The 56,880-nt window shown below is 60.4% G+C and carries 49 protein-coding genes and 6 pseudogenes (2 of these 55 running past the window's edge); 24 read left to right on the top strand and 31 right to left on the bottom strand.

All coding sequences use genetic code 11. From position 1 onward, the window contains the following. From ARCT_RS28915 to ARCT_RS0103275, 10 genes and pseudogenes are all read left to right on the top strand, one after another. Positions 1–431 carry the 3' portion of a rubredoxin gene (locus ARCT_RS28915; protein WP_027238807.1) on the top strand. Its footprint begins 40 nt before the window's first position, so the window shows 431 of its 471 coding nt (coding positions 41–471); its start codon lies off the left edge, out of view; the stop codon is at positions 429–431. A gap of 10 nt (positions 432–441) precedes the next feature. After that, entirely contained in the window at positions 442–1,887 is a 1,446-nt protein-coding gene (locus ARCT_RS0103315; protein WP_027238806.1) for an aldehyde dehydrogenase family protein, read from the top strand. Positions 1,888–1,918: 31 nt separating this feature from the next. After that, on the top strand, positions 1,919–3,547 hold the full coding sequence (locus tag ARCT_RS0103310) for a GMC family oxidoreductase (protein WP_027238805.1): 1,629 nt from the start codon (positions 1,919–1,921) through the stop codon (positions 3,545–3,547). A gap of 150 nt (positions 3,548–3,697) precedes the next feature. Then, on the top strand, positions 3,698–5,320 hold the full coding sequence (locus ARCT_RS0103305) for a long-chain fatty acid--CoA ligase (RefSeq protein ID WP_027238804.1): 1,623 nt from the start codon (positions 3,698–3,700) through the stop codon (positions 5,318–5,320). A 93-nt stretch (positions 5,321–5,413) separates the two neighbouring features. Further along, positions 5,414–6,100 (top strand): OmpW/AlkL family protein, encoded by a 687-nt coding sequence (locus ARCT_RS0103300; protein ID WP_027238803.1) that lies wholly within the window; start codon positions 5,414–5,416, stop codon positions 6,098–6,100. Between the two features lie 143 nt (positions 6,101–6,243). After that, the gene (locus ARCT_RS0103295) at positions 6,244–7,431 is read left to right on the top strand and encodes an acetyl-CoA C-acyltransferase family protein (RefSeq protein ID WP_027238802.1); all 1,188 of its coding nucleotides are present in this window, start codon (positions 6,244–6,246) and stop codon (positions 7,429–7,431) included. Positions 7,432–7,433: 2 nt separating this feature from the next. Next, entirely contained in the window at positions 7,434–7,697 is a 264-nt protein-coding gene (locus ARCT_RS28910) for a hypothetical protein (protein ID WP_051360505.1), read from the top strand. A gap of 23 nt (positions 7,698–7,720) precedes the next feature. Then, a pseudogene (locus ARCT_RS0103285) lies at positions 7,721–8,017 on the top strand (electron transfer flavoprotein subunit beta/FixA family protein); the annotation flags it as partial. A 21-nt stretch (positions 8,018–8,038) separates the two neighbouring features. Beyond that, a complete protein-coding gene (locus ARCT_RS0103280) occupies positions 8,039–9,826 on the top strand; it encodes an acyl-CoA dehydrogenase (protein WP_027238799.1) in 1,788 nt (595 codons plus the stop codon). Between the two features lie 58 nt (positions 9,827–9,884). After that, complete coding sequence (locus ARCT_RS0103275) at positions 9,885–12,137, top strand: 3-hydroxyacyl-CoA dehydrogenase/enoyl-CoA hydratase family protein (RefSeq protein ID WP_027238798.1); 2,253 nt, start codon at positions 9,885–9,887, stop codon at positions 12,135–12,137. 33 nt (positions 12,138–12,170) lie between these two features. Here the strand turns inward: ARCT_RS0103275 and ARCT_RS25195 are convergent. Together ARCT_RS25195 and tnpC are read right to left on the bottom strand one after the other, a co-directional pair. After that, positions 12,171–12,892 (bottom strand): annotated as a pseudogene (locus tag ARCT_RS25195) (IS30 family transposase); the annotation flags it as partial. A 26-nt stretch (positions 12,893–12,918) separates the two neighbouring features. Continuing rightward, positions 12,919–13,635, bottom strand: a pseudogene (gene tnpC / locus ARCT_RS25190) (IS66 family transposase); the annotation flags it as partial. A 119-nt stretch (positions 13,636–13,754) separates the two neighbouring features. Here tnpC and ARCT_RS0103255 point away from each other — a divergent pair. Then, on the top strand, positions 13,755–15,116 hold the full coding sequence (locus tag ARCT_RS0103255; RefSeq protein ID WP_027238795.1) for an IS5 family transposase: 1,362 nt from the start codon (positions 13,755–13,757) through the stop codon (positions 15,114–15,116). 5 nt (positions 15,117–15,121) lie between these two features. Here ARCT_RS0103255 and ARCT_RS27415 read toward each other — a convergent pair. The 19 genes and pseudogenes from ARCT_RS27415 to ARCT_RS0103165 form a co-directional block, all read right to left on the bottom strand. Further along, positions 15,122–15,964 (bottom strand): annotated as a pseudogene (locus ARCT_RS27415) (IS66 family transposase zinc-finger binding domain-containing protein); the annotation flags it as partial. Positions 15,965–16,024: 60 nt separating this feature from the next. After that, positions 16,025–16,372 carry an IS66 family insertion sequence element accessory protein TnpB gene (tnpB, locus tag ARCT_RS0103240; protein ID WP_027238792.1) on the bottom strand — a complete coding sequence of 116 codons (348 nt, stop codon included), beginning with the start codon at positions 16,370–16,372 and terminating at the stop codon, positions 16,025–16,027. After that, positions 16,369–16,737, bottom strand: coding sequence for an IS66-like element accessory protein TnpA (gene tnpA, locus ARCT_RS0103235; RefSeq protein WP_027238791.1), 369 nt, complete (start codon positions 16,735–16,737; stop codon positions 16,369–16,371). The genes tnpB and tnpA overlap by 4 nt, the downstream gene beginning before the upstream one ends. 99 nt (positions 16,738–16,836) lie before the next feature. Continuing rightward, positions 16,837–17,112, bottom strand: a pseudogene (locus ARCT_RS27410) (helix-turn-helix domain-containing protein); the annotation flags it as partial. 208 nt (positions 17,113–17,320) lie between these two features. Then, the gene (locus tag ARCT_RS0103225; protein ID WP_027238790.1) at positions 17,321–17,593 is read right to left on the bottom strand and encodes a hypothetical protein; all 273 of its coding nucleotides are present in this window, start codon (positions 17,591–17,593) and stop codon (positions 17,321–17,323) included. A 16-nt stretch (positions 17,594–17,609) separates the two neighbouring features. Beyond that, positions 17,610–18,956 carry an ISNCY family transposase gene (locus tag ARCT_RS0103220; RefSeq protein WP_027238789.1) on the bottom strand — a complete coding sequence of 449 codons (1,347 nt, stop codon included), beginning with the start codon at positions 18,954–18,956 and terminating at the stop codon, positions 17,610–17,612. A 106-nt stretch (positions 18,957–19,062) separates the two neighbouring features. Beyond that, the gene (locus ARCT_RS28575; RefSeq protein WP_240476214.1) at positions 19,063–19,155 is read right to left on the bottom strand and encodes a hypothetical protein; all 93 of its coding nucleotides are present in this window, start codon (positions 19,153–19,155) and stop codon (positions 19,063–19,065) included. A gap of 215 nt (positions 19,156–19,370) precedes the next feature. Then, a pseudogene (locus ARCT_RS28570) lies at positions 19,371–19,790 on the bottom strand (MBL fold metallo-hydrolase); the annotation flags it as partial. 267 nt (positions 19,791–20,057) lie between these two features. Further along, positions 20,058–20,828 carry an IS110 family RNA-guided transposase gene (locus ARCT_RS25175; RefSeq protein ID WP_238367131.1) on the bottom strand — a complete coding sequence of 257 codons (771 nt, stop codon included), beginning with the start codon at positions 20,826–20,828 and terminating at the stop codon, positions 20,058–20,060. Next, the gene (locus tag ARCT_RS28565) at positions 20,800–21,078 is read right to left on the bottom strand and encodes a hypothetical protein (RefSeq protein ID WP_238367117.1); all 279 of its coding nucleotides are present in this window, start codon (positions 21,076–21,078) and stop codon (positions 20,800–20,802) included. The genes ARCT_RS25175 and ARCT_RS28565 overlap by 29 nt, the downstream gene beginning before the upstream one ends. Positions 21,079–21,207: 129 nt before the next feature. Beyond that, entirely contained in the window at positions 21,208–22,413 is a 1,206-nt protein-coding gene (locus ARCT_RS0103205; protein WP_027238788.1) for an IS256 family transposase, read from the bottom strand. Positions 22,414–22,770: 357 nt separating this feature from the next. Then, a complete protein-coding gene (locus tag ARCT_RS0103200) occupies positions 22,771–23,337 on the bottom strand; it encodes a biotin transporter BioY (protein WP_027238787.1) in 567 nt (188 codons plus the stop codon). Positions 23,338–23,385: 48 nt separating this feature from the next. After that, on the bottom strand, positions 23,386–24,552 hold the full coding sequence (locus ARCT_RS0103195; protein ID WP_027238786.1) for an acyl-CoA dehydrogenase family protein: 1,167 nt from the start codon (positions 24,550–24,552) through the stop codon (positions 23,386–23,388). Further along, on the bottom strand, positions 24,549–26,564 hold the full coding sequence (locus ARCT_RS0103190) for an acetyl/propionyl/methylcrotonyl-CoA carboxylase subunit alpha (protein ID WP_027238785.1): 2,016 nt from the start codon (positions 26,562–26,564) through the stop codon (positions 24,549–24,551). Before ARCT_RS0103190 ends, ARCT_RS0103195 begins: the two co-directional genes overlap by 4 nt. Further along, a complete protein-coding gene (locus ARCT_RS0103185; protein WP_027238784.1) occupies positions 26,549–27,343 on the bottom strand; it encodes a crotonase/enoyl-CoA hydratase family protein in 795 nt (264 codons plus the stop codon). Before ARCT_RS0103185 ends, ARCT_RS0103190 begins: the two co-directional genes overlap by 16 nt. Positions 27,344–27,352: 9 nt before the next feature. After that, a complete protein-coding gene (locus tag ARCT_RS0103180; RefSeq protein ID WP_027238783.1) occupies positions 27,353–28,951 on the bottom strand; it encodes an acyl-CoA carboxylase subunit beta in 1,599 nt (532 codons plus the stop codon). 4 nt (positions 28,952–28,955) lie between these two features. Beyond that, entirely contained in the window at positions 28,956–29,585 is a 630-nt protein-coding gene (locus tag ARCT_RS0103175; protein WP_027238782.1) for a TetR/AcrR family transcriptional regulator, read from the bottom strand. Positions 29,586–29,765: 180 nt separating this feature from the next. Further along, on the bottom strand, positions 29,766–30,596 hold the full coding sequence (locus ARCT_RS0103170) for an SDR family NAD(P)-dependent oxidoreductase (protein WP_027238781.1): 831 nt from the start codon (positions 30,594–30,596) through the stop codon (positions 29,766–29,768). Between the two features lie 24 nt (positions 30,597–30,620). Further along, positions 30,621–31,805 carry a lipid-transfer protein gene (locus ARCT_RS0103165; RefSeq protein WP_027238780.1) on the bottom strand — a complete coding sequence of 395 codons (1,185 nt, stop codon included), beginning with the start codon at positions 31,803–31,805 and terminating at the stop codon, positions 30,621–30,623. Positions 31,806–32,058: 253 nt separating this feature from the next. Between ARCT_RS0103165 and ARCT_RS0103160 the strand changes: the two genes are divergently transcribed. Continuing rightward, on the top strand, positions 32,059–32,670 hold the full coding sequence (locus tag ARCT_RS0103160) for an acyltransferase (RefSeq protein WP_027238779.1): 612 nt from the start codon (positions 32,059–32,061) through the stop codon (positions 32,668–32,670). A 111-nt stretch (positions 32,671–32,781) separates the two neighbouring features. Here ARCT_RS0103160 and ARCT_RS0103155 read toward each other — a convergent pair whose 3' ends face one another. The 5 genes from ARCT_RS0103155 to ARCT_RS0103135 are packed head-to-tail and all read right to left on the bottom strand — an operon-like array spanning position 32,782 to position 38,983. Beyond that, complete coding sequence (locus ARCT_RS0103155) at positions 32,782–34,389, bottom strand: acyl-CoA carboxylase subunit beta (protein WP_027238778.1); 1,608 nt, start codon at positions 34,387–34,389, stop codon at positions 32,782–32,784. A gap of 2 nt (positions 34,390–34,391) precedes the next feature. Next, positions 34,392–34,895 (bottom strand): acetyl-CoA carboxylase biotin carboxyl carrier protein subunit, encoded by a 504-nt coding sequence (locus tag ARCT_RS0103150; RefSeq protein WP_234994802.1) that lies wholly within the window; start codon positions 34,893–34,895, stop codon positions 34,392–34,394. Then, positions 34,895–36,364: an acetyl-CoA carboxylase biotin carboxylase subunit gene (locus tag ARCT_RS0103145; protein ID WP_027238776.1), complete on the bottom strand. Its 1,470-nt coding sequence runs from the start codon at positions 36,362–36,364 to the stop codon at positions 34,895–34,897. Before ARCT_RS0103145 ends, ARCT_RS0103150 begins: the two co-directional genes overlap by 1 nt. A gap of 12 nt (positions 36,365–36,376) precedes the next feature. Continuing rightward, the gene (locus ARCT_RS0103140; protein ID WP_027238775.1) at positions 36,377–38,176 is read right to left on the bottom strand and encodes an acyclic terpene utilization AtuA family protein; all 1,800 of its coding nucleotides are present in this window, start codon (positions 38,174–38,176) and stop codon (positions 36,377–36,379) included. Between the two features lie 21 nt (positions 38,177–38,197). Further along, a complete protein-coding gene (locus tag ARCT_RS0103135) occupies positions 38,198–38,983 on the bottom strand; it encodes an enoyl-CoA hydratase-related protein (protein ID WP_027238774.1) in 786 nt (261 codons plus the stop codon). 134 nt (positions 38,984–39,117) lie between these two features. On the opposite strand from ARCT_RS0103135, the gene ARCT_RS0103130 reads away from it, so the two are divergent. Genes ARCT_RS0103130 through ARCT_RS0103105 form a run of 6 tightly spaced genes read left to right on the top strand, consistent with a single transcriptional unit; the run spans position 39,118 to position 44,105 of the window. After that, positions 39,118–40,332, top strand: coding sequence for an acyl-CoA dehydrogenase family protein (locus ARCT_RS0103130; RefSeq protein WP_051360508.1), 1,215 nt, complete (start codon positions 39,118–39,120; stop codon positions 40,330–40,332). A 15-nt stretch (positions 40,333–40,347) separates the two neighbouring features. Then, a complete protein-coding gene (locus ARCT_RS0103125) occupies positions 40,348–41,547 on the top strand; it encodes an acyl-CoA dehydrogenase family protein (RefSeq protein ID WP_027238772.1) in 1,200 nt (399 codons plus the stop codon). A gap of 11 nt (positions 41,548–41,558) precedes the next feature. After that, positions 41,559–42,413, top strand: coding sequence for an SDR family NAD(P)-dependent oxidoreductase (locus ARCT_RS0103120; RefSeq protein WP_027238771.1), 855 nt, complete (start codon positions 41,559–41,561; stop codon positions 42,411–42,413). Further along, entirely contained in the window at positions 42,406–43,209 is an 804-nt protein-coding gene (locus tag ARCT_RS0103115; protein WP_027238770.1) for an enoyl-CoA hydratase-related protein, read from the top strand. Before ARCT_RS0103120 ends, ARCT_RS0103115 begins: the two co-directional genes overlap by 8 nt. Before the next feature lie 12 nt (positions 43,210–43,221). Then, on the top strand, positions 43,222–43,704 hold the full coding sequence (locus tag ARCT_RS0103110; protein ID WP_027238769.1) for a PaaI family thioesterase: 483 nt from the start codon (positions 43,222–43,224) through the stop codon (positions 43,702–43,704). Further along, a complete protein-coding gene (locus ARCT_RS0103105; RefSeq protein WP_027238768.1) occupies positions 43,704–44,105 on the top strand; it encodes a PaaI family thioesterase in 402 nt (133 codons plus the stop codon). Before ARCT_RS0103110 ends, ARCT_RS0103105 begins: the two co-directional genes overlap by 1 nt. A 15-nt stretch (positions 44,106–44,120) precedes the next feature. Here ARCT_RS0103105 and ARCT_RS0103100 read toward each other — a convergent pair whose 3' ends face one another. Next, positions 44,121–45,488 carry a TetR/AcrR family transcriptional regulator gene (locus ARCT_RS0103100; RefSeq protein ID WP_027238767.1) on the bottom strand — a complete coding sequence of 456 codons (1,368 nt, stop codon included), beginning with the start codon at positions 45,486–45,488 and terminating at the stop codon, positions 44,121–44,123. Between the two features lie 27 nt (positions 45,489–45,515). On the opposite strand from ARCT_RS0103100, the gene ARCT_RS0103095 reads away from it, so the two are divergent. The 3 genes from ARCT_RS0103095 to ARCT_RS0103085 all read left to right on the top strand — a co-directional run bounded on the left by ARCT_RS0103095 (position 45,516) and on the right by ARCT_RS0103085 (position 49,241). Continuing rightward, positions 45,516–46,340, top strand: coding sequence for a glucose 1-dehydrogenase (locus ARCT_RS0103095; protein ID WP_322786393.1), 825 nt, complete (start codon positions 45,516–45,518; stop codon positions 46,338–46,340). Between the two features lie 112 nt (positions 46,341–46,452). Beyond that, a complete protein-coding gene (locus ARCT_RS0103090) occupies positions 46,453–48,390 on the top strand; it encodes an AMP-binding protein (protein ID WP_027238765.1) in 1,938 nt (645 codons plus the stop codon). Further along, complete coding sequence (locus ARCT_RS0103085; RefSeq protein ID WP_027238764.1) at positions 48,387–49,241, top strand: SDR family oxidoreductase; 855 nt, start codon at positions 48,387–48,389, stop codon at positions 49,239–49,241. The genes ARCT_RS0103090 and ARCT_RS0103085 overlap by 4 nt, the downstream gene beginning before the upstream one ends. A 120-nt stretch (positions 49,242–49,361) precedes the next feature. On the opposite strand, the gene ARCT_RS25170 is transcribed toward ARCT_RS0103085, so the two are convergent. From ARCT_RS25170 to ARCT_RS0103070, 4 genes are all read right to left on the bottom strand, one after another. Beyond that, positions 49,362–49,781 (bottom strand): flavodoxin family protein, encoded by a 420-nt coding sequence (locus tag ARCT_RS25170; RefSeq protein ID WP_205855511.1) that lies wholly within the window; start codon positions 49,779–49,781, stop codon positions 49,362–49,364. Between the two features lie 24 nt (positions 49,782–49,805). Further along, complete coding sequence (locus ARCT_RS28765) at positions 49,806–49,937, bottom strand: NADPH-dependent FMN reductase family protein (protein ID WP_276202234.1); 132 nt, start codon at positions 49,935–49,937, stop codon at positions 49,806–49,808. A 229-nt stretch (positions 49,938–50,166) separates the two neighbouring features. Further along, a complete protein-coding gene (locus ARCT_RS0103075; RefSeq protein ID WP_027238763.1) occupies positions 50,167–51,705 on the bottom strand; it encodes a class I adenylate-forming enzyme family protein in 1,539 nt (512 codons plus the stop codon). A 27-nt stretch (positions 51,706–51,732) separates the two neighbouring features. After that, the gene (locus ARCT_RS0103070; protein ID WP_027238762.1) at positions 51,733–53,766 is read right to left on the bottom strand and encodes an FAD-dependent oxidoreductase; all 2,034 of its coding nucleotides are present in this window, start codon (positions 53,764–53,766) and stop codon (positions 51,733–51,735) included. Positions 53,767–53,859: 93 nt separating this feature from the next. Here ARCT_RS0103070 and ARCT_RS0103065 point away from each other — a divergent pair, with 93 nt between their 5' ends. The 3 genes in view from ARCT_RS0103065 to ARCT_RS0103055 are tightly spaced (at most 9 nt apart) and all read left to right on the top strand, a layout consistent with a single transcriptional unit that may run on beyond the window. Then, entirely contained in the window at positions 53,860–55,041 is a 1,182-nt protein-coding gene (locus ARCT_RS0103065; RefSeq protein WP_027238761.1) for an acyl-CoA dehydrogenase family protein, read from the top strand. Next, positions 55,038–55,817, top strand: a complete 780-nt coding sequence (locus ARCT_RS0103060; RefSeq protein WP_027238760.1) for an enoyl-CoA hydratase/isomerase family protein — start codon at positions 55,038–55,040, stop codon at positions 55,815–55,817. The genes ARCT_RS0103065 and ARCT_RS0103060 overlap by 4 nt, the downstream gene beginning before the upstream one ends. 9 nt (positions 55,818–55,826) lie before the next feature. Next, on the top strand, positions 55,827–56,880 hold the 5' portion of the coding sequence (locus ARCT_RS0103055; protein ID WP_027238759.1) for an acyl-CoA dehydrogenase family protein. Its footprint extends 107 nt past the window's final position; the window shows 1,054 of its 1,161 coding nt (coding positions 1–1,054); the start codon lies at positions 55,827–55,829; its stop codon lies off the right edge, out of view.

Here is a 56,880-nt window from a genome sequence, read left to right as displayed (position 1 = left end):
ATGAAATCCAGGGCCACCCGCATGAGGGGTTCCCGCCGGGAACGCCGTGGTCACAAGTGCCCGAAGACTTTTCGTGCCCCGATTGCGCGGTCCGCGACAAAGAGGACTTTGTGCTGATCGGCGAAGCCGCAGCGCTAGCACCAACCCCGGCACCGACACTCGCTCCGGCCCCGGCACCCGAACCCGTGGCGGTTGACGCTCCTGCCGCCGCACCGCAAGCGCCTGCTCCGGTGGCACAGGCGGCCCCCGCCGCCGGAACCACCTACCGGAAATGGCTTTGCATAACATGCGGTCATATCTACGACGAAGCCCTTGGCGACGAACACGAAGGTTTCCCGCCGGGAACTCTGTTCAGTCAGATCCCCGATGATTGGTGCTGTCCGGACTGTGGCGCCACGAAAGAGGACTATGTCCTCTACGAAGAGAAGTAGGAGCGTGAACATGAATCAGGTTGCATCATTTCACGCAAAAACAGCCAGTGCCGATGACATCCGAGCGGCGTTTGACACCCAGATTCGGGCACAACTTGCCCGGCGTGCCAGTTTTGACCGCAAGGCACGCATTGCACAGCTGGACCGCCTAGCAGAGGCCGTCAAACGGAACGAGGACAAAATCATCGCGGCTTGCGCCGCTGATTTTCGCAAACCCGCCGAAGAAGTGAAACTGACCGAGATCTTCCCTGTGCTTCAGGAAATCCGGCACACCAAACACCATTTGAAGTCGTGGATGCGCCCCAAACGGGCGCGCGCCACTTTGGGGGTGTTTGGCACCAAGGCACGGGTTCGCCCCGAGGCCAAGGGTGTGTGCCTGATCATCGCGCCCTGGAACTATCCAGTGAATCTTTCGCTCGGGCCGCTGGTTTCGGCAATCGCGGCCGGCAACAGTGCCATCATCAAGCCGTCAGAAATGACGCCAAATGCGTCCCGTGTCATCATCGACATCGTGGAAGAGGCGTTCACACCGGATCTGGTCAGGGTCATCGAAGGCGACGCCACGGTTTCCCAAGAGCTACTGTCGCTTCCGTTTGACCACATTTTCTTCACGGGCAGCCCGGCAATCGGCAAGGTCGTGATGGAGGCGGCGGCAAAAAACCTGACATCGGTCACTCTGGAACTTGGTGGTAAGTCGCCCACAATCGTCGGGCCCAACGCCAATATCAAGAAGGCCGCGCGCAACATCGTCTGGGGTAAGTTCGCAAACAACGGTCAGACCTGTATCGCACCGGATCATGTGTATGTACATCGCGATGTTTCGACTGCGTTCAAGGCTGCGCTTCAGGCCGAGATCGGCCGGGTCTATGGAAAGACGCCCGAGGCTCAAAAAGCAACGCCCGACTATTGCCGGATTGTGAACGAACGTCACTTTGACAGGGTTCGCAACCTGATCGAGGATGCCCGTGCCAAAGGCGCAAGCATCCTTCAGGGCGGGCAGACAGACGCGGCCCAGAATTTCGTTGCCCCGACGCTGATCTCCGAGGTTTCGGACGATATGGAAATCACTCACGAAGAACTGTTTGGGCCGATCTTGCCGATCATCGAATATGTCGATCTGGATAAAGTTATCGACAAGATCAACGCAAACCCCAAGCCGCTTGCCCTGTATATCTTCGACAAAAGCAAGGGCTTCGCTGATCAGATCATCACGCGCACCTCTTCGGGCGCGGTGGGCGTAAACCTTACAGTGGTGCATTTCCTGCACCCGAACCTTCCATTTGGCGGCGTCAACAACTCCGGCATTGGGTCGGCCCATGGCGAACACGGCTTCAAGGCCTTTTCCCATGAAAAAGCCGTTCTGGAGGAAAAGCATTCGATCACGCATATGCTTTTCCCGCCTTACACGGGCTTTGTACGCCGTCTTATCAACATCGTGGTCCGGGTGCTTGGATAACAGCCGCCCGTAACCAATAGGGAGAGAAGAAATGTACGACTATATCATCGTCGGCGCCGGATCCGCTGGTTGCGTTCTGGCCAACCGGCTGTCGGCAAACCCGGCAAAACGCGTCGCGCTTATCGAAGCAGGCCCAAAGGACAAGAGCCCCCTGATCCACATGCCATTGGGGATCGCCTTGCTGGCCAACAGCAAAAAGCTGAACTGGGCATTCGACACCGAACCGCAAGAGCACCTGAATGGCCGCAAACTGTTCTGGCCACGCGGCAAGACGCTGGGCGGGTCGTCGTCCATCAACGCCATGGTCTATATTCGTGGCCACAAGGCCGATTACGACTACTGGGCGTCCGAGGCAGGCACGGATGTCTGGGGCTGGGACCGCATGACCGACCTGTTCAAGCGCATCGAAGACAACCATCGGTTCGGTGCAACCGAAACCCACGGTAGGGGCGGCGAGCTCTCCGTGAGTGAGCTGAAAACCGTGAACCCTCTGAGCCGTGATTTCGTACAGGCTGGGCGCGAACTGCAGATCCCCCACAACGGCGATTTCAACAGCGCCGAACAAGAGGGCCTGGGCATGTATCAGGTCACGCAAAAGGATGGTCGGCGTTGGAGCTCGGCGCAAGCTTTCCTGCGCGGGGCTGAGGCCCGGTCCAACCTTGAGATTTTCACCGACGCCCGCGTGACCCGCGTTGTCATGGAGGAAAAGACGGCAACCGGTGTCACCTTACAGCAAAGTGGCGAATATCGCCAACTGCGTCTCAATGCCGGCGGCGAAGTGATCCTGTCCGGCGGGGCCGTGAATTCGCCTCAACTCCTCCTTCTGTCGGGTATCGGGGATGCCCAAGAAATTAAACGGCATGGTCTAGCCGTCGTTCACGACCTTCCCGAGGTTGGCAAGAACATGGCCGACCACCTCGATGTAACGATTATGCATGCTGCTAGCTCACGGCGCCCGATCGGTGTCGCGCCCAGCTTTCTGCCGCGTGGCATTGGTGGTTTGTTTTCCTACATCTTCAGACGTAAAGGGTTTCTCACGTCAAATGTTGCGGAAAGCGGTGGGTTCATTAAGTCGTCCCCTGAACGCGATAGGCCGAATGTTCAGTTTCACTTCCTGCCCACATATCTGAAAGATCATGGCCGCAAGATCGCTTTTGGTTATGGCTATACGCTTCACATCTGCGATCTTTTGCCCAAGAGCCGCGGCTATATCGGCCTCAAAAGCCCGGATCCGATGGACGATCCTCTGATTCAGCCGAATTATCTTAGCGATCCGGAAGATATGGGAACGATGATTGCAGCCTTCAAAGCTGGGCGCAGGATACTCGAAGCGCCGGCAATGTCTGCGCACAGCAAATACGAAGTGCACCCCGGTAAATCTGTACAGACCGACGATGAGATCGCGGCATTCATTCGGGAAAGCGCAGAAACAATCTATCATCCGGTTGGTACATGCCGAATGGGTGCGGACAAGGATTCTGTGGTCGACCCCGAGCTTAAGGTTCGCGGTGTATCTGGGCTGCGAGTGGTGGACGCATCCATCATGCCAAGCCTTGTCGCTGGAAACACCAACGCCCCGACCATGGTCATCGCTGAGAATGCGGCCGAGATCATTCTGGGGCAGGTGCGTATTTTTGACAGGAGCCGGTCTGTTGCCTAAAAAATCTTACGAAAATCATGAAAAAACAGCCAGTTGCCAAGGATGCGATGGGGTTTGTTGTAAGAAACTGCAAGCCGCGACTAGCGGCTTGCGAGCCTACCAGACCGACCAAATAGCCGCTCCTAAACACAAATCCGGAAAGGAAGCTAAATGCGCGGACAAATGATGGCGATGCCCCTCACAATACACTCACTCATTGATCACGGCGCTCGCTATCATGGCAACACCGAGATTGTGTCGGTGGAAACAGATGGCACAAAGACAAAGACGAACTGGAAAGGGATTTCGGATAGAGCCCGTCAGCTCGGCTCCGCGCTGACAAAGCTGGGGCTCTTCCAAGGGGATCGCGTGGCGACGATCGCGTGGAACAACGCGCGGCATCTGGAATGCTACTTCGGCATTTCCTGCGGTGGAATGGTGTGCCACACGATCAATCCACGCCTCTTCCCCGAACAGCTTGTCTATATCATCAACCACGCGGAAGACCGGGTCATCTTTTTTGACAAGACGTTCCTGCCGATCATCGAAGGGATCAGGGAAAACCTGACGACGGTCGACACCTTCGTTCTCATGTCCGCGCGTGACGAAAAGGCAGCCAGCAAGATCCCCGGACTTATATTCTACGAGGACTTCCTGGCCACGGGGGACGAAAACGCCGATTGGGTGGATGTCGACGAGAATGACGCCTCCAGCCTTTGCTATACCTCCGGCACCACGGGTAATCCCAAGGGCGTTCTTTATTCGCACCGCTCTACGGTGTTGCATTCCTTGGGCGCGGCCCTTCCCGATACGCTGAATATTTCAGCGCGCGAAGTGATGATGCCGGTGGTTCCGATGTTCCACGTTAATGCCTGGGGCATCCCCTATGCCGCCGCGATGGTCGGCGCAAAACTGGTCCTGCCCGGTCCGGGGCTTGACGGTGACAGCCTCGCACGGCTGATCGACGACGAAGGCGTGACGGTCGCGCTTGGTGTTCCTACAATCTGGCAGGGGCTTCTCGCATCGCTCGACAAACTCGGCTCCAAAGCCGAGACCCTCACACGGACGGTGGTCGGCGGATCGGCCTGCCCGCCTTCGATGATCGCCGAATTCCGCGACAAATATGGCACCGAAGTCGTGCACGCTTGGGGCATGACCGAAACCTCGCCTCTCGGGACCGCGAATGCCTTGCTGGAACGCCATGCGGGCATGACCAAGGAAGAACAGGCCAAAGTGCGCGAAAGCCAGGGCCGCCCGCCCTATGGCGTGGAACTCAAGATCGTCGACGATGAAGGCAGTACACTTCCCGAGGATGGGGCGGCGCAAGGCAATCTTCGCATTCGCGGCCATTGGGTCGTAGACAGCTATTTCGGTGCGGAACCGGGTACGACTTTGGAATCCGATGGATGGTTTGAAACCGGCGATGTGGCCTCGATTGATGCCGATGGGTTCATGACGATTCGAGACCGCTCCAAGGACATCATCAAATCGGGCGGGGAATGGATTTCCACCGTCGAACTTGAAGGAATCGCGGTCGCTCATCCCGGTATTGCAGATGCCGCCGCAATTGCGGCGAAGCATGTAAAATGGGACGAACGGCCGGTCCTTGTCGCTGTCAAGGCACCAGGGGCAAAAGTGTCAGAGAAGGATGTGATTTCCTTCTTCTCCGACAAAGTCGCCAAATGGCAGATCCCGGATGCGGTCGTTTTTGTGGATGAACTTCCACGAAACGCAACTGGCAAAGTGCTGAAGAACAAGCTGCGGGAAGCATATGGAGACGTGCTTCTGGCGTAGCCTGAAAACAGGCAGGCGGATTTGCAGATCGCATGTTCCGCCTCCTTGAGACCGAGCAAAATGCGCGGAAGAACGACTAAAAGGGAGGAATAAATGAAACAATCTAATGTAAAATCCAAGGGGCCTTTTGCCTCGAAGTTTGTGTTAATCACGATGCTTGGTTGCTTTTCGTCGTTCAGCGTCGCAAATGCGGAACCGCTTTACTCCAAAGGCGACTGGCTTTTTGGCCTGAATGCGGCGAAAGTATTCACGAACGAAACGTTGGATTCAATCAGCGCGGGCGGTGCGCCAATACCGGGGTCTGGTATCGATATCTCCGATGACACCACACTGAGTTTCGATGTTTCTTATTTCTTGAATTCATCTTTGGCATTGAATTTTTTTGGTGGTTTTCCTGCAACCGCCGATCTTACAGGAACCGGCAGCTTGGGGGGGATGACCGTCGGAGAGACAAAATACGGCCCTGCCATCTTGTCGCTTCAATATCACTTTCCGACTAATTCATCCGTTAGCCCTTATGTTGGTGCCGGTATCGCTCGAATCTTGTTTCTGGAAGAACAAGGGGATGCACTTGCGGACTTCGACTTGAAAGACGCTTGGGCGCCTGCTCTCCAAGTTGGAATGCGCTATCAAATGAGCGATAATTGGTTTGCTAATGCCGATATACGTTACACGCCATTCGAAACAGATATCTCTGGGACACTCGGCGGGGCACCGGTCAGAGGCAAGGTTTCGGTGGACCCAACAATCTTGAATATCGGTGTTGCCTACCGGTTCTAGGGTCTCGTTTCTGACGGAAGTAACCCGGAGCGCGCGTGTCGCGCCTCGGAACATTTACTTCCGAACTTCTTGAAAAATGATTTCTGTACTGGGCAACGGACCAACGCGGTCTTCTTGATGCAGAACGAAGCAACGGTGAAAAAATGAAAGATATCGTAGTATTGGACGGTGCGCGAACAGCCATCGGAACCTTTGGAGGGGCTCTTGCCAACACGTCGCCTATCGAGCTTGGGGAGATCGTGGCGAAGGAGGCGATTGCTCGCTCTGGCATTGATGGCAGGCAAATTGAAAATGTGGTGTTTGGTCATGTTATTAATACTGAGCCGCGTGATATGTATCTTAGCCGCGCGGTCGCAATTGGGTCCGGAGTGCCAGAAGAAGCGCCCGCAATGAACGTAAACCGGCTCTGCGGTTCTGGGCTTCAAGCCATCGTGTCTGCGGCGCAGTCGTTGATTCAGGGAGATGCGGCCATAGCACTTGCCGGTGGCAGCGAAAGCATGAGCCGCTCGCCGTATATCATGCCGGCCATCCGCTGGGGGCAAAAAATGGGCGACACTGGTGCAACCGACATGATGCTCGGCGCACTCAATTGTCCGTTTGGCACAGGGCATATGGGGGTCACGGCGGAAAATGTTGCCTTAGAATATGCAATTACCCGCGAGGCTCAAGACGAGTTTGCACTGCAAAGTCAGGAGCGCGCCCTGAACGCGATCAATAACGGGTATTTCAAATCCCAGATTGTTCCCGTCGAGGTGAAGGGCAAACGCAACATGGTGTCTTTTGATACTGATGAACATCCTAAGGCAAGTACACTGGAATCGCTTGGAAACCTGCGCCCAGCCTTCCAGAAGGATGGTACAGTCACGGCGGGAAATGCTTCGGGCCTAAATGACGGGGCCGCCGCAGTTGTATTAGCGACTGCAGATACTGCAGCCAGAGCGAGATTGAAACCGCGAGCAAGGCTGCTCGGCTATCATATAGCAGGCGTGCGTCCGGACATCATGGGGATTGGGCCAATTCCAGCGGTATCAGGTCTTCTAAAGAGAACAGGACTGACAATTTCAGATTTTGATGTGATCGAGTCGAATGAGGCTTTCGCGGCGCAAGCTCTAGCTGTGAGCAAGACTCTTGGTTTGGACAATAACAAGGTGAATCCCAATGGTGGCGCAATAGCACTTGGACACCCGATCGGGGCATCGGGGGTTATAATCTTTCTAAAGGCGCTCTACGAGCTAGAGCGTACAGGTTTGAAACGGGCTCTGGCAACCATGTGCATTGGTGGTGGGCAGGGCATCGCGGTTGCTCTGGAAGCTATCAGGCCTTCGACGTAAACGTGCCGCTTTTGAACACGCTTGTCGATGGCTACAGGGTTGTTCTGGCCGCGCCGATCACCCAGCTCAGTCAGCTGATGGGATCGAACTTGATCATCGGCCCCGGACTCTCCATGGGCGTGCTTAACGACGGGCTCGCCTACAGCAAATACCGACCCTGTCCGCTATTGGTGAAATACGTCGAAGTCGGCTGGCTCGGACAAAGGACCAAACTCGGATTTTACGATTTTCGCGGCGAGGACACGATTCCCGTTCCAACCCGCTGACCCTTGAAGAAAGGAATAGACCCATGAAGGTGCTCGTTCCCGTCAAACGGGTGATTGATTACAACGTTAAGGTCAAGGTTAAGGCGGACGGCACGGGTGTCGATCTTGCCAATGTGAAGATGTCGATGAACCCGTTCGACGAGATTTCTGTCGAAGAGGCGATCCGTATGAAAGAAGCCGGTGTGGCTTCCGAGGTGGTGATCGTGTCCATAGGTGAAAAGAAAACCACCGACACTATTCGCAACGCTTTGGCCATGGGCGCGGACTTCGGCCTCGTCGCAGATCTGTTTGATGTTGTCCCGGAATTGACTGAGAAACTGTGATAAAAAGGAATTGAGGCAATGACCTATGTTGCGCCAACAGAAGAAATGATGTTCGTCCTTGAAGAACTTTGCGGGCTGGACGAAATTTCGCAACTACCCGGGCTTGAGGAAGCCAGTCCCGACATAGTGGGAGCGATCCTCGAAGAGGCGGGGAAATTTGCAGGCGATGTGCTCGGACCGCTCAACGCTGCGGGCGATCAGGCTGGGCTCGGTTTTGCCATGGGGCAGGTGACGACACCGGAAGGCTGGCGTGTCGCCTATGACACGCTGGTCGAGATGGGTTGGAACGCGCCCACGGCGGCGCCGGATCACGGAGGAATGGGCCTGCCGGAGGTGGTGAACGCCGCCATTATCGAAATGTTCAATGGCGCGAACACGGCGTTTCAGCTCTGTCCGCTTTTGACCCAGGGCGCGATTGAGGCGATCAACGGCTATGCCTCCGATGATCTCAAAACGCTCTACCTGCCGAAACTCGTGACCGGGGAATGGACCGGGACGATGAACTTGACTGAACCGCAGGCCGGGTCTGATCTGGCCGCTATCCGCACGAAAGCGGTGCCGGAGGGGGATCACTACCGGATCAGCGGGCAGAAAATTTTCATTACCTATGGCGAACATGACCTGGCGGAAAACATCATCCATCTCGTGCTCGCGCGCCTGCCAGATGCGCCCGCAGGCGTCAAAGGAATTTCGCTTTTCATTGTGCCGAAATTTATTCCCGATGCCGAGGGCACTCCGGGGTTGCGCAATGACCTGCGTTGTGTGTCGATTGAACATAAACTGGGCATTCACGCCAGTCCGACCTGCACCATGTCTTATGGCGATGAGGGCGGTGCCATCGGCTATCTGGTGGGTGAGCCCAACAAAGGGCTTCAGTACATGTTCACCATGATGAATAACGCGCGTTTGGGCGTGGGCCTGCAAGGTGTCGGTATTTCCGAGGCGGCCACGCAACATGCGGTGCGCTACGCGATGGACCGTGTGCAGGGCGGCACGCCCGAGGGCGCGGAAGCGGCCATTATGGGACACCCGGATATTCGCCGGATGCTGGGCCTGATGAAAGCGCGGACTGAAGCGGCAAGGGCTTTGGCATTTCGCGCGGCGCGGTCTCTGGATTTTGCGCATCGCGCAGAGGAAGACAAGACTCGTGCGCACCATCAGCGGCGCGTAGATCTTTTGATTCCGGTGGTGAAAGCCTGGTCAACGGAACTATCGGTGCATGTGGCATCTTTGGGCGTCCAAATCCATGGTGGCATGGGCTATATTGAGGAAACGGGCGCTGCGCAGCACCTGCGGGATGCGCGGATCACCACGATATACGAGGGCACGACCGGCATTCAGGCGCTCGACCTAGTGGGCCGCAAGATCAAACGCGACAACGGCACCGCCGCGCGCGAGCTGATCGCCGAGATGAATGCGACCGCCGAGGGGCTGAAGACGCAGAGCGGCGGGGACGCCGATTGGTCCGGACTGAGCGCGATGGTCGAAGAGGCTGCCGGAATCGTCGGCGATCTGACCGACTGGCTAGTGGCGCAAAACGGTACGGAGCCCCTGTCGGCAGCTGTCAATATCCTTGAGGCTTTTGGGATTTGCCTCGGCGCCTGGGTGATGGGCGATGCCGCAATTTCGGCGTCCAAGCGTCTTGCAGAAGGGCGCAACACGACCCATGCAAAGGCCAAGCTGAGCATGGTGCGGTTCTATGCCTCAAATGTCTTCCCCATGGCGGCGGCACTTCATGCGATTTCCAAGACTGGCAATGGCGCGACGCTTGCGCTGACGGCGGCGGATTTCGACCTCGCGATCTGAGGTCCTTCGGCGCGGGTATCTTCGCCCACGCCAACACATAGTGAAGTCTGGAGATATCATGAGCACGATCAAGACGGCCTTCGGGGTCGAGGATTTGGGATGCCGGCGCGTAGCGGTGATCGGCGCGGGAAATATGGGCGGCGGGATCGCAGCGCAGTTTGCCAATGCGGGGATTGCCGTCGATCTGCTGGATCGGGCGGGGCCGGATGGGGTGCGAGATGCGCCCGCTGAACGAGGCCTTGCGCAACAGATCGCGCGACAGGCGTTCATGGGGGAGGCGCCCGTCAGCCTGGTGCGGGTCGGCAATACCGAGGACCATCTGGAACGTGTGGCGGAGGCGGATTGGATCGTCGAAGCCATCCTTGAAGACCTCGACCTAAAACGTGCACTTTACGAACGGATCGAGCCTTTGCGCAAACCCGATGCGATTGTCTCCTCCAACACCTCGACCATTCTGCGCGGACGGCTGATCGAAGGGCGCGGTGCGGCGTTTCAGGATCATTTCTTGATCAGCCATTTCTTCAACCCGCCCCGGCGCATGGCACTATTGGAACTGATCGGATCTGAGGACCGGGTGGCGTTCGACCGCGCTGCCGAGATTGGGCGAAAGGCGCTTGGCAAAACCGTGATCGAATGCCGCGACACGCCGGGTTTCATCGCCAACCGACTGGGCTGTACCTGGCTTTCGGTGGCGGTGGTCGAGGCGTTGCGGCTTGGGCTGACGGTCGAGGAGGCAGATGCGGTGCACATGGCCTTTGGCGTGCCGCGCACGGGCGTCTTCGGCCTGCTGGATTTGGTCGGGCTTGATGTCGTCAAACCCATCTGGGGCTCGTTGATGGCGGCGCTGCCCCGGACGGACGCGATCAATGCGTTCGATCTGCCGGGGCAGGGGGTAATTACGGATCTTGTTTCTGCCGGGCGGTTCGGGCGCAAAAGCCGTGCCGGGTTTTACCGTAAGTCCGAGAGCGGTGCGTTGGAGGCGCTTGACCTGAACTCCGGCGTGTATCGTGCGCATAGCGGGTTCGCGCAGAAAGACCTGCCGGGGGCGGGGCGCGATCTCGATCTTTTGTTGAATAATGACACGGCCTCTGGGGCCTATGCGCGGGCGGTTCTGGCGCAGGTGGTGGACTATGCTTTGATCCACGCGGGTGAGATTGCGCCCTCGCTCAAGGAGACGGATCTCGGGATGGAGTTGGGCTATGCTTGGCGCGCGGGACCGGTAGCGTTGTGGCGGGAGCTGAGCCCTGAAACGCAGGCGCGTCTGCGGGCGCAGATGCCCGAAGGCGTGCCGTTCGAGGCGCTGGCGACTCCGGTCGTGCGGAGTGGCGAGGCGGACCGGCTGAGCCGGGCACAGGCCGCAGGCCAAGCACTGGCCCAAAATTCCTCTGCAGCGCTTTGGGATCTGGGCGATGATGTGATCTGCTTGGATATTCGGAGCAAAATGCACGCCCTTGCCCCCGCGGTCTTCGACATTCTCGAAGAGGGGGTGAGCCGCTTGAACGGCGCTGCGCGCGGGATGGTTGTCGGCAATCACAATCCGCGGGTGTTCTCCGCAGGTGCCGATCTGTCAAAGGTGGTGGCGTGGATCGAGGGCGGAAAATGGGCGGCGATCGAGGCCTTCATCACGCGCGGGCAAATGGTTCTCGCCGCCCTGCGGACGGCCCACACGCCCAGCGTCGCCGCGATGCACGGGCTGGCGCTTGGCGGTGGGTGCGAGTTGGCGATGCATTGCACGGGCACAGTGGCCCATGCCGAGACGCGGATCGGTCTGCCCGAACATCTTGTCGGTCTGGTGCCGGGCTGGGGCGGATGTCGGCGACTGTTGGACCGAGCCCGCGCCACAGCATCGCACGAGGCGGATTTGTCGGACCGGATCACGAGGGCCTTTCACGCGGCCACACTTGAGGCCCCCGCTGGGTCGGCGCGTGAGGCGGGGGATTTGGCTTTGTTGGATCCGTCTCAACCGGTGGTCATGCGTGACGACGATGTCTTTGCCGCAGCCCTTGCGCATCTCGACACATTGGAGCCGAGGCAGGGCGCGCAAGAGGTGGTGACATTGCGTCTGGATCGGCAGGCGGTTCTGAGCGGGTTGTTGTCGGAGCGCGAAACTGCCCGAGACGATGGGCGGATTACGCCGAACGCTTTTGCGCTTCAGTCGCGCATTGCCGAGATTTTCGCCGCAGGAGGGGCAGGGACGTCGGAGGCCGATCTGGCTGCTCTTGAGAGCGAGGTGTTCATGGCGCTGGTCGCGACGCCTGAAACGCTTGCGCGGATTGGCCACATGCTTCGGACCGGCAAACCGCTCCATTAAATGATGGCTCAAGGGTCGTTGCGACGGTTTCCGCTATCTCAGTTTCATCAGTTCTTCCCTGAATGCTTCAGTTGGTGTGCGCCATCCCAGACACTTTCTGGGCGTGCCGTTCAAGCGGGCAAAAATCGACTTCATATCTCGATTTGAGAGCGCGGCGACAGGCGCATCTCTTGGTAAGTAGCGCCGAGCACGCTTGTTCAGGTTTTCGACGGAACCCTTTTGCCACGGGGCTTGAGGATCACAGAACCATGCCTCGGTTCCGATTCCAGGTTTCAGCTTGCGCCGTTTCCAAACTCAATACCTCTATCAAAGGTGATCGATTTACGGGCTGTTTGGAGCAGGGGTTCCATCACAGTCATTAGCTTGTCCATCAGATGCGTTGTGCTGCGGTCGTTGTTACGGAACAGGACGGCGAAGCGGGTCTTCCGCTCAACGAGCGAGGCGACGTTCATCTTACCCTGAGCACGCTCGAAAATCATCAAATCGCCTTCCCATTCGCCAAAAGTCTCACGAGTATCAACGTAGTCGGGTCGTTCATGGATGGACCGATCTGGCGGGAAAACAAGGCCACGGGACCTGCGTGAATGGTGCGGTCTCCGTTTCTTGCGCCGGTTTGGTAGGTATCGGGCCAGCTCTTTGGATTGGCCGTCTGGACTGTAGACATAAGCATAAATTGTCTCGTAGCTCACACGAACTGTCTGGCCTTCAAAGTGCAATCGACCCGCGATCTGTTCGGGAGACCAACCTTCTTTGAGCGTAACCGGCCGGTAAGGACCGCAGCTTAGGCGACGGCCTTTGCCTCTTTGGATTGTGGCACCCAGTTCCACGGCAGGAGCTCGTCGAGGCGATTGATCTTGTGATCTCCGATGCGGGCAAGGATGTCTGCCAGGTAGGCTTCGGGGTCGTGGCCGCTGAGCTTCGCGCTTTCGATGATCGTCATGGCTTTCGCGAGGGTTTCACCCCCGGCATCGGCCCCGGCGAAGAGCCAATTCTTCCGACCAATCACCACGGGCTTGATCGCACGCTCGGCCGGGTTGTTGTCGATGGCCACGCGGCCGTCCTCCAGGAAGAGCGTGAAGGAGGGCCAGCGGCGGAGCGCGTAGCGGAAGGCTTTGGCCAGTGCGCTCTTGCCGGAGACCCGGCCGAGCTGGGCCTCCGACCACGCCTTGAAGTCCTCCGCCAGCGGGCGCGTGCGGGTCTGCCTAACGCGTCGCCGCTCTTCGGCGGAGCAGCCGGTGATCTCGCGTTCGATGTCGTAAAGCGCGCCGATACGGTCCAGCGCCTCCCGGGCGATCTCCGACTTGGTGCCGGTCCAGACATCGTGGAAGTCCCGGCGCAGGTGTGCCCAGCAGGCGGCCTCCCGGATGCGCACCGCGCCGGTAGCATCGGGCTCATAGAGCGCCTTGAAGCCCGTATAGGCGTCCGCCTGAAGGATGCCGCTGAACTCGGCCAAATGGCGGTGCGGATGCGCACTCTTCCGGTCCGGTGAGAAGAAGTAGTTCACCCTGAACAAGTCCCAACGCATTGATTTTGTTTTATGAAGCGGCGTTTTCAGTATTCTGGAACTGCAGGATTTGGTAGGTTTCGGGCGAGAAGCCTGCAATTTCGGATCAACGTATGAAGCCCAAATCCCGCGCCCCTGAACAGGACGACCTGTTGCGCCCACGCCTGACGGACATGATCGACATGCGCCACGAGCTGGTGAAGCTGGCCGCCCTGATCGACTGGGAGTTCTTCGAGGATGAGTGGGCGGGGTTCTTCACGTCGCACACCGGCCGCCCGGCGACGTCGCCGCGACTGGTGGCGGGGTTGCTCTATTTGCAGCATGCCTACCGGCTCTCGGACGAGGCGGTGGTGGCGCGGTGGGTGGAGAACCCCTATTACCAGCACTTCTGTGGCGAGACGTTCTTCCAGCATTGCTTCCCGCTCGATCCTTCGTCGCTGACGCGGTGGCGCAAGCGGATCGGGGAAGAGGGCGTCGAATGGCTTCTGACCAAGACGATCGAGGCGGGCCGTGAAGCTGGAGTGATCTCCGAGCGGAGTGTCGAGGCGGTGATCGTGGACACGACGGTGATGGAGAAGGCGATCGCGCATCCCACGGACGCGCGGCTCTGCGAGAAGGCGCGCCGGCGCCTGGTGGCGCTCGCGCAGGAGGCAGGCCTGTCCCTGCGCCAGAGCTACGCGCGGCTTGCGCCGCGGCTGTCGGGCCAGGTCGGGCGCTACGCGCATGCGCGCCAGTTCAAGCGGATGCGCAAGGCCCTGCGGCGGCTGAAGGGCTATACCGGGCGCGTCCTGCGCGACATCCAGCGCCAGTTGGGCCGTGTGGCCGACGCCGGTTTGCGGGAGCGGATCGAGGCGGAGATTGCCTTGTCGGGCCGGCTCTTGCGGCAGAAGCCGAAGGACAAGGGCAAGCTCTACGCACTGCACGAGCCCGAGGTGGACTGCATCTCCAAGGGCAAGGCGCGGGTCCGTTACGAGTTCGGCACTAAGGTGTCGGTGGCAACCACGCACCGGGAGGGCTTCGTCGTCGGCATGCGGTCGATGCCCGGCAACCCCTATGACGGGCACACCCTTCGCGAGGCGCTGGAGCAGGTGGAGATCCTGACCGAGACCCGGCCCAGGAGGGCCTTCGTCGACCGCGGCTACCGCGGCCACGGTGTGCAGACGACCGAGGCGTTCATCTCGGGCCAGCGCCGCGGGATGACGCCGGCGCTCCGGCGCGACCTGCGCCGGCGCAGCGCAATCGAACCTGTGATCGGGCACATGAAGACCGACGGCCGCCTTGCCCGCTGCGCTCTCAAGGGCACGCTCGGAGACGCGCTCCACGCTGTGCTCTGCGGCTGCGGGCACAACATCCGCATGATCCTGGCCCATCTGAGGGCTCTCGTGGCCGAAATCCTCGCCGCTCTCATCGCCGCGATCGGTGCGATCATCGCTCTACCGCGGCCGAAATGCGGCATCAGAGCCGCAGCTGCGTGATGTTCAGGGGCGACGAAGTAGGCGATGCCGGGCGGCGCAGTCCCGCCCCAGGGCCGGTCATCCCGGAGGTAGGTCCAGATCCGGCCCTCCTTCACGCCCTTGCCCAGGCCTTCGAGCCGCCTGGCCCGATCGAGCACCCGCACGCCCTGGCCGCACCAGTCGACGAGCGTCGAGGCCGGGATCTCCGCCCCCATGCGAGCGAAGATCTCGTTCTGTCGATACAGGGGCAGATGGTCGTCGAACTTGGAGACGAGGATGTGCGCCAGTAGACCGGGTCCCGCCATGCTGCGCGGGATCGGCCGCGAAGGCGCCGGGGTCTGGGTGATCTTCTCGCATCGTCGGCAGGACTTCTTCGGGCGCGCCGTCTCGATCACCTTCAGCCGCGCGCTGATCAGCTCGAGGATCTCGCTCATGTCTTCACCGACGAGCCGCAGTTCGCCCCCGCAGTCGGGGCAGGCATCACCGGGGTCGAGCACGATGCGCTCGCGGGGCGTTGCCTCCGAGACCTTCGGTTTTCGCCGCATGGAAGAAGGTTCCGCGACTGCGGGCTCTGCCTTCGGCTCCTCCTCGGGCTCCCGGGCGGCGGAAGCCGCGACCTCCAGCGCCTCGAGGGCCAGCTCGAGTTGTTCGATCTCGCGTTCGATCTTCTCCGAGCTTGCACCGAACTTCTGGCGCTGGAGCTTGGCGATCCGGATCTGGAGCGCCTGGACGAGGGCTTCGTGCGCCTTCAGGACGGCCGTAAGCCGTGTCGTCTCCGCCCGCATGGCCGCGTTCTCGGCCTCGAGCGCGGCGATCATTGCGCGCAACTTGGCAGGATCGTCAGGCGGAAGGGAGGCGGCTTCGGACATGCGGGACCTTACCATCCCGTGCGGTCCATAACCAGTAAAACAAGGGGGTTGAGAGAAGTATCAGCTCACCCGGGCCGGAGGCGCACCCCAGTCCGGACGGCGCCAGTCGATGCCTTCCCAGAGCATCGCCAGCTGCGCCGAGGTCAGCCTCACGGCGCCGTCTCCGGCGGCGGGCCACGGGAAGCGGCCTCGCTCCAGGACCTTGTAGTAGAGGCAGAACCCCTGACCATCCCAGTAGAGAAGCTTCAGCCGGTCTCCCCGGCGCCCACGGAACGCGAAGACCGCGCCGCTCGCCGGGTTTTGGCGCAGAACGTCCTGGGCGAGCGCGGCCAAACCGGCGATCCCCTTGCGCATGTCGGTGGGCGCGCAGGCCAAGTAGACCCGAACCCCCGTTCCCGGTCCGATCATGCCGCTTCCACCGCCCGGATCAATCGGGTCAGCACCTCTCCATCCATGCCGCTGTCGAACCTCAGGCAGCGGCCGTTGCTCAGCCGCAGTTCGACAGGGCCAGACCGTGACGGCGCGGATGCGCTTCCCGGCGCCTGAGCCCCGCTGAAATCCACCGGCAAGAAAACGGCCCCGCGATCCCGCGACCATAGGCCCTTCTTCTTCATATCGCGCCGCCAGCCGTAGATCTGGGAGCGCGTGATCTCGTGGCGCTGCGCGATCTGCGTCACCGACGCACCGCCGACGCCGACCTCCGACAGGATCTCGAGCTTCTCGTCTTCGCTCCACCGCCGGCGCCGCTCAACGCCCAGAACCTCGCCCAGCATGGCTCCTCCGAATAAGACACGTCGTTAAGGACGTCGTTATGCACGTGTCTTAGCTCAGAACCCCGCCGTCAGGCAGACGGTGTCAATCAGGTGGTTACCTTTGAGCTGTTTGATCACAGCCTTTCGCAGGCCGACAAGGCGCACCAATTTGCGACGGCGCGCACGCCTTTGAACCGCAGCGCGTTGAGCAACAACACCATAGTATCCGTTCAATTCCGGCAGGTCTTCGTCGGCATAGCCGTTGCGCTTGATGTCACGATGAATCGTCGAAACATGCCTGCCGATCTGCGCTGCTATCTCTCGTACAGGTATCTTAGCATTCAACATATCTTCAATCGTGCGCCGTTCACGCAGGTTTAGCTCTGTATGGACCATCTTTCATTCTCCTTGCTTTCCAGCAAGATAGGGGAAATTTCGCAACCCAGTTTAGAATGTGCCCCGCTACACAGAGCTTGTTGCAACCATCCAGAAATGTCACCGGCTGCGCAAAACAGAAACGTCACCAAGAGGCGTGACGTAAGCAAGGCTTAGCAGCCCGTAGACCCCAAATATCGGAGGGCAGAAAAGCCTTGCGGGGCTCAGGTCATAAACCGAGCTTTCGCCGCTCTTTCTTATTGTAGAATGCTTTGATGCCGTCTTCGCGCAGGATCTCTTCAAAGGCGCGCCAGGCGAGGCCATCACCGAAAAAGGGCGGGTTATCGGAAACCGTCAACGTGCCGAACTGGTTCTCCACGGACAGGATCCAGCCGGGATCGATGCTGGTCCGGTAGATCTCAACATCGAAATGATGCCCGTCGATGACGACGGATTGCGTGTAATCGGAGAAGATGATTTCTGGATCGTCGTCGGCAGTCATGCCTGCATTCTTGGGCCTATTCAGCCACGTGCACAATCTTCTTCTTGGCCCGCGACCCTGACGGTCGACCTGGTCTCCGGCCATTCGGTTTATAACCCATCTTCTCTGAATTGGTCCGCACCTTGGGCTTGGGTGGGGCGGCCTCCTGCATCTCTTTGATGTGTTCGAGGACAGCGCTCAGGCGTTTGTTGCTGGTGATAGCCGCATGGGTCACGCGCTGATCCATGTCGAAGATTTTGTAGGGCAGGGAACGGCCTTTCCAGCGCACCTCAAACCGGCCATCCACGAAGGCGTAGGTGTCTACATACTTGCCGACCAGGCCGCGTGTGATCTCGCTTTCCTCGAGCATGATCCGCTTGCGGTCATAGGAAAATGTAAGCTGCTTTCCGACGTATCGGTTCTCACGCCAGCACAGCACTTCCGCCAAACGATCCGGTTCCACATTCAGCGCCCGGTGCAGGTTGTCCGGTTTGGCCGGGGCCTTGGCAAACTTGGCGTTGAAGCGGGCCTTGAAGCCTTCCCGAAAGGCGTTTCCGGCCTCCATATTCGAAACACCTGCCAGTCTCAGCTCTTTGACAAGCCGGTCCTGAAGCGTGCGGTTGGCGCGTTCCACGCGGCCCTTCGCCTGGCTTGAGTTGGCGCACAAAATCTCAATGTTCAGCTCACTCAAAGCGCGCCCGAACTGGGTGATCCGCGCGCCGCCCTTGGCGTCTTCCTTGGCCACGCGAAACACCGTGTGCTTGCCACTGTAAAATGCAACCGGCCTCCCATGGGTATGCAGGTAGCTCTCAAGCGCTTCGAAGTAACTGAAGGTGCTCTCGGATTTGACAAACCGCAGGTCCATCAACGTGCTGGTGGCATCGTCGATGAACACGAGCAGGGTGCAGGGACCGCCCCGATCCTCGAACCAGCGGTGATCGGAGCCGTCAATTTGTATGAGCTCGCCAAAGCATTCTCTGCGCAATCTCGGCTGATGAAATGTACGACGCTGTTTGCGCGAAAGCCAAAGACCGTCTTCCTGCATCCACTTGCGAACCGTCTCGCGCGACACCTTGAACCCATGATGCTCGGCCAGCATCTCCGCTGCCAGGGTCGGCCCAAAGTCGGGATAGTTCTCTTTGATCAGCGACAGCGCGTAATCCCGTTTGGCTTTGTGGATGCGATTGTTCGGGGGTTTGCCACGTGCCTTGTGACGGATCGCCGCCGCGCCATCCTGACGATACAGCTTCAACAGCCGGAAGATCTGCCGACGCGTCAGTGCCAGCATGTTCGCCGCATTGTCGACGCTCAACCGACAGTCATCGACCTGTGCCAAAACCTCAACGCGGTTCAACTCGCGCTCGCTCATCATCACCCATCCCATGCCCATTCTCCCTCAGTATATGAACGGAGAGTGACATTCCTGAATTGCTCATGGGTTACATTTTAGCTTTGCGGCTAAACACATTCATCCGGTAATAGTAGTTATGTTAAGTAACTTTCAAGATATTTCCATCCTGTGCCACTCGCGATTCTGAGAGAAGCTTTTCAAGATGTGCCGCAACATTTCGTTCGGCGGCCATCGCAATATGCGGATCGGATTTCTTGTAAACAAAGCGGCAGTGTTTTTGACTGTATCAGGGGTGTCCGCCAGGTGTTCAAGGATCTCCGCTTCCCGACGCATCCGGTTGGCGAGCAGCTTTTTTGCATAGGGTTGCGGATGCGGGAGAACCGGACCGTGTCCCGGCAGGCAAATCTTGTCATCACGTTCTATCAGACGCTTAAGGTGAGCACAGTAATCATGCATGTTGCCGTCGGGCGGGCTCACGATTGAGCTGTTCCAACTCATGATATGATCGCCTGTAAACAAAACCCTGTCCGGTCGCGCAAAGCAAAGGTGATCGCTGACATGGCCCGGTGTGTGCAGGACGGTAAGACCAGCGATTACCTCGCCGTCCTCTAGGAACGCGTCAGGTTGAAAGGCGTCGTCCGGAAATGCCTGCGACACATAAACGGGCAGACCGGTTCGCTCGCGCAATATCGGGGCTGCGCCGAAGTGATCAGAATGGTGATGAGTGACGAGAATACCGGCTGGATTGGGTCCCAAACTGTCGATAATCGCGTCGAGATGAAGGCTGTCTTCCACCCGACCGGAGTCGATAATGAACCGGCCCTCGGATGTATCGACGATATAGGTATTCGTACCATGATAGGTCATCTCTCCGGGATTGTTGGTCACGTCCGTCAAGTTTCTCTAATCGCCTTGGTCAAGTGCTGATCGGTCTGCGTTTAGTCCTGCGCGCCGGGCTCTGAGATTCTCTCCGCGGTCACCGCGTGGGGCCGCATATTTGCGTTCAGGGTTGGAAGGATCGAAATGGTGTGCGCGGTCGGCACCGCAGTTGATGGAGCGATCTCTTCCTCGCCGCGCGTCCCGGCTGGACGCATGTCTACACGCGATGGAACAGCGCCGGTTTCAGCGGCTCTGTCACGAGGGTATTGCCTCCTGGTAGGGCGTGTTGGTGGTCCACATGACATGCAGGATGACTGCGAGCTTCCTCGCGAGCGCCACCTTGGCTTTCCGCGGGCCAGTTCTCCCGGCAATCGCCTTGGCCCAGTCACGGAGACGGTGGCCTCCTATGGCACGGCAGAAGATCGCGTTTGCTGCCTCGTACAGGCATTTTCGCGTAAATGTGTCTCCCCACTTCGAAACGCAGCCGTTCCGGCTGATTTCACCGGATTCGTATCGCCTCGGTGTCAGTCCCAGATAGGCCCCTACGCTAGAGGATTTTCGGAAGCGTGAGGCATCATCGAAGGCCGCGACCACCGCCATTGCCGTGATGGCCCCGACACCCGGAGCCGTCATCAAGAGACGAACGGTCTCGTGGGTCTTGGCAACGGCCCGGATGCGGCTGTCCAAAGCCGCGATCTGGGCAATGATGTCTCGCCTTGCCTGCATGAGGGCCGCGAAGACAGGAACGAGTTCGGGCGCGACCGACAATTCCTTGTCGAGAATTTCCTCGGCGCGACGCTTGAACCCGCCCACCCGTTTGCCGAACATCACGCCGAACGTCCTCAGGAGCCCGCGAATCTCGTTCTCCAGCCGAACGCGCATGCCGACGAGCGCTTCGCGCGCCGTTAACATGGCCCGGTTGACATAGGCATCGTGGCTCTTGATCTGCACGGCCTTGAACCAGCCCGTTCGTACAATCTGGGCAAGCCCTCGGGCATCATGCCGGTCCGTCTTGTTCGGCATCATCTTCAGCACGCCGTGCATCCAGGCAAACGATCGGGAGGTCCCGTTCAGTCAAGGCGTTCCAGAGCCAGACAGCAAGCGGACCGGTTTCCATCCCGATCCGTTCAAGGTTGTCGAACCGGTCACGCAGCCAACGGACGATGGCGTCGGGGCACGTCGGCACCTTCGCTTCGCCCAGGATCATGCCGTCCCCGTCAACCACGCAAATCGCTGTCTCGTCCTGCGACACATCCAACGCTGCAAATACACCCATTCCAAATCCTCCGTTTCCTGGCTTCAGCAGCTGCCAAAGCGTCCGGTGTTTCTCTCGATACGATATGAGGTAGACCGGTCTGGCGATTACGCTAAATGGTGTAATTTCCCGGATGGCCTGAGGGCATGATCAGGCGGCTTTCGTGGTTATGCTGAGAATGGGGTCCATCTCCTCCTTGTCGATTTGGGCGAAAGCCTCGACCATCATGTAGCGGCTCGAGGTCTGCCAGTCGTCGTTGGCTTCGAACAGGACGGCTCCGATCAGGCGCATGATGGAGGCCTCGTTCGGAAAGATCCCGACGACATCGGCACGGCGCTTCACTTCCTTGTTCAGGCGCTCGATCGGGTTCGTGCTGTGAAGCTTCGTCCGATGCTGCCGGGGGAAGGACATGTAGGCGAGCACGTCATGCTCGCTGGCGTCCATGAGGTCGGCGAGCTTGGGCCAGCGGGTGCGCAGCTGTTCCGCGACCTTGTGCCAGATCTCGCCAGCATGGGTGCGGTCGGGTTGATCGAATGCCTGGCGGATCACGGCGGCGACGACGGTATGCTGACCCTTCGACACATGGGCGAGAGCATTGCGCATCCAGTGAACGCGGTACCTCTGCCAGGTGGCTTCGAACACCCGCGAGATCGCAGTCCTCAAGCCAGTGTGCGCATCGCTGATCACCAGCCTGACTCCGCCGAGGCCCCGGGCCTTCAGGGACCTCAGGAACTCGGTCCAGAAGGTCTCGGCCTCAGAGGGACCGATACCCAGGCCGATGATCTCGCGGCGGCCTTCAGTGTTCGCGGCGACGGAGATTATGGCCGCGACCGGCACGATGCGCCCGCCTTGGCGGACCTTCAGGTAAGTCGCGTCGAGCCAGACGTAGGGCCAGTCGCCGGCGAGCGGCCGGTTCAGTAACTCGCCAACGCGCTCGTCGATGTCCTTGCAGAGCTTCGACACCGTGCTCTTCGAGATGCCGGAGAGGCCCATGGCCTGCACCAGCTCGTCCACGCGGCGGGTCGAGACGCCCCCGATCCACGCCTCTTGGATGACGGCCACCAGCGCTTGCTCCGAGGTCTTGCGGGCCTCGAGGAAGCCCGGGAAATAGCTGCCCTGCCGCAGCTTCGGCACCCGCAAGTTCAGTGTGCCCAAACGGGTATCGAGCGCGCGCTCTCGATACCCGTTTCTCCATGTCGTGCGTTCACCGCTGCGTTCGTGTCGCCCTGCGCCGATCGGGCCGTCAACATCGGCCTCCATGATCAGTTGCAGCACCGCCTCGGCGATGGTGCGAAGGAAATCGCCCTGGTCATGCTTGGCCAGAAGCTCGGACATGTCCATGTTGGTCTTGGTCATCGGGGTCTCCGTGTGAACCGTGGTTGAAGTCGCCAAACTCCACCTCGATCATACACCTCGGTGACCACCCGGGATTACACCGTCGACGGCGCTGAAATTACACCACGTGCGCGGACACTACCGGATTGTTCGCGACAATCCTCTGGATGCCCTCTGCCACCTGTATACATTGCGCGCGAGGCGGTTCCGGCTCTGTGAAAAACATGCTTTTGTGTCATTGAATTCAAAAACCTTTTGACAGTGCAAAACCCGGAAGACGCGACGCCGTCTTTTGCTTTTGTATAGCGATAAAAGGCTGGGTCTGGCGTCCAGCGCCGTGTTTCACCGGCGCTGGAACAATGCAGAGAAGCCCGGCAGTCAATCACGGCCCCAATTTTGGAAGCCTGTATACAGAGCCACAGCGATCGCCGCTTTTGTCAGATCCCCAAGAAGGAACGGGTAAAGTCCTGCGCTCAGCAAATTTTCGCCATAGCCGATAAAGCTACCCAACCAGACTAGCCCGGCGCAATACATCAGTATCGACCCAAAAAGGACCGCGACAGATGCCCTGAAGGCAGGCCGAAGTCCTTCCAGTGCTTGAACAATCCATCCAGCAGCCGCCGCTGCAAGTGCGAAGCCTACCAGGTATCCGCCTGTGGGACCCGCAATATACGCCAGTCCGGCCGGCGCCGGAGGCGTGCCTGCGAAGACCGGCAGGCCAAGCAGACCTTCGAAAAGGTATGTCACAACAACAAGACTACTACGCACCGGCCCCAGGAAAAGACCCAGACCCAAGACAACCAGGGTCTGTGTAGACATAGGTACGGGGTAGAACGGCACCACGATTTTGGCGGATAGTGTCAGAAGAATTGTGCCGACGAGTATTATCGAGATCTCTTGGATAAGTTTTGCGAGTGTTTGGCTTTGACTGGTTTCCAGATTCATCTTTTTCGTCCTTGTTTCTGTAGATTGTTACTTTTTGGGATAGTAAGCTCACATGCGCTTGGCGACTTCTTCCAACATGACTTCGCTCGCCCCGCCGCCGATGGCCTGCACACGGGCATCGCGTGACATGCGTTCCACCGGTGTTTCGCGCATATAACCCATGCCGCCGTGAAACTGGACGCAGTCATAAAGCACGCTGTTCACCAGTTCGCCGCAATAGGCTTTGACCATCGAGACCTCTTTAACGCAGTCACCGCCCGCGGCATCCAGACCGGCGGCGTGATAGACCAGCTGACGTCCTGCAGCGATCCGCGTCTGACAGTCGGCCAGCCGTTGGCGCACGGCCTGCTTGTCCCACAGAACGCCGCCAAAGGCCCTGCGCTGCTTGACATAATCCACGGTCATGTCCAGCGCGGTTTGCGCTTCGGCACAGGCCATCGCACCCAGCACAATGCGTTCGTTCTGGAAGTTCTTCATTACCGAATAGAAACCGCGGTTGACCTCGCCCAAGACGTTTTCGGCCGGGATGCGGACATCTTCGAAGATCAGTTCGGCAGTGTCCGAGCACAGCCAGCCGGTCTTGTTCAACGCCCGTCCGACCGAAAAGCCCGGCGTGCCTTTTTCGACCGCAAATATGGTGATCCCGCGCGACCCCTTGGCATCGGGATCGGTCTTGGCACCGACAATGTAGAGATCGCCATGCACGCCGTTGGTGATGAACATCTTGGTGCCGTTCAGCACCCAATCCGACCCGTCCCGCACCGCGCGGGAGCGCATGCCCGCCACGTCCGAGCCCGCGCCCGGTTCGGTCACAGCAACGGCGGTGATCATTTCGCCCGAGACGATCGACGGCATCCAGCGCGCCTTCTGTTCGGGCGTGCCGGCGTTTTCCAGATGCGGCGAGGCCATGTCGGTGTGGACCAGAACCGTGGCCGAGAACCCGCCGAAAGTGGATCGCCCGACCTCTTCGGCCAAAACCACGCTGGACATCACGTCCAGCCCCGCGCCGCCATACTGTTCGTCATAGCGCATCCCCAGCACGCCGAGATCACCCATCCGGCGCAGCACGTCGCGGGGTACCTTGCCCTCCTCTTCCCAGGGCTCGGCCTTGGCGGTCACCTCGGTTTCGATGAACCGGCGCAGCTGGTTGCGGATCATCTGGAGGTCTTCGTTGAACAGGCCGGAGGCCGCGGTGATGTTGTCTTGTTTGGTCATGTGTTTTCCTCTGGATCGAGCTTGATAAGTGGGGCGTGCCCGGCAACCGTGTCGCCCGGTGCACAATAGATTTCCGTCACCACGCCCGCGACCGGCGCGGGCAGGCTTTGCAACAGCTTCATGGCCTCAAGCACCACCAGTGTGTCACCGGCTTTGACGCGGTCGCCGAGTGCGACGCGCACCTCGGCCACGGCGCCGGGCATGGGTGCGGACAACAGGTCAGCGACGCCAGACCCGCCGGTGGCACGTTGCAGATGCTGGTCTTCCAGCGTACGCAGGTCTGTCGCGGTCATTCCAGCAGGGGTTTGCAGGTGCACTCGCCAGTGACTCGGCGCGCGCACGACGTAAGCGATGCGCGAAAATGGAACCCCGTCGAAGCGTCCGCTCAGACGGCATTCGGCTAAAGCGGCGCTCTCGACCGTTATGGCCTGGCCGTCCGGCTGTACGGCTGTCAACACCGACCCGGAGCCGTTTACGCGGATCTGGTCGTCTTTGGTCGTCGCCCAATAGGATGCTGCACCGGGCCACCCCGCAGGGGCCGTGAGCCGCCATGACCCCAGGCTTTCCCAGGGCGACGCGCCCGCCGGGGCGAGATGCAGATGCAGCGCCATCGCGGCAAGGGCCATGTCCCGGGGATCAGCGGACGGTTCACTCCAGCCGCCTGAGAACATCTCGGGCAGGCCCGAGGTATGGTGCCGGAACGCCGCAAAATCCGGGTGTGTCAGCAACGCGCGCTGATAGGCCAGGTTCAGACCGACGCCACCGACTGCAAAGGCATCCATTGCGACAACCGCCTGACGGATCGCACCGGCCCGGTCCGGCGCGTGGACGATCAGCTTGGCAATCATCGAATCGTAATGGTGGCTGACGACCGAGCCTGCCTCGACCCCGGTATCGAGCCGCACGCCGGCGGGCGGAGCCCAAAGGCTGATCTCGCCCGTTTCGGGGCGGAAATTCTCGTCCGGGTTTTCGGCGGCGATGCGGATTTCAATGGCGTGCCCGTCAAACTGCACATCGCCTTGCGTCAGCGCCAGCGGCTCGCCCCGCGCGATGCGCAACTGCCATTCGACCAGATCGATGCCGGTGATCGCCTCGGTCACGGGGTGTTCCACCTGCAACCGGGTATTCATTTCCAGAAAGTAGTATTCACCGCGCCCGGGGTCATAGAGGTATTCCACCGTCCCGGCGGAGCGATAGCCGATCGCCTGCGCCAACCGCACCGCTGCCGCACGCATGCGGTCGCGCACAGCCTCGGGAAGATCGGCGGCGGGGGCTTCTTCGATCAGCTTTTGGTGGTTGCGTTGCAGCGAACAATCGCGGTCGCCCAGATGCAGCACGGTGCCGTGAGTGTCGCCCAGAACCTGCACTTCGACGTGGCGGGCACGGGGCGCATAGCGTTCGAGGAACACCGCCGGATCGCCGAAGGCGCTCTGCGCTTCGGCCCGGGCAGATGCAATCGCTTCGGGTGCGTCGCCCAGATCGGAGACAAGCCGCATCCCGCGTCCGCCGCCGCCGGCGCTGGCCTTGACCAGAAAGGGGGTGCCAAGCGCCTCGGCCTCTTGCAGCAGGCGCGCGTCGGACTGATCCTCGCCGCGATAGCCGGGCAGGACGGGCACGCCTGCGGCTTCGGCGGCAGCCTTGGCCTCGATCTTGGAGCCCATCCGCGCGATAGCGTCGGGTTCCGGCCCGATGAACACAAGGCCCGCCGCCTCGACCGCCGCCGCGAAACCGGCATTCTCAGACAGAAAACCATAGCCCGGGTGCACCGCACCCGCGCCCGTCGCCCGCGCAGCCTCAAGGATGGCCTCGACGTTCAAATAACTGTCCGACGGGGCGGCCCCACCGATGCAGACGGCATGATCGGCCTCGGCCACGAAGGGCGCGTCGCGGTCCGCGTCCGAAAACACCGCTACGCTTTCCAGCCCCAGTTTGCGGCACCCGCGCTGGATGCGCCGGGCAATCTCGCCCCGGTTGGCGATCAGAACGCGGGTGAAGCTCATTTCACCCGCCATGACGGAACGCCCTTGTTGATGAAGCTGTTGATGCCTTCGATACCTTCCTCCGTCTCCCACGCATCGGCCAGCCGGTCGGCGGTGTAGATCATGTTGGTCTCCAGATCGTGGGACGCGACATAGGCGATCAGCGCCTTGGTATCGGCCACGGCACCCGGCGCGGCCTGAAGGTGATCATGCACCACCCGGTTCACCGTGGCGTCCAAGTCGCCCGACGCGACAACTTCGGTCAACAGACCGATCCGCTCGGCGCGGGCGGTGTCGAACAACGCCCCCGACAGCATGGTCTCACGCGAATGCACCTTGCCGATGCGGGCCACCACATAAGGCGATATATTCGCGGGCAGAAGGCCCAGCTTGACCTCGGTCAGACCGAAGCGCGCGCCTTCGGCGCCGATGGTGTAGTCGCAGACGGAAATCATGCCGACACCGCCACCGTAGGCCGGGCCGTTGATCCGCCCGATCAAGGGTTTGGGCAGCGTGTCGAGACGGCGCAACAACCGCGCCAGCGTGGCGCTCTGGTCTACCCGTTCGGCACGGGACTTTTCGATGTTTGACGAGAACCAGTTGAAATCGCCGCCCGCGCAGAAGCTCTTGCCCGCGCCGGTCAGGACCACAATACGCACATCGTCATCTGCAGCCAGCTTTTCGGCGGCATCGTATAGCTCTGCGATCAATTCGCCATTCAGCGCATTGTGTTTGTCGGGGCGGTTGAGCGTCAGCGTGGCGACGCCGCGCGCATCAGTTTCGACAAGGATCGTGTTGTAGGTATTGTTCAACTTGAAGCCTCACATTCTGAATACAGGCGTATGGCGACCGGCTTCGGGCACCGATGTCACGATGGCCAGGCACAGGCCAAGGATATCGCGGGTTTGCGCGGGTTCGATCAGCCCGTCATCCCAAAGCCGCGAGGTGGCATAATAGGGATCGGACTGTTCACCATACTGGGCCCGAACCTGCTCCTCGATCAGCTTCATGTCGGCCTCCATCTTGCCCGGGTCGCCCCCTTTCTGGCGGCGCAGTTCCAGCATCACATTTGTAGCGATGTCGGCAGACATGGTGGCCAGTTCCGCCGTGGGCCAGGCAAAGAGAAAATTCGGGGCGAAACCACGTCCGCACATGCCGTAGTTGCCTGCCCCGTATGAGCCGCCCAAGAGGACCGACAGGCGCGGCACCTTGGCAACCGACATGGCATAGACCAGCTTGGCACTGTCTTTGGCAATGCCGCCGCGCTCGGCTTCGGTGCCGACCATGAAGCCCGAGATGTTGTGGAGGAACAAAAGCGGGATGTTGCGTTGATCGCACATCGACACGAATTGCGCGCCCTTGAGCGAACTGTCGGACACAAGCGCCCCATTATTTGCGAGAATGCCCACTCGATAGCCGTGAATCCGCGCGGTGCCGCAGACCAGCGTCTCACCCCATCCGGGCTTGAATTCGCGGAATTCGCCGGCGTCGATCATGCGCAGTAGAACCTCGCGCATGTCATAGGGCTGTTTGCGATCGGCGCTGATGACGCCAAGCAGTTCCTCTGGGTTGCGCGCCGGCGGCGCGCAGGTTGCATCGGGACCCATCGGGCGCGACAGGCCCAGTTCGGATACGATGTCGCGCATCAGAGCAAGCGCATGATACTCGTCCTCGGCCAGATGGTCAGACACACCGGAGACGCGCGAATGCATCTCGGCCCCCCCCAATGTTTCTCCATCAACCTCTTCGTTGATCGCCACCTTGACGATCGAGGGGCCGCCCAGATGGATGCGTGCGTTGCCGCGTACCATGATGACTTCGTCCGACAGGGCCGGGATATAGGCCCCACCGGCCGTGCAGCCTCCAAAGACCGCCGCGATCTGCGGCAGGCCGCTCGCGGACATGTTGGTTTGACGATAAAAGGAATTGCCGAAATGGCGGGCATCGGGGAAAACCCGGTCCTGCTCTGGCAGATAGGCACCGCCGCAATCCACCAGATAGAGGCAGGGCAGCCGGTTCTCGGCTGCGATTTCCTGGGCGCGGATGTGTTTCTGCACGGTTTCGTGATAGAAAGACCCACCCTTCACTGTCGCATCGTTGGCGATCACAACGCAGGGAAGCCCGTGGACGATCCCGATACCGGTCACGATTCCCGCACCGGGCACCTCGCCCCCGTATTGACCGTAGGCGGCAAGCGACGACAGCTCAAGAAACGCAGTGCCCGTATCTACCAGCAGGTCGATCCGTTCGCGAACCAACAGCTTGCTGCGCTTGCGATGCCGCGCGACCATGTCGGGGCGGCCGCCAGCCGTTGCTTCGGCGATCCGCGCGCGCAGCGTTTCGACGCGCTCGCTTTGTGCGGCGTGGTTGCGGGTGTAGGTCTCTGATGCGGTCAGCACCGCTGTTTCAAGACGTGCCATGAAGTCAGGTATCCTGTCTTTGGAGTATCCCGTTGAGGAACACATCGGCATAGGTGCGTGACAACGCATCGGCGCTACCGCGGTCCGGGTCGAACCAATCGAGCGTGGCGTTCAATGTACCGATCAGCATCAGGCGCAGGCGACGGATATCGACGTCTTGCTTCAGCGTGCCATCTTTCTTAAGCTGGGACAGAAGACTGTCCCACTCAGCCTCATAGGTCCTGCGCGTGGGCAAGTTGGCATCCCGGACGGATTGCGGCACCTGCCCGAAAATACGCACATTCGCCGATGTATAATCGCTCACATCAAGAAGCGCGCGCAAATGCGCCCGGATCGCAGAGCGCAGGATCGTTTCGCCATCGGTATCGGCTGGCAGGTCGGTGATGGCGTCTCTCATACTCGCGTGAACGACCCGAATCCCTGCATCAAGAACGGCCGCGACGATCTCGTCCTTGGAACCGAAATGATAGTATATGCTACCCGCCTTGATCCCGGCGGCCTCGGCAATTTTTCGGAGCGAAACGGACCCGTAGCCTTGTTCGCGGAAAAGCCGCGCGGCAATGTCCAGCACCCCGTCCCGTCCAACCGCGCTGCGCGATGTCTCGTTGACTTTGATTGCCGTGTTTTGTGCCATAGACTTTCGTATCGCCCCAACGCCTAACTAACGCCTGTTAGGTTAATAGCCCAAGTGAGTAAATCGTCGTGATCGTGCCAGACTAGAGTCTGCGGAAAATTCCGCATTGGCGACCGCCAAGAGGCCGCCCAGACATTAATGTGCTTGCCCGGGCCCGATGACGGGGTCCGGGCAAATGCCTTAGATCACGAAACCGCCACCGCAGATGATGTGTTGGCCTGAAATGAAGTTCGATTCCGGCGCACAGAACAGATAGACAGCACCGGCAGCTTCTTCCGGAGTGCCGACCCGGCCCAGCGGGATCATGTGCTCCATCTGGGACAGGAGATCGGGATTCACGCCGACCTTGATCTCTTTTTCCTCGACCTGGATCGTGCTGTCTCCGTCGGCGCTGCCCTCGGTCAGGCGGGTGCGGATCGGGCCGAAAGCCACGGCATTGACGTTGACCTTGTAGCGGCCCCATTCCTTGGCCATCGTCCGGGTGACACCCAGAATGCCGGCCTTGGCGGCGGAATAGTTGATCTGGCCAGCATTGCCGCCGGTCCCTGCGATGGACGAGATGTTGACCACCTTGCGGAACACTTCCTGTCCGGCGGCGGCCTCTTCCTTGGCCTTGGCGCTGATCACCGGCTGCGCGGCGCGCAGGATCCTGAAGGGGGCCGTCAGGTGAACGTCGATGATCGCCTGCCATTGTTCGTCGGTCATTTTCTGAACGACGCTGTCCCAAGTATAGCCCGCATTGTTCACGATGATGTCCAGCCCGCCAAAGCTGTCCATGCCGGTCTTGATGAACCGTTCGGCAAAACCGTCTTCGGTGACGCTGCCGGCACAGACCACGGCCTCGGCTCCCGTTGCGCGTACCGCCTCGGCGGTTTCATTGGCCGGATCCGCATCCAGATCGTTGATCACCAGCCGGGCCCCTTCCGAGGCCAGTTTGAGAGCGATTTCGCGGCCAATGCCCCGGCCCGAGCCCGAGACCAGCGCCACGCGCCCGTCGAGTTTTCCAGTCATATTGATTCCTCCCGAAAGTCGCTATCAGGCTTTTTCATAAAGCGTGGTGACGCAGGCCCCGCCGAGGCCCAGATTGTGCTGAAGCGCCAGACGTGCGCCATCAACCTGGCGCGCATCTGCCTGGCCGCGAAGCTGCTGAACGAGCTCGGTACATTGCGCTAGGCCGGTCGCCCCAAGCGGATGGCCTTTGGACAATAGACCGCCCGACGGGTTGGTCACGTATTTTCCGCCGTAGGTGTTGTCGCCATCATCAACGAATTTCGCCGCTTCGCCGCGACCGCAAAGGCCAAGCGCCTCATAGGTGATCAGCTCGTTGTGGGCGAAACAGTCGTGCAGTTCGACCACATCCACGTCCTCGGGCCCGATGCCCGCGTCCTCGTAAACCTGATCGGCGGCGCGCTTGGCCATCGAAAAGCCGACCACTTCGCGCATGTCATGGGCTTCGAAAGTTTCCGGGCCGTCCGTCGTCATGGCCTGCGCCGCGATCCGAACCGAACTGTCCAGTCCGTGCTTGTCGGCGAATTCCTTGGAACAAATGATCGCGGCGGCCGCGCCACAGGTTGGCGGACAGGCCATGAGCTTGGTCATGATGCCGGGCCAGACGACCTGGGTGGCCATGACGTCTTCCGCCGTCACCTCCTGCCGGAACAGGGCAACCGGATTCTTCGCAGCATGTCGGCTGGCCTTGGCGCGGATTTTTGCGAAGGTTTCCAGGGGGGTGCCGAACTCGTCCATATGCGCCTTGCCCGCACCGCCGAAGTACCGCAGCGCCAGCGGGATCTCGGCACTGCCAACCAGTTCGTCGGTTTCTCTGTCGAATGCCGCAAAGGGGCTGACCCGGTCATGGAACATCGCACCGATTGCGCCGGGCTGCATCTGTTCGAACCCTAGTGCCAGAGCACATTCGACCGCGCCGCTTTCAACTGCCTGCCTGGCCAGGAACAGGGCGGACGATCCGGTCGAGCAGTTGTTGTTCACATTCAGAACCGGGATGCCTGTCATTCCGACATGGTACAGGGCGCGCTGACCGCAGGTGCTGTCGCCATAGACATAGCCAACATAGGCCTGTTGGACTTTATCATAATCCAACCCCGCGTCAGCCAGAGCGGACCGGGTCGCAGCGGTCGCCATCACATCGTAGCTTTCGGATTTTCCCGGCTTCTGGAACGGGACCATCCCAACGCCTGCAACATAGGCTTTGTCTGTCATTTCTCTCTCTCCCAAGTTCGGTCAGGCCACCCTAATCGGTCCGCCAGTCTATTTTCTACCATTTGTTAGATTTTTAATTCTAACCTTGGGAAGTGTCAATATCGCCAAGCTGTGACGTAGGGAGCTTGCGCTATTTTCTAACTTGTGTTTGATTTCGGGCCACACGCCCTGATCGGCGGCACAATTGAGGGATTCTGGTCCCGGCGCAACCGCCGACAAGCGTTTAGCACTCAGCTTACGAAAGGTGGTCGGAATGGCATACTGTTATGAGTTCAAGGGTTTTATACCCGTCGTGCCCGAGGATACATATGTCCACCCTCAGGCCGTTCTGATCGGGAATGTCATCCTGGGTCATGGATGCTACATCGGCCCCGGGGCAAGCTTGCGGGGCGATTTCGGCAGGATCGTGATCGGGGATGGAGCCAATGTTCAGGACAATTGCATCATCCATTCCTTTCCCGGCCGCGACGCCGTGGTGGAAAGCGACGGCCACATCGGCCATGGCGCGATCCTGCACGGTTGCACGGTGGGCCGGAACGCTCTGGTCGGAATGAATTCCGTCATTATGGATGGTGTAGAGCTTGGGGCGGAATCGATTGTCGGCGCGCAGGCGTTTGTGCGTGGCGAAACCGTGATTCCGTCGCGTTCGATGGTGGTGGGATCGCCGGCAAAGGTGATCCGCGAGGTCAGCGAGAAAGAAATCGCGTGGAAAACGCGCGGCACCGCGGAATACCAGCAACTTGCGCGCGATTGTCTGGCCGGATTGACGCCGGTCGAGCCGCTGAAGGCGGTCGAGGCAGACCGGCCCGGCATGGCGGCCTCTGACGTCGTTTCGATTCAGGAGGCGCGGCAGACATCGTCCTGACCTGTCCGGGAACCGGACCGGTCAGGACTACTTCAGCTTTCGAAAGCGCCAGTTGGAAGCGCCTTGATGCGGAACGGCACTCCCCGACCCGGTGTGCCGTCCCTCAAGCCTTTACAGCCGGAAGATCCCGTAGTGTGGTTCCTCGATCGGTGCATTGAGCGAGGCGGAAATCGACATGCCAAGCGCGTTGCGTGTGTCCGCCGGATCGAGGATGCCGTCGTCCCACAATTCCGAGGTCGAGGTATAAGCCTCGACATCGCGCTTGTATTTTTCCAGCACCGGTTCGCGGATCGCGGCGATTTCTTCTTCGGTCAATTCCTTGCCTTCGCGCTGAAGCTGCCGGATCTTGACGTCAGCCATAGTATTGGCGGCCTGATCCGCACCCATCACGCCGATCTCGGCCTGGGGCCACATGAATAACGTGCGCGCATCCCAGGCCCGCCCGCACATGCCGTAATTGCCTGCCCCGTAAGAGGCATTGGCGATCACGGTGAACTTCGGCACGACCGAGCCACCCTGTGCCATCAGCATCTTGGCGCCGTCCTTGGCGATGCCGCGTTCTTCGTATTCGCGGCCCACCATATAGCCGGTGATGTTCTGGAAGAAGACCAGAGGCGTGCGGTTCTGATTGCACAGCTGCATGAAATGCGCTGCCTTCAGAGAACTGTCGTTGAACAGCACCCCGTTGTTGGCAAGAATGCCGACCTTGTAGCCCCAGATATGGGCAAAGCCGCACACCATCGTGGTGCCATAGTCCGGCTGATATTCGTGGAACCGCGATCCGTCCACGATCCGGGCCAGAACCTCGCGCATGTCGAACTGGGTTTTCCGGTCCTTCGGAATGATCCCGTAGAGTTCTTTAGGGTCGTAATACGGTTCCTCAAAAGATGCGGTTTCGATGATCGTTTTCGGTGTGCGCTTCCACTGGCTGACAATTTCGCGCGCCAGTGAAAAGGCATGCTGTTCGGTCGCGGCGCGATAATCGCCCGTGCCCGAGACCGAGGTGTGCATGACCGCGCCGCCAAGCTCCTGAACACCGACCTCTTCGCCGGTGGCCGCCTTGACCAGCGGCGGACCGCCAAGAAAAATCGCGCCTGTGCCTTCGATGATGATGTTGTAGTCGCTCAGCGTCGGCACATAGGCGCCGCCAGCCGTACAGTGTCCGCCAACCACGGCAATCTGCGGGATATTGGCCTGGCTCAGCTTGACCTGGTTGCGGAACACCCGCCCGCCCAGATACCGGTCGGGAAACACCCCGTGCTGCAGCGGCAGGAATCCGCCCGCGCTGTCGCAGATATGGATGACCGGCAGGCGGTTTTCCAAGGCGACATCCAGAAGGCGCACGATCTTTTTCACGGTATGCGGATACCAGGCACCGCCCTTGACGCTGGCATCGTTGGCGTGGATGGCGACCTCGCGGCCTTGCACGATGCCGATCCCCGTAACCACACCTGCGCCGGGCACCGCGCCGTCATATTCACGACAGGCCGCGAGGGTCGAAAACTCCAGGAACGGCGTGCCGGGGTCCAGCAACAATTCCAGCCGCTCGCGCACGCCCAGTTTGTTCTGGCGGGCAAGGCGGTCAAAGTCGCGCTGCGGGCGCTCATAGCGTGCAGCGTGCTGGCGGGCGTGAAATTCCTTCAGCCGTTCGGACATGGCGGCATAATTTGCCTTGTAGTCGGCGGCATTGGTGTCGATCTGACTTTCAATTCTGCGCATGGTCACTCCTCCTCCGGAGCCAATTGGGCCAAGATGTCTTTCAGACCGAAACTGTCGCCTTCGGCGAATGGCATTTCGGCAACGACCCCGTCGCGCGGCGCCGTCAGTGTGGTTTCCAACTTCATGCTTTCGATCACCAGAAGCGGCTGGCCTTCTTCAACCGCATCGCCGGGTTTAACCGCAACTGACACCACGACACCCGGCATGGGCGCCACCAATCGGTCGTCGCTCGCGCCACCGTCGCTTCCGGCCAGGCGTTCGGCGGGATCAACCCGCCCGACTTCGTAGGTTCGCCCGTCCATGTGCATAAAAGTTGCTTCCGGCCCCACGGCCAGTCGCAATTCGCGCACAACACCCTTGGCCCGCAGCTTGTAACCGCCCGGCAGACCCGTCGGGTCCAATTGGCAGGCAACAGCGCCAGTGGGGGTATTGAGCACGAACCGGCTGCCATCATGACCCAGCCAGCAATCAGTCTCTACTCCGTCGATCTGAAAAATCCGTTGCATCAGTTTCTCCACCCGCCCATCTTGCGGTGCATTTCCGGTATTTGCATTACGTCGCTCACCAGCCGTTCGTCTGACAGGGCCGCCGCCGCCATCAGCAGGTCAGAGATATCTTCCCCCGGTGCAGTCAGCGTTTCGGATTGTTCAGCTAGGAAGCCGGTTGAAACATCGCCCGAGGCAAAATCTGGATGTGCAAGGATTGCATCTAGGTATCCGGTGTTGGTCGTCACCCCGAGAACCACATAGTTTTGCACCGCTTGCCGCGCACGGGCGATGGCCTCCACGCGGTCGCGGCCATGCACGATCAGCTTAGACAGCATCGGGTCGAAATCGGTGGTCACCTTGCCGCCGTCCAGAATGCCGCTGTCCACGCGCACGCCGGGGCCGGAGGGTTCATCCAGCAGCAGGAGATCCCCGATCGAGGGGCGGAAATCGGCCGTCGCGTCCTCGGCACAGATGCGTAGTTCGATTGAATGGCCAGTCTGGGGAATATTCGCCTGCGTCGCGCTCAGCCCCTCGCCTGCAGCGATGCGCAGTTGCTCGGCGACCAGATCGAAGCCAGTCACCAGTTCGGTCACCGGATGTTCGACCTGAAGGCGGGTGTTCATTTCGAGGAAGTAAAAGGCCCCGTCCTGCGCATAAATGAATTCGACGGTCCCTGCCCCGCGGTATTTGACGGCGCGGGCAATCCCCGCAGCGGTTTCACATATCTCGTCCCGCTGTTCTGGGGTCAGCGCCGGTGACGGCGTTTCCTCGATAATCTTCTGGAACCGGCGCTGGATCGAGCATTCGCGTTCCCAGAAATGGACCACGTTGCCTTGCCCGTCGCCCATCACCTGCACCTCGATATGGCGCGGACGTTCGATATAGCATTCGACGAACAGACGACCGTCGCCGAAATACCGCTGGCCTTCGCGGCGCGCGGTTTCGATTTCGGTCTCCAACGTGCTATCCTCGCGCACGACGCGCATGCCCTTGCCGCCGCCTCCGGCCGAGGGTTTGATGAGTAGCGGATAGCCAACGGCGCGGGCGCGTTCGACAAACGTCGCCGGATCGTCATCCTCGATGGCCGAAGGCGCCACCGGAAAGCCGCGCTCTTCAACAAAGGCGCGCGCACGGATCTTGTCGCCCATCAGGTCGATGGTCTCGGACGTCGGGCCGACAAATGTCACACCGGCCTCTTCCAGCGCCGCGACGAAGGCCGCATTCTCGGACAAAAAGCCATAGCCGGGATGCACCGCATCAGCGCCGATCTTTTTTGCGGCATCGACGATCTGCGGAATATCGAGATAGGCGGCCACAGGCGTCGGGCCGTCGATCATCACAATCTCGTCTGCGATCAGATGGGCCGGCCCCTCTTGTTCAGCGACGTGGCGCAACACAGCCGTCGCAAGGCCGCGGGCCTTGGCAGTACGCAAAACGCGCGCCGCGATTTCACCCCGATTGGCGACCAGGAGTTTTGAAATGGTCATGGTATTGTCCTTTTAGTTCCGGTCCGAGGCGTTCAGCCCGTCGCGCGCGGCCAGATCGACCGGCACAGGAATTTCAATATCAAGCAGCATCTGCGCAAACCCTTTGCCTTGCGGATCGATGCGGACCGAGGCGATGCCGCCCCCGCCCAGCGATTCATGCAGCAGGAAGTTCAGCGCATGGCTTCCGGGCAAATCAAAGCGTTCGACCGCGCCGTCACACAGGTGGGCGAAATAGGCTTTCACCGTGTCTTCGGTCAGGGCCGACCGGATATAGGGCAGATACTCCGGCTTGCGCGCAAGGATGCCGATGTTGGCGATATCGCCCTTGTCGCCCGAACGGCCCCACGCCAGGTCGACGAGGCGCACCTTGACCGCGTCCGGACCGGGCGCGCGGCTATCTGTGGGCGGCGCGGCAGGCGGATCAAGTTGCACAGGTTTGGTGGCCACTGTGACGGGCACATCCTTGCCATCAACCTCAACCGCGACGGGGGTGTCGGCCTTGTCCTGAAGGAAGGAGAACAGACGGACCACCGGCTGTACCTTTGGCCGTCCGGCGAAGAACCCGGTCAGACCCTGCGCGGTCGAAATCGCCATGGGTGCGATTTCTCCGGCAAAGATGTTCAGCGCGGCGCGATCATCATGGACCGCGCCGATCTTGAGCACCACTTCGCGCGTCAGGGCGCGGGCGTTGGCGCCATAGGCGGCCTCGGCGCCCAGCACTTCGACGCTAACCTGCCGGAAATCGCCCATGTTGCGGTCGCGGAAAATTCGGCGGCAGCGGGTCAGGATCGCCTCGGCCACGCGCTCGGCCTTGGCGGGGGCATCAATCGCGGCCAGTGTCAGGGTAGAGACCGCGCGCCAGCCATCGGCATGGGTCGCCGACACCTTGTAGCTGTCGGTGCGCCCGAGACCCTTGCCGCCCTTGACCAACACCCGATCGGGTCCGACCTGTTCAAGGGTAACCCCGGACCAGTCGCAGGTCACGTCGGGCAACAGGTAAGCGCGCGGATCACCGATTTCATAGAGCATCTGCTCTCCGACCGATCCCGGCACGACCAGCCCGCCGGTGTCAGGCGTCTTGGTCATGACGAAACTGCCGTCTTCCGACACCTCGACGATGGGCATCCCCATATTGTCCCACCCCGGCACGTCCTGCCAGTCGGTAAAGTTGCCGCCCGTTCCCTGGGGGCCGCATTCGATCAGGTGGCCGGCCAGTGATCCCTGGCTGAGCTTGTCCCAGTCGTCATCGCCCCAGCCGTATTCGTGCATCAGGGGGCCAAGCGCGACCGCGCTGTCGGCGCAGCGCCCCGTGATTACGATGTCGGCCCCGGCATCCAGCGCGGCCGCGATGGGGCGGGCACCCAGATAGGCGTTCATGCTCCAGATGTCGCCCGGAAACGCGACATCCGAGAACATCTCCGTCTGGCCGGCGGCGCGGATGTCGTCGGCCCGCGCCGACAAATCATCGCCCAGCACGACTCCGATGGACAAATCGATCCCGACCTCGGCGGCGGCTTTGGCAAGCGCATCGCGGCAGCCGCGCGGGTTCACGCCCCCGGCATTGGTAACGACCTTGATGCCCTGACGTTTGATTTCAGGCAGCCACGGAACCAGCGCCTTGACGAAATCCGGCGCATAACCCGCCTCGGGCGTCTTTGCGCGGGCACGCGCCATCAGCGACATTGTCACCTCGGCCAGATAGTCGAACACCAGATAGTTGATCTCGCCCTTGGAGACCAGTTGACCGATCGCTTCAGGCGTGTCGCCCCAGAATCCCGATGCGCATCCGATGCGCAGTTTTCGATCTGACATATGCTTCTCCTCCCCGCTTGTTTAGCGGCCTGTCCATTCAGGTTTGCGCTTCGCAATGAAGGCATCAAAGCCTTCGCGCGCGTCTTCGGTCTGTGCTACTCGCGGTAAAAGTGTTTCTGCAAACCGCATTTGCTGCGGATAGGTCATGTCCTCCATCGCGTGACAGGCGTATTTTCCCAGCCGGATCGCGCTCGGCGACTGCGCAGCAATCTGGGCAACCAGTTCTGCAACCTTGTCGTCCAACCCTGCGGCATCGGTCACATAGTTGACCAGATTGAATTGCAGGGCTTCCTCGGCCGTCAGAGGAACGCCGGTGATGAACATCTCCATCAGCCTCCGCCGAGGCAAAACACGCATCATCGGTGGTACGATCGTCATGGGAAACAAACCCACCTTCACTTCCGGCGTTCCGATGCGGGCGTGGTCCGCCATCACAGCCAGATCGCAGGCACAGATAATGCCCGCCCCTGCCCCCATCGCGACGCCGTTGACACGCGCGATCGTCGGCTTTCGGCAGGCCTGTATCGTTTCGAACAACCTTCCGGCGAAATGATCAGGATCGGCCGGATCCTGAACGAACGGACCACCGTCCGCACCCGCCTTGATGTCGCCGCCGGCGCAGAAGGCGCGATCTCCCTCGCCGGTCAGAACGATCACACGGCAATCGCTGTCCTTCTCGGCAGCATATATGGCGGCCATGATCCCGTCTGCGACTTCACGGTTTAGGGCATTTCGATTCTCAGGACGTCGAATCGTGATACGAACTTCGTCGCCACGCATCTGCGATTGAACAACGCTCTCACCCATTTCCGAAGCTCCCCCAAAATAGTTTGTGCGCCGTGCCTTCTAACGTCAGGTCGCAAAAAGCTTGGCTTGATCTATTTTCTAACATGTGTTTGATTTTGGTCAACACCACAAACGACATTTCTCGGGAGGATGATATGACGACTCAAAGTGAGGCTATCGCGGCTGACCTGGAAGCCATCAGGGCAAACTATTCGTTGACCGACGAGCAACGCCAGATTGTCGATCACGTGGATCGTGTGTCGCGCGAGGTACTGCACCCGTTGCAGGCGCGCATGGACGAGGAAGAATGGTGGCCCGAAGACCTGTTCAAGCAAATGGGTGAGCTGGGCCTGCTGGGAATCACCGCTCCCGAGGAGCTGGGCGGATCGGGACAAGATGAATTCACCCAGGCGCTGGTGTCCGAGGTGATCTCGAAATGGAACCCGGCTGTGGGGTTGTCGCATGGCGCGCATGACAACCTGTGCCTGAACAACCTGCTGCGCAACGGGTCCGAAGAGCAGGTAAAGAAATACGTACCGGGCCTTTGCTCGGGCGAGCTTGTCGGTGCTCTGGGTCTGACCGAACCGGGTGCGGGATCCGATGCGCTTGGGTCCATGGCGACCACCGCGCGCCGTGACGGTGATGACTACGTCATCAACGGCTCTAAGATCTACATCACCAACGGCCCGATTGCCGACGTGATTCTGCTTTACGCAAAGACCGACAAATCGAAGGGCGCCAAGGGCATTTCCGCCTTCATCATTGAGACCGACAATCCCGGCTTCAAGGTGGCGCAAAAGCTCGATAAAATGGGCTTCCGAGGCTCTCCGACCGGAGAGTTGGTGTTCGAAGATTGCCGCGTGCCCGCATCCGCCATGGTGGGTGAGGAAAACACCGGCGTTTCGGTGGTAATGAGCGGGCTGGATCTGGAGCGTGCTATGGTTGCCTCAGTCTGCGTTGGCATGGCCGAACGCGCGCTGGAACTGGGTCTGGAATACGCCAAAATTCGCGAACAGTTCGGCAAGCCGATCGCAAGTTTCCAGATGATGCAGTCGAAACTGGCCGAGATCTACATCGAGGTCGAGACGGCGCGCGCCTTCGGGTATCGAGCGCTGGCCGCCTGTACGGGCCTGCCAAAAGGGGCCGGAGGCCGCGGCGAAATTCACAAACTGACTGCGGCGGCCTGTCTGTACGCCGGCGAGGCATTCAACAAGGCGGTGACCGAAGCCTGCCATATCCATGGTGGCTCTGGCTACATGCAGGACACCGAGATCAACCGGTTGTTCCGCGCCAACAAGTTGTTGGAAATCGGCGCGGGCACAAGCGAAGTCCGCAAGATCATCATTGCCGAAGAACTTCTGCGCGCCTGAGGGGGGGACGAAACCATGAACAAGCAACTTCGCAACGACACCGCTTTGCCAACACATTTCATGACGGAGGAGCAACAGGCTCTGGCCGATCAGGCCGGCAAGTTCTTCATGTCCGAGTTTCACCATCTGAATGCGGAAATGGACGACACTGATGACCTGCCGCCTTCGGTCTTTCCCAAGCTTGGCGAGATGGGCTATCTGGGCCTGAACGTGCCGCCTGAATTCGGCGGTGCGGGGCTGGATTTTACCTCGGCCTGTATCATCACCGAACAGCTTTCGCGGTCCTCTGCCGCCATCGGGCTAACCCATGTGGCCCACGACAACTTGTGCGTCAACAACATCTATCGCAACGCCAGTGACGACCTGCGCCGCAAGTATCTGCCGGGCCTTTGCGACGGCACGCTGATCGGCGCCCTGGGTCTGACCGAACCCGGCGCGGGGTCTGACGCGCTCGGTTCGATGCGGACCACGGCCAAAAAGGATGGAGACGACTACATCCTGAACGGTTCCAAGATCTACATCACCAACGGACCGATTGCCGATCTGGTCCTGGTCTATGCCAAGACCTCGCCGGAAAAAGGGGCCAAGGGAATTTCCGCCTTCATCGTTGAAACCGACACGCCAGGTTTCAAGGTTGCCCAGAAGCTCAACAAGATGGGCTTCCGTGGCTCGCCCACCGGGGAACTGGTGTTCGAAGATTGCCGCGTTCCGGCCAAGAATATGGTCGGCAAACTGGATGGCGGCGTTGCCGTGACGATGTCCGGGCTGGATCTGGAACGTGCCATCGTCTGCTTCAACGCAATGGGCATTGCGCAGCGGGCGCTGGATATTTCCATCGACTACGCCAAGACACGGCAGCAATTCGGCAAGCCGATCGCCAGTTTCCAGATGGTGCAGGCGATGCTGGCCGACATGTACACCCAGATCGAGGCGGCGCGCAGCCTGTCCTTGCGTACCGCGGCCATGTGTGAGGGCCTTGAAGAGGGCGAAGGCGGGCGTGGCGAGATCCACAAGCTCACCGCTGCGGCAATCTACAAGGCCGCCGAGGCGACATCCTTCGTGCTGGACAAGGCCGTCCAGATTCACGGCGGTTCGGGCTATATGCGCGATACCGAAGTGAACCGGCTCTACCGTACCGGTCGCGTGCTCGAGGTCGGCGCGGGCACCCAGGAGGTGCGCAAGCTCATCATCTCTGGCGAACTTCTGAAAAACTAAGGGGGCTGAACATGAGCGAAGAAAAATCAAGACGTTACGCAGCGGACCTCATGGCGGGACAGGTTGCCCTGGTCACGGGATCCGGATCAGGTATGGGCCGGGCGACGGCGCTTGAAATGGCCTCTTGCGGGGCCAGACTTGCGCTGTTTGCGCGCCGGGAAGAGCCGCTGGAGGAGACCGCCGAGATGATCCGGGCTGCGGGGGGCGAGGCGTTTGTGGTGCCCGGCGATACCCGCGACGAGGACAGTATCGAAGCCGCGATGGGACGCATCAAGGACCACTACGGACAGCTCGACGTTCTGGTGAACAATGCCGGCGGCCAGTATATCGCGGCCGCCCGCGATATCACCAACAAGGGCTTCGAAGCCGTGATCCGCAACAACCTGATCGGGTCATGGCAGATGACCCGCGCCGCCGCCGATCACTTCATGTATGACAACGGTGGATCGGTCGTGTTTGTCACCGCCATCTCGGCGCGCACCGCGCTCAGCGGCTTTACACACACCGTCGCCGCGCGCGCCGGTGTGACCGGCATGATGAAGACGCTGGCCGCCGAATGGGGCGAGTATGGCATCCGTCTGAACTGTGTCGCGCCGGGCACGATCAAGACCGAGGCGCTTGGCCGCTACCCCATTTCACCGGATCGATGGAAAGAGCTTAACCGCTCGGTCCTGAACCGGATGGGTATGGCCGAGGACATCGCTGGGACGATTATCTTCCTTGCGTCCGATCTGGGGAATTTCATCACCGGCGAAGATATCTATGTGGACGGTGGGGAAACCCTGCATATGGGCCACGATGCCCGCGACATGATCAATCCCGACATGTTCGAAAAACGCGAACGCGGAGATGGAAAGAATGAGTAAGCAACCCGTCCTTTTGGACATTTCCGACAGGATCGCCACGGTCACGCTGAACGATCCCGAGCGTCGCAACCCGATCACCGGTAATGAAATGATCGCCGCTCTTTTGGACACATTCGCCAAGGTGCAGGCAGACCCGCAAGTCAGCGTCATGATCCTGACCGGCGCCGACCCGGCCTTTTGTGCCGGCGGCGACATCAAGGAGATGAACGACCCCGACAGCGTCTTCCGCAAGGAGCCGCTTGCGGCGGCGCAGAGCTATGTCGATGGGGTGCAGCGCCTGCCACAGGCGCTCTATAACCTGGATGTTCCGACGATCGCCGCGGTCAACGGACCCGCGGTCGGCGCGGGGTGCGACCTGACCATGATGTGCGACATGCGCATCGCCTCGGAGAAAGCAAAGTTCGGCGAGGTGTTTCTGAATCTCGGGATCATTCCGGGCGATGCAGGCAGCTGGTTCCTGTTGCGTCGTCTGGGCCACCAGATGGCCGCCGATCTGACCTTCTCGGGGCGCATGGTCGAGGCCGAAGAGGCGCTGGAGCTTGGCATGGTGCTTGAACTTGTGCCCCATGAAAAATTGATGGAACGGGCCCGCGAGCGGGCCGCCGTCATCGCAGCGAAACCACCGCGCGCGGTGCGGGTCGCCAAACGTCTGATGCGCAATGCCGAACGGATGGACCTACCGGATTTCCTGAATTCCGCGGCGGCCTATCAGGCACTCATGCATCAGACCGAAGACCACCACGAGGCGGTTGCTGCTTTCATCGAGAAACGAAAACCCAACTTCACTGGGCGTTAAAGGAAAGATCGCATGTCTGACATCACCAAGAAGAAGATGGAGCAAATCGCGCAAATGTGGAATGCGCGCGGCAAGGGCCTGATTACGCATATGGCGCTTGAGATCGAAGAGGTTTCGAGCGAAGGTGTTCGGGTTCGGATGCCGTTTAATCCGGATTTTTGCGTCGATGCGGACCAGACCCTGCTTCATGGTGGTATCCTGACGGCTCTCCTGGACAGTGTCTTCGGACTGGCAAACTTTGTGGCAATCGAGGGCGTCAGCACCATGGCCACTCTCGACCTCAGAGTTGATTACCTGCGCCCCGCCTATTCGCGCGCGGATGTCATCGTTCGCGCGCATTGTTTTCGGAAGACCCGCCATATTGCCTTCAATTCCGGCAGCGTCTGGTTCGAGGGCCATGAGAATGCTGAAATAGCCCGTGGAACCGCCTCGTTTGCTTTGACGCGCGGCGGCACTGACCTGTTTGATGCGATGACTAAAGGAAAAACCTCGTGATGGATGTGCAAACTGCCAATGCCAATGTATCCAGGGTGCCGTTCTTCCGATTTCTCAATTTTGAGATCCGAAGCTTGGACAACCTTCATGCCGAGGCTGAAATGACCTTTGATGACCGCCATATCGGTAACCCTGTCATGGAGTACTACCATGGCGGAATCATCGCGAGTTTCATGGAAGCCACGGCCGCGATCGCGGTACAGCCCGACTTCGCGGATGTCCCGGCCAAGCCGATTAACCTGACCGTCGATTACCTCCGACCTGGCGTGAAGGGCCCGCTTTTTGCCCGCGCCAACGTGACGCGCAAGGGCAAGCGGATGGCGAGCGTCAGCGTGATCACCTGGCAGACGGACCGGGAAAAGGCGGTTGCGGAAGGGCTGTATCACTTCCTTCTGGTCTGACCACTGCGACTGCTTTCAGGTCGTGCCTTGTCCTGTGGACGGGGCGGTTTCCCGGTTGCAAATTCCTTCCAGCAGAAGCTTGATGAGCATACCGGAGAACTCAGGCAGTGAGAGATACCCTTCCACTCCTGCCTTGTTCGGGTCGAACCACTCTACCGTCCAGTTCAAGGCACCCAACATCACCTGGCGCAAAGGAACGATCTTGATATCCGACCTTATGGCACCGTCTTGCTGCGCTTCGCGAAGGATCATGTCCCAAAGTCGTCCGTAGTCGTGGCGAATGCCTCGGTGCCTTTCCCGAAAGTGGTTGGGCAGCATCCCATAACTTCTGATGTTCGCTGAGGTGAACTCGCTTGCCTTAAAGAGAAAATCGAGATGCGTCCAGATTGCGGTTGCTATTCTGGTGTGATGATCGCATGGGGAATCGAACTTCTGAACGGCTGCACTGACACCGGATAGCAGATCGCTTAACCCTTCGTTGAGTACCTCGTCCACGATCGCTTCCTTGGATTTGAAATGGTAGTAGACGCTACCCGCCTTCATGTCCGATTCGTCAGCGATCTTCCGCAGCGTTGTCGCCTTGTAGCCATTGTCCCTCAGAACGCGCGCCGCCACTCGCAGGATCTCTGCGCGGGTCTTCGCGGCCTTGCCGTTGGTATCAGGGATATTGACGGGAGCGGCGGGGGTCAGCTTCAGACCTTCTGTTTCAGCTCTGCGATCCAAACACATACCGTCAAGTATCAGCTTGCTCATACGTTCAGCGAGGATGTGCACCGGATACTTTTCGACATCGTACCATTCCACGGTCCAGTTCATGGCACTCAGGATGAACTGGCGGATCACAGTAATGGATATGTCTCGTCGAAGGTGACCGTTACGTTTTGCTTCTTTCAGGAAATTGCCCCAGGCTGCTGCATAAGAGGCACGCAGATCACGGTGGGGAGCGCGTGTTTCATCCGACAACATCGGATAGTTCCGGATATTGGCCGAGGTGAAATCGCTCTCAGTCAACAGGTAGGTCAGGTGGGTTTCGATCAGCAATGCGAAAGTCCTGCGGAAATCCTCCGGATTCTTCTTTGCAACCCGAACGATTTGACTGACCGTTTCGTAGAGCTGACGCACACCAAGTTCCAGAACCTCGGTGAGAATCTGATCCTTGGATTGAAAATGGTAGTATATGCTGCCGGCCTCAACGCCCGCTTCCTGCGCGATATCGCGCATCGTCGTCGCGTGATAACCTTCATACCGAAAAAGTCGAGCGGCCGCCGAAAGGATCGCTTCGCGGGTTCTCTCCGACTTGCTCAGATCATCGTCTGCTCTCTTGGCTGCGTCTGTCATCTGTACCATTCCATGTCGATACTTGCCGGTGGTGAGGCTGTCCATTGCAATAATTCTAACAAATGTTAGAATATGAAGGAGAACGTACCGAATCAAGTTCTCTACGAAGGTCTATTGGAGAAGGAGGACCTCCTTATGCGAGGGTTGAGTGGGAAACGGGTCATCGTGACCGGCGGCGGCAGCGGCATTGGTCGCGCGGTTTGCGGACGGTTCGGCGAAGAAGGTGCCGAAGTCGCCGTTTTCGATCTGAACAAGGATGGGGCGGAAGAAACTGTCCGACTGATCACCGAGGCTGGCGGAAAGGCGCAGGCCTTCAAGGTAGATATCACCGACCACGCCCAGGTCGACAAGGCGGTGGCCGAATTCGAGGCCGGAGGCCCGATCGATGCGCTGGTGAACAACGCCGGCTGGGACGTGATTAAACCGTTCCTCGATACAGATGTCGATCTCTGGAAAAAGGTCATCGACATCAATCTATACGGTCCGCTGAACATGCACCACGCGGTGCTTCCGGGCATGGTGAAGAACGGTGGTGGCCGCGTTGTCAATATCGCGTCCGACGCTGGTCGCGTCGGGTCATCGGGCGAGGCTGTCTATTCGGCCTGCAAGGGCGGCATCATATCGTTCACCAAGACTGTAGCGCGCGAACTTGCACGCAAAGGTATTCAATTGAACGCCGTCGCCCCCGGTCCGACCGATACGCCGCTGTTCGCACAGGTTGCCCAGGGCGAAGCTGGTGAAAAAATTGCCGAAGGTCTCAAGCGGGCAATTCCGATGAAGCGCCTGGCGCAGCCGACAGATTACCCTGGCATCATCTGCTTCCTGTCGTCGGATGACGCCGGATTCATCACCGGCCAGGTGATATCGGTTTCGGGCGGCTTGTCCATGCACGGTTAACCGCTGGTCGCAGCGCCTGTTACATGGCGCTGCGACCAAGCCGTGACAAGATATTTTACCTCCCCGACTGGCCGCGCTCACTGTGCGGTCTTTTTTTGAAGAAAGGTGATGAATGTTTCAGCCAGACTCTGACATTCAGCGTTCAAGCACGCTGACCGCTTTTCTGAAGGACTGGGGCATTGACAGTTACGAAGATCTCGCCCGCCGCACCAATGAGGACCCGGACTGGTTCTGGGGCCGGATCATCGACCACGTCGGCATTCGGATCGCGCGACCCTACACACGATTGCGGGACATCTCCGAAGGTTCAGAATCGGTCAGATGGGCCGTCGGAGGCACTTTGAATCTGACGGAAACCTGTCTTGACGCCCGAATTGCCGATGGCCTGGGCGAAAAAGTCGCGATCGACTGGATCGGCGAAGACGGAAGCCGCCGCCGCTGGACCTATTCCCAACTTGCCGCCGAAGCCGCCCGCGCCGCCTCGGCCCTTGACGCGCGCGGCGTAAAGCCCGGTCAGGCGGTGGGCATTTATATGCCGATGATCCCCGAAATCGAGGCCGCGCTGCTGGGTATTGCCCGACTGGGCGCGGTCGCGGTGCCGCTGTTTTCCGGCTTTGCGCCCCATGCCATCGTATCGCGCCTGAACGATGCCGGTGCCGTAGCGGTGCTGACAGCGGATGCCACACCCCGGCGAGGCAAGCCGGTCTGGATGGAGGCGGCGCTTGCCGAAGCCCTGACCGAGGTGCCTTCGGTGCACACCGTGGTCAGCCTGCGACGGTTCGGCGGCGCGGTGGCCGATCCGACCCGCGATCTCGACTGGACCGAAACCGTGGGCCCCGCCAGTCCGGATTTCGCCGCTGTTCCCGTCAAGGCCGAAGATCCCTTCCTTATCGCCTATACATCGGGCACCACCGGGCGGCCCAAAGGCGTCGTGCATACCCATTTGGGGGTGCAGGCCAAGGCCACGGCTGATTTCCTGCTTTGTCTCGACATGAAACAGGATGACCGGCACCTGTGGATGACCGACATGGGATGGGTCATGGGACCGCTCACCCTTTTGTCGGTGCTGCTGTCGGGTTCAACGCTGGTGCTTGCTGAAGGCGCACCATCGATGCCCGGCGATTCGTTCAGACTTTTGCGCCTTGCGTCCGAGATGAAGGTCACGCATCTCGGCGTGGCGCCAACCCTGGTACGGCAGTTCATGACGCAGGAGCTCGAGCCGCTGACAGACTACGACCTGTCGCCCCTGCGCATTGTCGCCTCGACCGGGGAACCCTGGACCGAGGACGCCTGGCGCTGGCAACTGGATCATATCTGCCGCCGCCGCGCGGTGCCGCTGAACATCTCGGGCGGGACCGAGTTGTTCGGTGCTATTCTGACATCGACCGTGCTGCACGAAATCAAGCCCGGCGGATTTTCCGCCCAGGCCCTGGGGGTCGGCGCGAAAGTGCTGCGCGAGGACGGCAGCGAAGCCGCGCCGGGCGAGGTGGGCGAACTGGTCGTTACCCAGCCGCCTCTGGGGCTGACCCCGGCCATTTGGGGCGACCGCGATCGCTACCTTGAAACCTACTGGTCCACCTTCCCCGGCCTCTGGCGGCACGGCGACTGGGTGCGCTACGATCCGGACGGGACATGGTTTATCCTGGGCCGGTCTGACGACACGCTGAACATCGCCGGTAAACGGATCGGCCCGCCCGAGATCGAGGCGGCCCTGACCGAGAGCGGAGAGGTGGTGGATGCCGCCGCCATCGCGGCACCTGACGACATCAAGGGTGTGGCCGTCGTCTGCGTCTGCGTGGCGGCACCGGATGTGTCGCTGGACGCGGACCTCGTGGACCGGCTCAAGGATCGGGTCGGAGAGATCGTCTCGAAACCCTTCCGCCCGCGCGAGATCCACTTTGTCGAGGCGCTGCCAAAGACGCGTAGTATGAAAACCATGCGCCGGGTCGTGCGCGCCGCCTTCCTCGGCGAAGATCCAGGCGATCTGTCGTCGATCAGCAACCCTGAAACCATTCAACCCATCGCAGACCTGCAAAAGGAAAAGCCATGATCACTGTATTCGGAGCCACGGGCACCACCGGCGCGCCTCTTGTCGACACGCTTCTGGCAAAGGGCGCTACCGTGCGCGCTGTCACCAGTGACCCGGCAAAGGTTGGCACGCTCAAGGCCAAGGGATGCGAGGCGGTCGCCGCGGATTTCACCGATCCCGCCGCGCTGGCGCGGGCCTGTGACAGGGCAGAAAAGATATACCTGGTCACGCCTGCCCATCTGGACATGCGCCAATGGAAGGCGAACGTGATCGAGGCGGCCAAGGTCGCGGGGGTGCGCCATGTCGTTGTGGCCACCGGGCTGGGTGCGTCACCCAAGGCGGGGCTGACCTTTGGCAAATGGCATTCCGACACCCAGGAACTCTTGAAGCAAAGCGGCCTTGACTGGACCTTCGTTCAGCCGACCTATTTCATGCAGAACCTGCTCTGGCAGGCCGGCAGCATTGCGAAGAATGCGGTGTACTACGATGATCTGGGCGGCCCCGTTGCCTGGATCGACGCCCGCGACATCGCGGATGTCGCCGCCGAGGCGCTGACCGCTCCGGGTTACGCAGGCAAGGGTCTTGGTCTGACCGGGCCCGAAGCGCTGACCGGAGATGATATCGCGGCCCTTCTGTCCGAGGTGACAGGGCGAAATGTCACCTGCGCGCCCCTGTCGGCCGAGGATACCAAGGCGTCCATGATCGCCGGCGGAATGCAGGACGAGGTCGCCGGGGCCATGGTCGAACTGGCGTCCATCGCGCCCAAGGGCTACCTTGCCGGTATCGAGACCACGGTCAGCGACGTGCTGGGGCGCCCTGCCCGCCGATTTGCTGATTTCGTTGCCCAGAACCGGGATGCTTTCGTCCAGTGACCTGACGGCGATTGTCGGGCTGACAGGCGTGGCCGGATAACGGGCGGCCGGGCGGGACTCTGCGTTCCCGCCTCGACCGCCCCAAGCCGCAGGGGCCGGTCACCGGTCCGTGGCCCTGGTTCAGCCCTGCCAGCGCAGTGTGACTTCGGCCAACCGCTTGCCATAGGCGCGCGCGGTGTCCAGATCGCCACCGGCCGGGAACTCTTCGGGCGCGCTGTCGGAGGGCGCGATTGCCAGAAGGCCGGAATAACCACCTGTCCAGTTCATCTTTTCCGGGCCGTCGGCCTTGGTATTCGGCGCCATCAGCCCGACGCCGCACCAGATCTGGCCATGCTGTTGCGACAGCGTGATGAAATACTGGATGGTCGAGAATTTGTCACCGTTGACTGTAGCCGAGGTGGTGAACCCACCGGCGATCTTGTCCTTCCAGTTCTGCGTGAACCAGGGCTTCGAGCTGGCATCGGCGAACTTCTTGAACTGCCACGCGGGGCCGCCCATGTAGGTCGGACTGCCATAGACGATGGCGTCGGCAGCATCCAGCGCCGCCCAGCCGGCTTCGTCAAGTTACCCATTTTCGGGCAGTTTCAGAATCTTGGCTTCGGTGCCTTCAACACTTCTGACCCCTTCGGCCACGGCGTTCGCTTGAACCTCCGTGTGCCCATACCCGCTGAAATAGACAATTGCGACACTCGTCATGTTTTCGGTCTCCTTCTCGGTTTGAAACGCAATGCTGACGGCTTGGGATTGACGGTTACAAAAAGAAAGCGGATAATTATTTTACACCAACGCGATGATCCGGACAATCATCGGCAGGGGAATTCCCATCTTCGGTGTAAGTCACCGGAATACATTAATATTATATCAGCACCGGACGGGCTCACGGGATGTTATGTTCATGACCTCACATCCATTGTGCGCCGGTGTATCAACTGGTTTCGGCTTTCTCGTCCCCGATCCATGTTTCGAGCACATGCCGCTGAACCTTGCCGCTGGTCGATCTGGGAAAGTCCTCGAACGCGATAAAGCGAAACTCGCGCGGCCGTTTGTAGCCTGCGAGGCTTTCGCGGCACAAATTCATCAGCGCCTCGGCATCCGGCCCGTCATTGCCGCAGGCGACAAAGGCCACCGGGCTTTCCCCCCATTTCGTGTCAAATGCCCGCACCACCGCAGCATCGACTACACCGGGGTGGGATAGAAGCACACGCTCGATTTCCGCAGGATAGACATTCTCGCCGCCGGTCTTTATCAAGTATTTGGCCCGGTCCACAAAGTCGACCGTGCCGTCCACATTGCGCCGGAAAAGGTCACCCATGTGGAAGAAGCCGTTGCGAAAGTCGCGGGCGTTGGTGTCGTCGGCGTTCCAGTACCCTGAAAACAACGTTGGGCCCCGCACTGCCATTTCGCCCGGCGTTCCATCGGGGACTTCGCGGTCGTCAGGATCGACCAGCCGAACCTCGCAAAATGCGCTGATGCGCTTGGAAAGCCGGTGCGGGGTAACACCCGGCGCAATCAGATCGGCGGTCCCCGGCGGCAGGCCGGTTTCGGTTGCCCCGAAGGAATTCAGATAGGGCGTGTCCAGAAGGCCCGTCAGTTCCGCGATTTGATGCGGCGGCACCAGATCGGCCATTGCGCCGCAAACCTTGATGCCCTTCACCGGCAGAGGGTTGGCGCGCCGGTCTGCGATAAAGGCGTCCAGCGCACCCGGCATCATCACGAACCAGCCGATCCTGTGGCGCGACAGCGCCTCGTTGATGACCGCAGGCTGCAAACCATCCACCATCACCACGGTCCCGCCCCGCAGGATTGTCGCCAGCGCATGATCGGTGGACGCCATGTGGAACATCGGTGCCCAGGCGATGAACCCGTCGCTGGGATCCAGCGCCAGTTGTGCCGCAAAAGCCATGGATCGGGCGATATGCGCGCGGTGGCTGATGAGCGCCCCCTTGGGCAGGCCCGTGGTCCCCGAGGTGTAAAGGATCGTCAGACCGGCCTCTGGATCGTCTACCATGGTTCCGGTGCGCGGGTCCGGTTCGACCCCGGCAATGGCCGTGTCCAGGTCTGGCCCGACGGTCAGACAGGGTGTCGCCGCGACGGCCCGATAGGCTTCTGAAAGATCCGGTTCGGCGACGGCGAGAACCGGCGCGACCAGATCGATGCAATGCCGCAGTTCATCGGGAGCAAGCCGCCAGTTCAGGCAAGCGACGATCGCGCCGATTCCCGCCGCAGCCAGTTCGACCTCCAGGTATTCAGACCGGTTGTGCGACAGGATCGCGATCCTGTCGCCGGGTGCCACGCCTCTTGCCAGAAAGACGGCAGCCAGACGATCGACGCGCCCCAGCAATTCGCCGTAGGTCAGTTTCTTGCTGCCGTCCTCAATGGCCAAAGCCCCGGCGCAGTCCTGTGCGCGGGTTCGAAAGATCGAATACAGATCAGCGCGCCCTGCACGGATGACGTCGGTCAGCATGGTTTCCTCCCTTGCCAGGGCTTCGGTTCAGAGACTTTGCGCCAGACGCACCCCTTCATCAATGGCGCGCAGAGCATCAAGTTCGGCGGCCTCCTTTGCCCCGCCGATCATCGTAACCGTGACACCGCGGGCGGCAAGCTCCTCTGCCAGGGCGCGTTCCGGCTCCTGGCCGGTGCATAGCACAATCGTATCGGCCGAGATGATCATTGGGCTTTCGTCCGTGAGGATATGCAGCCCCGCGTCGTCGATGCGGTCATAGGTCACCCCGCCCATCGCCTCGACCCCGTGTTTGCGCAGCGCGTTGCGCAGAATCCACCCTGTTGAAACTCCAAGCCCCGCGCCCGGTTTTGCTGTCTTGCGCTGAAGCATAACGACTTTGCGTCGCGACGGTTTCGGTGCCAATGGATCGCCAGCCAGGGCGCCCGGGGTGGCAAACTCGGGGTCCACGCCCCATGTTTCGCAAAAGGCGTCTGTGTTGGCGGCCTCGGCGGGTTCGGTCACCAGGAATTCGGCCACATCATGGCCAATGCCACCGGCCCCCATCACCACGACACGGTCGCCCGCCTCGCGGTCGCCGGACAGGATTTCCGCATAAGTCGCGACGCTGGGATGGTCGATACCCGGCAGGTCGGGAATACGCGGCGTGACCCCTGTGGCGATAACCACATGGTCGAAACCGTCAAGATCGTTCACGTCGGCCCGCTGCCCCAGCCGCTGTTTGGCCCCGTGCTTTCTCAGCTGACCGGCATAATACCGCAGGGTTTCGTCGAATTCGTCCTTGCCCGGCGCCGCGCGGGCCAGATTCAGCTGGCCGCCCAGTTTGTTCTGCGCTTCGAACAGCGTGACATCGTGGCCCAGCCGCGCCGCCTCGGCCGCCGTGGCCAGGCCCGCCGCGCCGCCGCCAACCACAGCCACTTTCTGCGGCGCGTCAGTTGGCGTGTCCCGAAATTCGGTTTCACGCCCGGCGCGTGGGTTGACCAGACACCCGACAGGCCGGTCCGAAAAGATGAAATCCAGACAGGCCTGGTTGCAGGCGATGCAGGTGTTGATTTCGTCCGCGCGGCCGTCGCGCGCCTTTTTCACGAAATGCGGGTCGGCCAGAAACGGGCGCGCCATCGAGATCATGTCTGCATCGCCAGAGGCAAGGATGTCTTCGGCAAGCTCGGGCGTATTGATTCGGTTCGAGGCGACCACCGGAATCGATACCGCCGCTTTCACGTTGGCCGCTGCCTTGCGCCAGGCGCCGCGCGGCACCGGATAGGCGATGGTCGGCACGCGCGCCTCGTGCCAGCCGATGCCGGTGTTCAGAATATCCGCGCCTGCCGCCTCGATCTTGCGCGCCAGTGCGGCGATTTCATCGGCGGGCGCGCCGCCCTCGACCAGATCGGCGGCGGAAATCCGGTAGATGACCAGAAAGTCGGGCCCGCAGCGTTCACGCACCGTGCGCACGATCTCGACCGGGAATCGATGGCGCTTCTCGGCGCTTCCGCCCCAGTCGTCTTCGCGCTTGTTGGTGTGGGTAACGGTGAATTCGTTAATCAGGTATCCCTCGGACCCCATGATTTCGACGCCATCGAACCCGGCCGCCTGCGCGTTGGCGGCTGCCGCGGCGAAATCCTCGATGGTGCGGCGGATGTCAGCATCGGACATTTCACGCGGGACGAAACGGTTGATCGGTGCACGGATCGGCGACGGGGCCACACAACCTTCGATTTTTGCATAGCGCCCGGCGTGGAGGAGTTGCGCGCAGATCAGGCTGCCTTCGGCCTGCACCGCCTCGCAGATCGGGCGCAGGCTGCGCGCCTCTTCCGGGTCGTCGATTCGCGGACCTTCGGGATCGAATATGCCCTCGGCATTGGGGGAAAACCCGCCGGTGACCAGAATCGCCGCCTCCCCCCGCGCCCGCTCAGAATAAAAGGCGATCTGTTTGGCTATGCCGTCAGGCTCGGTTTCCAACCGCGTGTGCATCGACCCCATGATGACACGGTTTCGCAATGTATGCTGGCCTGCGCGGATCGGCGAGAGCATGGTCCCGAAGCTCTCCGTTGGCTTATTTTCCATTGTGGGCATCCTCCTCAAAACTATGCTTGATCTGTATTCTAACAAATGTTAGATTTTTGGAAAGATAAATTTCGGTCATTGGGAGGAGCACCGATGCATTTCCAGCCAACAGACGATCAGAAGGCTTTTCGCGAAACCGCGAAGCGCTTCGCAACTGAAAAGCTTGCGCCCACATATCAGGAGCGCGCAAGCGGCCATACCTTTGATCGTGCGCTGATCAAGGAGATGGGCGCACTCGGTCTGATCGGGGCCGATCTGCCGGAAGAATTCGGCGGACTGGGTGAAAGCTCTGTCGCGTCAGGGCTGATCGTCGAAGAGATCGCCTATGCTGATTTCAACGCAAGTTACGTGCAGCTTCTCGGCTCTCTCATGGGCGGAATGGTTGCCAAGCATGCCTCCCGCGACATCGCGGCGAAATGGGTGCCCAAGGTTGTTTCGGGTGATGCCGTCATTGGTCTGGGTCTGACAGAGCCGCGCGGCGGATCGGACGCGGCGAACCTGATTCTGAAGGCCGAGAAATCCGGAAACGGTTGGCGGCTGAACGGTGAAAAGACATCCATGAGTTTTGCCAGTCAGGCCGATGCGGCGGTCGTCTTTGCCCGCACCGGCGATCCTAACGGTGGCTCACGCGGGGTCAGCGCCTTTTTTGTCGATCTGAACCAGGACGGCATCAAGCGCACGCATTTTGACGACATCGGCACCAAGCCCGTCGGGCGTGGGTCGGTGTTCTTTGACGACGTCTTCGTGCCGGCCGAAAACATGATGGCCGAACAGGATCGCGCCTTCGGAACGATCATGGCCGGGTTTGATTATTCGCGCGCACTGATCGGGCTGGAGTGCCTGGGTGCCGCGCAAGCGTCGGTGGATGAAACCTGGGCCTATGTCCAGGAACGCGAAGCCTTTGGTGCGCCGATTGTGCAGTATCAGGGCGTCAGTTTCCCGCTGGCCGAAGCCGAAACTCAACTGACCATGATGCGCCAGCTTTGCTATTACACGCTGGACCTGCGCGACCGTGGTCTGCCGCATACGTCCGAGGCGGCCATGTGCAAATGGTACCTGCCCAAAACCGCCTGCGAGATCCTGCACCAGTGCCTGATCCTGCACGGACATTACGGCTATACCACCGACCTGCCTCACCACCAGCGCTATAACGATGTGCTTGGTCTGCAGATCGGTGACGGCACCGCGCAGATCCAGAAGCTGGTGATTGCCCGCGAGAAGGTCGGACGGATGGCGCTGCAATATGACAAGAAGGCGACGGGAGCTCAGAAATGAGCAATCCCATTATCGTCACGACCGAGGGCAACACCGGCATCATCGAGCTGGCCCGCCCCGAGAAATTCAATTGCCTGTCACTTGACGTGCATGAGCGCATATCTGCCGCGCGTTCGGAATTCGAGGCGAACCCGGATATCCGGGCGATCCTCATCCGGGCACAGGGCAAGAACTTTTGCACCGGTGCCGATCTGGTGGAAGTGAAAGGTAAATTGAACGATCCCGCCGCGCTGGATCACTTCATCGCCTTTGGCATGGAAAACCTGCGTGCGCTCGAAACCTCCTCCCTCCCTGTCGTGGTGGCAGTGCAGGGGTTGTGTCTGGCCGGCGGGATCGAACTGATGTTGGCTTGCGATGTGTGTTTCGCCGCCGAAACCGCTCAGTTTGGCGATCAGCATGCACAATTCGGACTGATTCCCGGTTGGGGCGGCTCGCAGCGGCTAACGCGGTTGATGGGGCAGCGCCGGGCGCTCGACCTGATGTTCTCAGCCCGCTGGCTTGCGGCGGGCGCGGCCAAAGAGGCCGGTCTGGTCAACTATATCGTGCCGGATGCGGATCTGCATCAGGCCGCGTTGGAATACTGTCAGAAAATCACCACCCGCTCGCGTCCCGGTATCGCCGAGATGAAGCGGCTGGCGCGGGAAGGCACGGACCTGGGCATCGACCAGCAAATGCGGCTGGAACGTGACGCCGCCGTGCGCGCGCTGCCCAGTGATGACGTCGCCGAAGGGCTCGACGCGTTCGAGAACCGGCGCACCCCTGAATTCAAGGCCTGAGGACGAAACATGGAATTCACTTTGAACGACGAACAGCGCCAGATTTACGAATACGGCGGTCAGTTGGCGCAGAAATACGACAATGCGTATTGGCTCGACCACGCCCGCAGGCATGAGTTCCCGCACGAGATGTTCAAACAGATTGCTGACGATGGTTTTCTGGGCATCATGGTGCCCGAGGAATACGGCGGCGCCGGCCTTGGCATGACCGAAATGGCGTTGTTCATGGAGGGCACCGCCAATCACGGCATACCGCTTCTGATGATGGTGGTCGGGCCGACCATGTCGCTGGCCCATATCGCCAGCCACGGGAGCGAATTCCACAAGAAGGAGCTGCTGCCGGCTGCCTGCCGCGGTGATATCCAGTTCTGTTTCGCGATCACCGAACCGGGTGCCGGGTCGAACACGATGAAGGCCACCACGCTGGCTAAGCGTCGGGGCAACCGGTTCAGCCTGTCGGGCGAAAAGACCTTTATCACCGGCGCCGAGGTGTCGGACTATTGTCTGGTGGTGGCGCGCACCAAGCCGCACACAGAAGTCAGCCGCAAGACCGACGGCTTTACCCTGTTCGCCGTAGATCTGAAGAAAAAAGGCGTCGACAAGCAGCGGGTGAAGATCTCGATCCCCCTGCCCGAAGAACAGTGGACCTTGTTTTTCGACGAGGTGGATCTGGGCCCCGAGGATGTGGTCGGCGAGGTGGACGAAGGGTTCTCGATCCTGTTCGACAGTCTCAACCCCGAACGCATCATCCTGGCCGCTTTGTGCTGCGGCATCGGCCGCTTCGCGCTGAACAAGGGCGTGGCCTATGCCTCCGAGCGCAATGTTTTCGGCCAACCCATCGGTGCACACCAGGGCGTGCAGCACCCGATGGCCAAGGCGCACACAGCGGTCGAGATGGCCAGCCTGATGACCCGTCGCGCGGCCTGGGAATTCGACAACAAGCTGCCCGCGGGGGCCTCGTCGAATATGGCCAAGTATGCCGCCGCCGAAGCTGGGATCGAAGCGGTGGACGCCGCGCTGCAGGCGCATGGCGGATCGGGTTTCACCGAGGATACGGGACTTT

This window comes from Pseudophaeobacter arcticus DSM 23566, from assembly GCF_000473205.1.
Lineage (GTDB): Bacteria > Pseudomonadota > Alphaproteobacteria > Rhodobacterales > Rhodobacteraceae > Pseudophaeobacter > Pseudophaeobacter arcticus.
This window is presented reverse-complemented; position numbering and strand designations above follow the sequence as displayed.

Excerpts from the sequence above, each read along its gene's own strand:
- ARCT_RS0103175 (WP_027238782.1), bottom strand. The coding sequence starts at position 29,585 with ATGGCACAAAACACGGCAATCAAAGTCAACGAGACATCGCGCAGCGCG.
- ARCT_RS0103125 (WP_027238772.1), top strand. The coding sequence starts at position 40,348 with ATGAACAAGCAACTTCGCAACGACACCGCTTTGCCAACACATTTCATG.
- ARCT_RS0103060 (WP_027238760.1), top strand. The coding sequence starts at position 55,038 with ATGAGCAATCCCATTATCGTCACGACCGAGGGCAACACCGGCATCATC.
- ARCT_RS0103130 (WP_051360508.1), top strand. The coding sequence starts at position 39,118 with ATGACGACTCAAAGTGAGGCTATCGCGGCTGACCTGGAAGCCATCAGG.
- ARCT_RS0103315 (WP_027238806.1), top strand. The coding sequence starts at position 442 with ATGAATCAGGTTGCATCATTTCACGCAAAAACAGCCAGTGCCGATGAC.
- ARCT_RS0103205 (WP_027238788.1), bottom strand. The coding sequence starts at position 22,413 with ATGACCAAGACCAACATGGACATGTCCGAGCTTCTGGCCAAGCATGAC.
- ARCT_RS0103070 (WP_027238762.1), bottom strand. The coding sequence starts at position 53,766 with ATGGAAAATAAGCCAACGGAGAGCTTCGGGACCATGCTCTCGCCGATC.
- ARCT_RS0103300 (WP_027238803.1), top strand. The coding sequence starts at position 5,414 with ATGAAACAATCTAATGTAAAATCCAAGGGGCCTTTTGCCTCGAAGTTT.
- ARCT_RS0103120 (WP_027238771.1), top strand. The coding sequence starts at position 41,559 with ATGAGCGAAGAAAAATCAAGACGTTACGCAGCGGACCTCATGGCGGGA.
- ARCT_RS0103195 (WP_027238786.1), bottom strand. The coding sequence starts at position 24,552 with ATGACCAAACAAGACAACATCACCGCGGCCTCCGGCCTGTTCAACGAA.
- ARCT_RS0103280 (WP_027238799.1), top strand. The coding sequence starts at position 8,039 with ATGACCTATGTTGCGCCAACAGAAGAAATGATGTTCGTCCTTGAAGAA.
- ARCT_RS0103170 (WP_027238781.1), bottom strand. The coding sequence starts at position 30,596 with ATGACTGGAAAACTCGACGGGCGCGTGGCGCTGGTCTCGGGCTCGGGC.
- tnpA (WP_027238791.1), bottom strand. The coding sequence starts at position 16,737 with ATGCTGGGCGAGGTTCTGGGCGTTGAGCGGCGCCGGCGGTGGAGCGAA.
- ARCT_RS0103105 (WP_027238768.1), top strand. The coding sequence starts at position 43,704 with ATGGATGTGCAAACTGCCAATGCCAATGTATCCAGGGTGCCGTTCTTC.
- ARCT_RS0103165 (WP_027238780.1), bottom strand. The coding sequence starts at position 31,805 with ATGACAGACAAAGCCTATGTTGCAGGCGTTGGGATGGTCCCGTTCCAG.
- ARCT_RS0103135 (WP_027238774.1), bottom strand. The coding sequence starts at position 38,983 with ATGGGTGAGAGCGTTGTTCAATCGCAGATGCGTGGCGACGAAGTTCGT.
- ARCT_RS0103295 (WP_027238802.1), top strand. The coding sequence starts at position 6,244 with ATGAAAGATATCGTAGTATTGGACGGTGCGCGAACAGCCATCGGAACC.
- ARCT_RS0103180 (WP_027238783.1), bottom strand. The coding sequence starts at position 28,951 with ATGGCACGTCTTGAAACAGCGGTGCTGACCGCATCAGAGACCTACACC.
- ARCT_RS0103090 (WP_027238765.1), top strand. The coding sequence starts at position 46,453 with ATGTTTCAGCCAGACTCTGACATTCAGCGTTCAAGCACGCTGACCGCT.
- ARCT_RS0103150 (WP_234994802.1), bottom strand. The coding sequence starts at position 34,895 with ATGCAACGGATTTTTCAGATCGACGGAGTAGAGACTGATTGCTGGCTG.
- ARCT_RS0103075 (WP_027238763.1), bottom strand. The coding sequence starts at position 51,705 with ATGCTGACCGACGTCATCCGTGCAGGGCGCGCTGATCTGTATTCGATC.
- ARCT_RS0103160 (WP_027238779.1), top strand. The coding sequence starts at position 32,059 with ATGGCATACTGTTATGAGTTCAAGGGTTTTATACCCGTCGTGCCCGAG.
- ARCT_RS28565 (WP_238367117.1), bottom strand. The coding sequence starts at position 21,078 with ATGGGTGTATTTGCAGCGTTGGATGTGTCGCAGGACGAGACAGCGATT.
- ARCT_RS0103155 (WP_027238778.1), bottom strand. The coding sequence starts at position 34,389 with ATGCGCAGAATTGAAAGTCAGATCGACACCAATGCCGCCGACTACAAG.
- ARCT_RS0103145 (WP_027238776.1), bottom strand. The coding sequence starts at position 36,364 with ATGACCATTTCAAAACTCCTGGTCGCCAATCGGGGTGAAATCGCGGCG.
- ARCT_RS0103255 (WP_027238795.1), top strand. The coding sequence starts at position 13,755 with ATGAAGCCCAAATCCCGCGCCCCTGAACAGGACGACCTGTTGCGCCCA.
- ARCT_RS0103140 (WP_027238775.1), bottom strand. The coding sequence starts at position 38,176 with ATGTCAGATCGAAAACTGCGCATCGGATGCGCATCGGGATTCTGGGGC.
- ARCT_RS0103100 (WP_027238767.1), bottom strand. The coding sequence starts at position 45,488 with ATGGACAGCCTCACCACCGGCAAGTATCGACATGGAATGGTACAGATG.
- ARCT_RS0103110 (WP_027238769.1), top strand. The coding sequence starts at position 43,222 with ATGTCTGACATCACCAAGAAGAAGATGGAGCAAATCGCGCAAATGTGG.
- ARCT_RS25175 (WP_238367131.1), bottom strand. The coding sequence starts at position 20,828 with ATGATGCCGAACAAGACGGACCGGCATGATGCCCGAGGGCTTGCCCAG.
- ARCT_RS0103220 (WP_027238789.1), bottom strand. The coding sequence starts at position 18,956 with ATGGGATGGGTGATGATGAGCGAGCGCGAGTTGAACCGCGTTGAGGTT.
- ARCT_RS0103310 (WP_027238805.1), top strand. The coding sequence starts at position 1,919 with ATGTACGACTATATCATCGTCGGCGCCGGATCCGCTGGTTGCGTTCTG.
- ARCT_RS0103115 (WP_027238770.1), top strand. The coding sequence starts at position 42,406 with ATGAGTAAGCAACCCGTCCTTTTGGACATTTCCGACAGGATCGCCACG.
- ARCT_RS0103095 (WP_322786393.1), top strand. The coding sequence starts at position 45,516 with ATGAAGGAGAACGTACCGAATCAAGTTCTCTACGAAGGTCTATTGGAG.
- ARCT_RS0103305 (WP_027238804.1), top strand. The coding sequence starts at position 3,698 with ATGCGCGGACAAATGATGGCGATGCCCCTCACAATACACTCACTCATT.
- ARCT_RS28765 (WP_276202234.1), bottom strand. The coding sequence starts at position 49,937 with ATGACGAGTGTCGCAATTGTCTATTTCAGCGGGTATGGGCACACGGAG.
- tnpB (WP_027238792.1), bottom strand. The coding sequence starts at position 16,372 with ATGATCGGACCGGGAACGGGGGTTCGGGTCTACTTGGCCTGCGCGCCC.
- ARCT_RS0103200 (WP_027238787.1), bottom strand. The coding sequence starts at position 23,337 with ATGAATCTGGAAACCAGTCAAAGCCAAACACTCGCAAAACTTATCCAA.
- ARCT_RS0103225 (WP_027238790.1), bottom strand. The coding sequence starts at position 17,593 with ATGACTGCCGACGACGATCCAGAAATCATCTTCTCCGATTACACGCAA.
- ARCT_RS0103085 (WP_027238764.1), top strand. The coding sequence starts at position 48,387 with ATGATCACTGTATTCGGAGCCACGGGCACCACCGGCGCGCCTCTTGTC.
- ARCT_RS0103065 (WP_027238761.1), top strand. The coding sequence starts at position 53,860 with ATGCATTTCCAGCCAACAGACGATCAGAAGGCTTTTCGCGAAACCGCG.
- ARCT_RS0103275 (WP_027238798.1), top strand. The coding sequence starts at position 9,885 with ATGAGCACGATCAAGACGGCCTTCGGGGTCGAGGATTTGGGATGCCGG.
- ARCT_RS0103190 (WP_027238785.1), bottom strand. The coding sequence starts at position 26,564 with ATGGCGGGTGAAATGAGCTTCACCCGCGTTCTGATCGCCAACCGGGGC.
- ARCT_RS28575 (WP_240476214.1), bottom strand. The coding sequence starts at position 19,155 with ATGGCCGCCGAACGAAATGTTGCGGCACATCTTGAAAAGCTTCTCTCA.